General features: G+C 43.1%; 49 protein-coding genes. 16 read left to right on the forward strand and 33 right to left on the reverse strand.

The window, feature by feature from the left end; genetic code table 11:
* The first annotated feature begins 402 nt into the window (after positions 1-402).
* Complete coding sequence (rpmB, locus tag ACT3TU_RS02455) at positions 403-639, forward strand: 50S ribosomal protein L28 (RefSeq protein ID WP_149488796.1); 237 nt, start codon at positions 403-405, stop codon at positions 637-639.
* A 133-nt stretch (positions 640-772) separates the two neighbouring features.
* Entirely contained in the window at positions 773-928 is a 156-nt protein-coding gene (rpmG, locus tag ACT3TU_RS02460; protein ID WP_010201403.1) for a 50S ribosomal protein L33, read from the forward strand.
* A gap of 139 nt (positions 929-1,067) precedes the next feature.
* Here rpmG and ACT3TU_RS02465 read toward each other — a convergent pair whose 3' ends face one another.
* The 12 genes from ACT3TU_RS02465 to ispH form a co-directional block, all read right to left on the reverse strand.
* The gene (locus ACT3TU_RS02465) at positions 1,068-1,379 is read right to left on the reverse strand and encodes a hypothetical protein (protein ID WP_192524516.1); all 312 of its coding nucleotides are present in this window, start codon (positions 1,377-1,379) and stop codon (positions 1,068-1,070) included.
* Between the two features lie 200 nt (positions 1,380-1,579).
* Positions 1,580-1,891, reverse strand: coding sequence for a hypothetical protein (locus ACT3TU_RS02470; RefSeq protein WP_192524517.1), 312 nt, complete (start codon positions 1,889-1,891; stop codon positions 1,580-1,582).
* A 121-nt stretch (positions 1,892-2,012) separates the two neighbouring features.
* Complete coding sequence (locus tag ACT3TU_RS02475; RefSeq protein ID WP_225735264.1) at positions 2,013-2,390, reverse strand: hypothetical protein; 378 nt, start codon at positions 2,388-2,390, stop codon at positions 2,013-2,015.
* Positions 2,391-2,484: 94 nt separating this feature from the next.
* The gene (rpe, locus tag ACT3TU_RS02480) at positions 2,485-3,174 is read right to left on the reverse strand and encodes a ribulose-phosphate 3-epimerase (protein ID WP_192524518.1); all 690 of its coding nucleotides are present in this window, start codon (positions 3,172-3,174) and stop codon (positions 2,485-2,487) included.
* Between the two features lie 195 nt (positions 3,175-3,369).
* Positions 3,370-3,588, reverse strand: a complete 219-nt coding sequence (locus ACT3TU_RS02485) for a TIGR03643 family protein (RefSeq protein ID WP_318779320.1) — start codon at positions 3,586-3,588, stop codon at positions 3,370-3,372.
* 373 nt (positions 3,589-3,961) lie between these two features.
* Positions 3,962-4,882: an S-formylglutathione hydrolase gene (gene fghA, locus ACT3TU_RS02490; RefSeq protein ID WP_192524519.1), complete on the reverse strand. Its 921-nt coding sequence runs from the start codon at positions 4,880-4,882 to the stop codon at positions 3,962-3,964.
* 86 nt (positions 4,883-4,968) lie between these two features.
* Positions 4,969-6,450 (reverse strand): C13 family peptidase, encoded by a 1,482-nt coding sequence (locus ACT3TU_RS02495; RefSeq protein ID WP_192524520.1) that lies wholly within the window; start codon positions 6,448-6,450, stop codon positions 4,969-4,971.
* Positions 6,451-6,779: 329 nt separating this feature from the next.
* A complete protein-coding gene (htpG, locus tag ACT3TU_RS02500; RefSeq protein ID WP_192524521.1) occupies positions 6,780-8,750 on the reverse strand; it encodes a molecular chaperone HtpG in 1,971 nt (656 codons plus the stop codon).
* 353 nt (positions 8,751-9,103) lie between these two features.
* Entirely contained in the window at positions 9,104-10,636 is a 1,533-nt protein-coding gene (locus ACT3TU_RS02505; protein ID WP_318779360.1) for a catalase, read from the reverse strand.
* A 464-nt stretch (positions 10,637-11,100) separates the two neighbouring features.
* Positions 11,101-11,916: a thioesterase family protein gene (locus tag ACT3TU_RS02510; protein WP_192524476.1), complete on the reverse strand. Its 816-nt coding sequence runs from the start codon at positions 11,914-11,916 to the stop codon at positions 11,101-11,103.
* Between the two features lie 34 nt (positions 11,917-11,950).
* Positions 11,951-12,196 carry a hypothetical protein gene (locus ACT3TU_RS02515; RefSeq protein WP_192524477.1) on the reverse strand — a complete coding sequence of 82 codons (246 nt, stop codon included), beginning with the start codon at positions 12,194-12,196 and terminating at the stop codon, positions 11,951-11,953.
* A gap of 43 nt (positions 12,197-12,239) precedes the next feature.
* A complete protein-coding gene (gene ispH, locus ACT3TU_RS02520) occupies positions 12,240-13,196 on the reverse strand; it encodes a 4-hydroxy-3-methylbut-2-enyl diphosphate reductase (protein ID WP_192524478.1) in 957 nt (318 codons plus the stop codon).
* Between the two features lie 314 nt (positions 13,197-13,510).
* Here ispH and gmk point away from each other — a divergent pair, with 314 nt between their 5' ends.
* The 8 genes from gmk (at position 13,511) to ACT3TU_RS02560 (ending at position 24,776) form a co-directional block, all read left to right on the forward strand.
* Entirely contained in the window at positions 13,511-14,137 is a 627-nt protein-coding gene (gene gmk / locus ACT3TU_RS02525) for a guanylate kinase (protein ID WP_192524479.1), read from the forward strand.
* 173 nt (positions 14,138-14,310) lie between these two features.
* Entirely contained in the window at positions 14,311-14,571 is a 261-nt protein-coding gene (rpoZ, locus tag ACT3TU_RS02530) for a DNA-directed RNA polymerase subunit omega (protein ID WP_192524480.1), read from the forward strand.
* Positions 14,572-15,048: 477 nt separating this feature from the next.
* Positions 15,049-17,247 (forward strand): RelA/SpoT family protein, encoded by a 2,199-nt coding sequence (locus ACT3TU_RS02535; RefSeq protein ID WP_192529003.1) that lies wholly within the window; start codon positions 15,049-15,051, stop codon positions 17,245-17,247.
* 166 nt (positions 17,248-17,413) lie between these two features.
* Entirely contained in the window at positions 17,414-17,794 is a 381-nt protein-coding gene (locus ACT3TU_RS02540) for a RidA family protein (RefSeq protein ID WP_192524482.1), read from the forward strand.
* 62 nt (positions 17,795-17,856) lie between these two features.
* Positions 17,857-20,220 carry a primosomal protein N' gene (locus tag ACT3TU_RS02545; RefSeq protein ID WP_192524483.1) on the forward strand — a complete coding sequence of 788 codons (2,364 nt, stop codon included), beginning with the start codon at positions 17,857-17,859 and terminating at the stop codon, positions 20,218-20,220.
* A 116-nt stretch (positions 20,221-20,336) separates the two neighbouring features.
* Complete coding sequence (locus ACT3TU_RS02550) at positions 20,337-21,527, forward strand: cation diffusion facilitator family transporter (protein WP_192524484.1); 1,191 nt, start codon at positions 20,337-20,339, stop codon at positions 21,525-21,527.
* A gap of 580 nt (positions 21,528-22,107) precedes the next feature.
* Positions 22,108-22,812, forward strand: coding sequence for a hypothetical protein (locus ACT3TU_RS02555; RefSeq protein WP_192524573.1), 705 nt, complete (start codon positions 22,108-22,110; stop codon positions 22,810-22,812).
* A 77-nt stretch (positions 22,813-22,889) separates the two neighbouring features.
* Complete coding sequence (locus ACT3TU_RS02560; protein ID WP_192524572.1) at positions 22,890-24,776, forward strand: monovalent cation:proton antiporter-2 (CPA2) family protein; 1,887 nt, start codon at positions 22,890-22,892, stop codon at positions 24,774-24,776.
* Positions 24,777-24,801: 25 nt separating this feature from the next.
* Here ACT3TU_RS02560 and ACT3TU_RS02565 read toward each other — a convergent pair whose 3' ends face one another.
* Entirely contained in the window at positions 24,802-25,731 is a 930-nt protein-coding gene (locus ACT3TU_RS02565; protein WP_192524571.1) for a DUF2628 domain-containing protein, read from the reverse strand.
* Positions 25,732-25,966: 235 nt separating this feature from the next.
* Between ACT3TU_RS02565 and trmB the strand changes: the two genes are divergently transcribed.
* From trmB to ACT3TU_RS02580, 3 genes are all read left to right on the forward strand, one after another.
* Positions 25,967-26,767: a tRNA (guanosine(46)-N7)-methyltransferase TrmB gene (gene trmB / locus ACT3TU_RS02570; protein WP_192524570.1), complete on the forward strand. Its 801-nt coding sequence runs from the start codon at positions 25,967-25,969 to the stop codon at positions 26,765-26,767.
* Positions 26,768-27,948: 1,181 nt separating this feature from the next.
* Positions 27,949-29,007, forward strand: coding sequence for a recombinase RecA (gene recA / locus ACT3TU_RS02575; RefSeq protein WP_192524569.1), 1,059 nt, complete (start codon positions 27,949-27,951; stop codon positions 29,005-29,007).
* A 39-nt stretch (positions 29,008-29,046) separates the two neighbouring features.
* On the forward strand, positions 29,047-30,180 hold the full coding sequence (locus tag ACT3TU_RS02580) for a regulatory protein RecX (RefSeq protein ID WP_444783996.1): 1,134 nt from the start codon (positions 29,047-29,049) through the stop codon (positions 30,178-30,180).
* Between the two features lie 43 nt (positions 30,181-30,223).
* On the opposite strand, the gene ACT3TU_RS02585 is transcribed toward ACT3TU_RS02580, so the two are convergent.
* The 7 genes from ACT3TU_RS02585 to ACT3TU_RS02615 all read right to left on the reverse strand — a co-directional run bounded on the left by ACT3TU_RS02585 (position 30,224) and on the right by ACT3TU_RS02615 (position 38,010).
* Positions 30,224-31,681 (reverse strand): anion permease, encoded by a 1,458-nt coding sequence (locus ACT3TU_RS02585; protein ID WP_192524567.1) that lies wholly within the window; start codon positions 31,679-31,681, stop codon positions 30,224-30,226.
* 364 nt (positions 31,682-32,045) lie between these two features.
* A complete protein-coding gene (locus ACT3TU_RS02590; protein ID WP_192523074.1) occupies positions 32,046-32,792 on the reverse strand; it encodes a YidB family protein in 747 nt (248 codons plus the stop codon).
* A gap of 152 nt (positions 32,793-32,944) precedes the next feature.
* The gene (locus ACT3TU_RS02595; protein WP_192523067.1) at positions 32,945-33,403 is read right to left on the reverse strand and encodes a hypothetical protein; all 459 of its coding nucleotides are present in this window, start codon (positions 33,401-33,403) and stop codon (positions 32,945-32,947) included.
* A 67-nt stretch (positions 33,404-33,470) separates the two neighbouring features.
* Positions 33,471-33,752, reverse strand: a complete 282-nt coding sequence (locus ACT3TU_RS02600) for an FAD assembly factor SdhE (RefSeq protein ID WP_192523066.1) — start codon at positions 33,750-33,752, stop codon at positions 33,471-33,473.
* 29 nt (positions 33,753-33,781) lie between these two features.
* Positions 33,782-34,684, reverse strand: coding sequence for a dihydropteroate synthase (folP, locus tag ACT3TU_RS02605; RefSeq protein ID WP_192523065.1), 903 nt, complete (start codon positions 34,682-34,684; stop codon positions 33,782-33,784).
* A gap of 400 nt (positions 34,685-35,084) precedes the next feature.
* On the reverse strand, positions 35,085-36,977 hold the full coding sequence (gene ftsH / locus ACT3TU_RS02610) for an ATP-dependent zinc metalloprotease FtsH (RefSeq protein ID WP_318779286.1): 1,893 nt from the start codon (positions 36,975-36,977) through the stop codon (positions 35,085-35,087).
* A gap of 400 nt (positions 36,978-37,377) precedes the next feature.
* On the reverse strand, positions 37,378-38,010 hold the full coding sequence (locus tag ACT3TU_RS02615) for an RlmE family RNA methyltransferase (protein WP_192523064.1): 633 nt from the start codon (positions 38,008-38,010) through the stop codon (positions 37,378-37,380).
* A gap of 385 nt (positions 38,011-38,395) precedes the next feature.
* On the opposite strand from ACT3TU_RS02615, the gene ACT3TU_RS02620 reads away from it, so the two are divergent.
* Positions 38,396-38,704, forward strand: a complete 309-nt coding sequence (locus tag ACT3TU_RS02620) for a YhbY family RNA-binding protein (RefSeq protein ID WP_192523063.1) — start codon at positions 38,396-38,398, stop codon at positions 38,702-38,704.
* 209 nt (positions 38,705-38,913) lie between these two features.
* A complete protein-coding gene (locus ACT3TU_RS02625; RefSeq protein WP_192523062.1) occupies positions 38,914-39,639 on the forward strand; it encodes a hypothetical protein in 726 nt (241 codons plus the stop codon).
* A 140-nt stretch (positions 39,640-39,779) separates the two neighbouring features.
* Here the strand turns inward: ACT3TU_RS02625 and ACT3TU_RS02630 are convergent, their stop codons facing one another.
* On the reverse strand, positions 39,780-40,508 hold the full coding sequence (locus tag ACT3TU_RS02630) for a CHAP domain-containing protein (RefSeq protein ID WP_192523061.1): 729 nt from the start codon (positions 40,506-40,508) through the stop codon (positions 39,780-39,782).
* Positions 40,509-40,672: 164 nt separating this feature from the next.
* Between ACT3TU_RS02630 and ACT3TU_RS02635 the strand changes: the two genes are divergently transcribed.
* Positions 40,673-41,188, forward strand: a complete 516-nt coding sequence (locus ACT3TU_RS02635; RefSeq protein ID WP_192523060.1) for a hypothetical protein — start codon at positions 40,673-40,675, stop codon at positions 41,186-41,188.
* A gap of 298 nt (positions 41,189-41,486) precedes the next feature.
* Here ACT3TU_RS02635 and lpxC read toward each other — a convergent pair whose 3' ends face one another.
* The 12 genes from lpxC to ACT3TU_RS02695 form a co-directional block, all read right to left on the reverse strand.
* On the reverse strand, positions 41,487-42,404 hold the full coding sequence (gene lpxC, locus ACT3TU_RS02640) for a UDP-3-O-acyl-N-acetylglucosamine deacetylase (protein ID WP_192523059.1): 918 nt from the start codon (positions 42,402-42,404) through the stop codon (positions 41,487-41,489).
* 497 nt (positions 42,405-42,901) lie between these two features.
* A complete protein-coding gene (ftsZ, locus tag ACT3TU_RS02645; protein ID WP_444784000.1) occupies positions 42,902-44,101 on the reverse strand; it encodes a cell division protein FtsZ in 1,200 nt (399 codons plus the stop codon).
* A 280-nt stretch (positions 44,102-44,381) separates the two neighbouring features.
* Complete coding sequence (gene ftsA, locus ACT3TU_RS02650) at positions 44,382-45,674, reverse strand: cell division protein FtsA (protein ID WP_192523057.1); 1,293 nt, start codon at positions 45,672-45,674, stop codon at positions 44,382-44,384.
* Positions 45,675-45,853: 179 nt separating this feature from the next.
* Complete coding sequence (locus tag ACT3TU_RS02655) at positions 45,854-46,648, reverse strand: cell division protein FtsQ/DivIB (protein WP_192523056.1); 795 nt, start codon at positions 46,646-46,648, stop codon at positions 45,854-45,856.
* A gap of 417 nt (positions 46,649-47,065) precedes the next feature.
* Positions 47,066-48,184: a D-alanine--D-alanine ligase gene (locus ACT3TU_RS02660; RefSeq protein WP_444783997.1), complete on the reverse strand. Its 1,119-nt coding sequence runs from the start codon at positions 48,182-48,184 to the stop codon at positions 47,066-47,068.
* Between the two features lie 72 nt (positions 48,185-48,256).
* Positions 48,257-49,696 (reverse strand): UDP-N-acetylmuramate--L-alanine ligase, encoded by a 1,440-nt coding sequence (gene murC, locus ACT3TU_RS02665; protein WP_444783998.1) that lies wholly within the window; start codon positions 49,694-49,696, stop codon positions 48,257-48,259.
* Between the two features lie 84 nt (positions 49,697-49,780).
* A complete protein-coding gene (gene murG / locus ACT3TU_RS02670; RefSeq protein ID WP_444783999.1) occupies positions 49,781-50,866 on the reverse strand; it encodes an undecaprenyldiphospho-muramoylpentapeptide beta-N-acetylglucosaminyltransferase in 1,086 nt (361 codons plus the stop codon).
* A gap of 323 nt (positions 50,867-51,189) precedes the next feature.
* Positions 51,190-52,161, reverse strand: coding sequence for a glutathione synthase (gene gshB / locus ACT3TU_RS02675; protein WP_192523053.1), 972 nt, complete (start codon positions 52,159-52,161; stop codon positions 51,190-51,192).
* An 82-nt stretch (positions 52,162-52,243) separates the two neighbouring features.
* Positions 52,244-52,963, reverse strand: a complete 720-nt coding sequence (gene pyrE / locus ACT3TU_RS02680) for an orotate phosphoribosyltransferase (protein ID WP_192523052.1) — start codon at positions 52,961-52,963, stop codon at positions 52,244-52,246.
* 61 nt (positions 52,964-53,024) lie between these two features.
* On the reverse strand, positions 53,025-54,023 hold the full coding sequence (locus ACT3TU_RS02685; RefSeq protein WP_192523051.1) for a hypothetical protein: 999 nt from the start codon (positions 54,021-54,023) through the stop codon (positions 53,025-53,027).
* A 178-nt stretch (positions 54,024-54,201) separates the two neighbouring features.
* Positions 54,202-55,041, reverse strand: a complete 840-nt coding sequence (locus ACT3TU_RS02690; RefSeq protein ID WP_192523050.1) for an SDR family oxidoreductase — start codon at positions 55,039-55,041, stop codon at positions 54,202-54,204.
* A gap of 74 nt (positions 55,042-55,115) precedes the next feature.
* The gene (locus ACT3TU_RS02695) at positions 55,116-57,422 is read right to left on the reverse strand and encodes an Lnb N-terminal periplasmic domain-containing protein (protein ID WP_225735288.1); all 2,307 of its coding nucleotides are present in this window, start codon (positions 57,420-57,422) and stop codon (positions 55,116-55,118) included.
* Between the last annotated feature and the right edge of the window lie 249 nt (positions 57,423-57,671).

Genomic DNA, 57,671 nt, shown 5'->3' on the forward strand with positions numbered 1-57,671 from the left:
CATAGATTTACAGTAATGCCAGTTATATTAACAGATTGTATTAAATATATAACAGCAACTTTACTAACTTTTGTTATAACTTACAACTAAAAATTAATCTTTACTATTAAATAATCAACAACATAGCGGGCTCATTTCAAGGTATAATGGCTGTCCTTTAAACCAACAATAATCATAAAAATATTTGAGTATCCCTCTCTTTTATGGTATAAATGTCGGCTTTAAAATTTTCTGAATTGGTCAGCCTGTTATTTGCCTTTAGATGACAGTCATACCAGCTCAACCTTCATATAGTTTTGTTTGGTGCAAAGCTTGCCGCTTGCTGTGTCCATGCCGCAAAAACGTGCAACTTGCCCAGACTGGTATGAGAAAAACTCATACCTCATAGATTAGGAGTTCGCCATGTCTCGAGTTTGCCAAGTGACTGGAAAGCGCCCTATGGTGGGTAATAATGTTTCGCACGCAAACAACAAAACCCGTCGTCGCTTTCTACCAAACCTTCATAACCATCGTTTTTGGGTAGAGTCTGAAAATCGTTTTGTACGTCTACGTGTGTCTACCAAAGGTATGCGCACCATTGACAAACTTGGTATCGATAAAGTGTTAGCGGATCTACGCGCACAAGGTCAAAAAGTATAAGTTAAGACTGGCAGCTTAAGCCCTCGAACATCTTCGTCGTTTAAGCTGCTTTTCTGCTACATTATTTGTGGCAACTGAATACTTTAGATCCGTACCTATCGTTTGAAGACCCCTCATTTACAGGAAAGCTATCATGAGAGATAAAATTAAATTAGTATCAACTGCTGGTACTGGCTATTACTACACCACTACCAAAAACAAGCGCACTATGCCTGGCAAAATGGAAATCAAAAAGTTTGATCCAAAAGTACGCCAGCACGTGATCTTTAAAGAAGCTAAAATCAAATAGTTGCTATTATCTATAGAAACTATTTTTATAGATACTTTCTATAAACAAACTATTTGCAATAAAAAAGGGTATATCCATTGATATACCCTTTTTTATGCGCGCGATTTTAAGTGTCTGTTATTATTAGATAGACTAAATATTAACTATAATGCGTTGGCTCTTTATCATAGACATGCGCGTGCCATTGACTCATTTGCTTTTGCATGATGACCTGAATCGCCGCATGAATCATATGCTGACCAATCGCTTGGGTATCACTGCCTAATATCTCTTTGAGCTTTTCAGAAAAATCAATGGTCATCAGCGGCGCTTCATCTTGTTCAGCGTCACGTAAGAGCAATCTGCCATCCTCTGCTTCCACCAGCTCAAGCGTGGTTTCTTTAGCAAATCCTGCAAACTGGTCAGCACTGTCGTTATCTACTTCTATTTCATTATCAATATCGTATGGCATCAATTTTTTCCTTATTATCCCGTTTCATACCTGTAAAACCTTATAATCTAATGTATCACAGCTATCATCCTACAGTCATGCGGGCAAAACGTTCTTATTCATACAATGGACGCTTTAAGCCTACAATTCAAGTGCTGTCATATAAGTCTTTTGCAAAACCGATATTTAACCGTATCGACTACATAAAAACGTATCACGGATTAACGCCAATAGCGCAGTTTTGCCATAGTAAATAAAAAGGCAACAAACATACCAAGATAGTACATGAGCTTTAGCTCTAACGTCGGGTCACGGTATTTGAAAGGTAAGGCAACCGCCGCCGTAGCGGTAGGGAATATGAGCAGCATAAGCAGCCAGTTTTCGATAACATTGAGCCAACCTTGTAAATCTGTACCGTTACGCAGTGAGGCCAGTCCTAACAGCAAACAAGCTATAATCAAGCTAGTAAATAAGCCATTTGGTAGGTCTTTTGGATAAATGATATTGGCAATTTTGGTTGGTATGATTCGCATGTAAAATTCCAGTCACGCGATAGTAGCGTCACTTATTAATGAATAATAAATTCCTGATGGGAGATAATTTCGCTAGCAATTTGCTTTAATCTTCAAAAATAGCAGATTAGCTGGCATAGGACTAACTGTAAGTTCCCATCAACCAAAGCATCGAGATACAAGCGGTCAAGTAGCCCAAACTAATGGCATTCCAGCTTTCTATATGCATACCTTTGACCTTGTTGAGCACACGTGAGCCGATCCAAAAAAACAGGGGAATACCAATCATAAATGCCGGTACAATGACCACAGCGTGGCGTAATACTTCACCAGTGTCATCACCCACCATCAAACGAAAGCCATAACCTGCAAGACTGAGTACAAGCGCAAAAACAGCCAGCCCAATGGTAATACCTTTGGGGACTAAGCTAGGCTTTTTTGGCTCATTCTGAAGGGGTTGCTCAGGACTGTTTACTGCTTCAGGCGGTATTGACGAGTTAATTGGTTTTTTCGTGTCCATATTTCACCTTTACATGACTTATCGTTGTACATGGCTGCACATCGTTATATAAAATATCTTAACATTATATAATGATTATTCAATGTAATGGCTGTTAATGCCCATTAGCCAATGCCAGCTCTACACGCATGGCATCGATAGCAGACTTATAGTCTTCTTGGTTAAATATGGCTGAACCAGCGACGAACATATCAGCACCCGCTTCGGCAATCGCGCGAATATTACTGGCTTTGATACCACCATCGACTTCTAATCTGATAGGGCGACCACTGGTAATGATACGCTGACGGACTTGGCGCACTTTATCTAAAGTGCCTTCAATAAACGACTGACCACCATAGCCTGGATTGACACTCATCAGTAAGATTTGATCCACTTTATCCATCACATAATCTAAATAATGTAGCGGCGTTGCTGGATTCAGGACCAAACCGCACTCTGCCCCGCCATCTTTAATCAACTGCAAAGAGCGATCGACATGGCCGCTGGCTTCTGGATGAAAAGTGATGATGCTCGCACCTGCTTCTAAAAACTGCTCAATCATACTATCAACGGGGCTAACCATAAGGTGTACATCGATTGGTGCATCAATGCCATAATCTCGCAGCGCTTTACAAATCATACTACCAAACGTCAGGTTGGGCACGTAATGATTGTCCATTACATCAAAATGAATCACATCGGCACCCGACTCTAGTACCTTTTCAACCTCTTCGCCTAAACGCGCAAAATCAGCTGATAAAATAGAAGGGGCGATTAAATATGGTTTAGAAGGGCTATTCATAATTGAGCTACCTGATTGAGGTTTATATAAAGAGTTAATAAAAGTAGATTTATCGTTAGTGCCGACACCATAGTCAGTTCTAAATAAAAGCCATACGATAATAGGATAGTCAGTCCTAAATAAGAGAAATACCAATATTATAACGTGCTAATGCTATGTTTAAATAACCAGACCTAAACAACTAAGCTTAAACAACTAGCGCGGCTTATACTGGGTTTTACAATAAGCGCGGCCGACATCAAAACTTCGTTTGGCTTGATGTTTGGTGGCACGGCTAGTGACACGCTGACGCCATAAGCGGAAAGATGATGGCTTTAGCTGCTGACGCATAAGCTTGATAACCCCAGACTCATTGAAACCATAGCTATGCTCTATCGCGTCAAACGGCGTTCTGTCTTCCCACGCCATCTCGATTACTCTTGATAGTTGCGCGGCATCGAGCGATCTATCAGTAGTTGCCTGAGTTGATTTTTCGTGAGTAGCCTCTGACTTTGAGTTACCTTGTTGCGCCATACTATTTTGCTGCTTATTTTTTAAAGCCGCAGTCATATCAGCCTGCATAGTGTTAAGCGATGATTGAGTCGCTTGCGCTCTGTGAGTTGAACCAGTACTTACTTGCGCTGTCAAATTACTTATCATAAAAGTCTTACCTTTAAATATGACAAACGGTTTCCAACCAATCTCTTTCCCACTAAGCTTTATTTTATACCAAAAAATAAGCGTGGTTGGACAATCAGCGTAACCGTCTGTCAGTTTATCTATCAGGCTGTCAGCTTATATAATGGTTTTAGCTTATCTGCGCCATACGCCAGTGATGTTCGATATGATCGCCAATCACGGTTTGGATAAAATAATAGCTGTGGTCGTGTCCCGCCTGATAACGTAATGTTAAGGGCTGCTTGGCCTTTTCACAAGCTTGTTGTAGTTTGGATGTTTGCAACTGTCCTTCTGCTAAGAAGTTGTCAGCAGCGCCTTGGTCGACCAAAATGCTCGAATACTGCTGACCGACTGTTTCAATCACTTTCGAGGCATCTGCTTGCGACCATAGCGACTTATCATCGCCGAAGTATTCTGTATAGGCGGCCTGCCCCCAAGCTGACTCACTGGCAGCGCATACTGGTGATAGCGCTGAAACGCTGACAAATTTACTTGGGAATTTAAAGCCCAATAATAGTGCTCCATGACCACCCATCGAATGCCCTGTGATACCGATAGTATCAATCGGGAACTCTGAACGTAGCAAATCATATAATTCATCGACGATGTAACTCTGTATATTAAAGTTTTCTGCCCAAGGCGCTTGCGTCGTATCGACATAATAGCTGGCACCCTGCCCAACAAAATAGCGTTCGTCATTGGGCACGTCATGGCTATTATTACCGCTGTCATTGCTATCACTGTCACCAGCACTTCTAGGAGAAGTATCAGGGGCAATAAATATGACACCAAGCTCACTACATTTCTGCTGAAAATGCGCTTTATGAGTGACGTTGTCGGCATTACAAGTGAGACCTGATAAGTATAAAATCGCAGGACAGCGACGACCAGCGAGCGCCTCATCTGGCAGATAAACACTAAAGGTCATTGGCGTCTTAGTAGAGGTCGACTCGTGGCTATAATAATGCTGTTCACCATCAAAGCAGCGATTGACACTTTTTTGTGTCAGTTGGCTACTGGCAGACAAACTGTGATTATAAGAATTATTCATAAGTGACATTCCTTTTATCTAAATAAAATACACGACGGCTCATAAGAGATACCTGCGATTGGGAAACATCTATGGTTAAGAAACTCTTAGGGGGTGCTATCGATATCTATAGAAGCCTTTGAGTCCGTATCGGGACCAATATTAATAGAGGCAGAGGTAGAAGCAGTATCGTTCTTGATGCTGGCGACTGATGGTAGAGTTTTATCAAATAACACTTGCTCAAACGCTGGCAGGGCTGTTTCCATTAAACTACCGATAACCATTTGCGGCTCTGAGGGCTCAAAACCCATGTAAAGCTCGCGCTCTTGTACTCGATAAGCGGCATCTTTAAAAGCGGCAGAAAAACTGGTGTTTTCACGTAAGCTCTCTGCAAAAAATGCCTGACCAAAATAGGTCATCTCCGCGGTATTGGTACAGCCAAACGACATTTTATCAGCGGCTGAAGCCGTAATTATTACTGTGGTTGGAGACGCCAATTCGTCGATAAATGAGCCTGAATAACAGGCTGAAACCACGATCACTCGCCAGCGGACACCTGACGCATCTAACGCTTCACGTAGCCATGCGGCATCCAAATTTTCCATTGCAAGCGGAGGATTTGCCAATTGAATGATATCTTCATTACCGTGTGAGGATAGCGTCAGCATCAATACATCTTCATCGGCATTCATCTGCTGACCAATGCGTTTTAAACCTCGTAAAACACTGGTCTTGGTGGCGACTGGCTCATCAAGCCAGCTATAAGTATTGTTAATCAATGCTAAAGAGCGCCCACTGGTGCCAAAACGCACATCAAACAATTCACGTACTTTATTAATTTCAGAACGAAAAACGTTTTGATCAGAGAAGCCAGCAACACCCATAAAATACCAATCGGTCTTGCCATCGGTACTCGAATCAATGCTATTTAATGCTTGCTGTAGCAGACGCGGCTGCTCATACAGTGCCGCCTCCTCTAATACAGACTCTACAGGAATCTGCTTAAAAATTGGCTGATCAGCGACATTACGCTGCCAGATTGTCAACAGTGCCACCGCACCTATCAATACAATCACCCGCTCCCACCATGAGATACGCAGGCGACGGAAAAATATCCATAATAGTGCTAAGGTCTGCCATAAGAACAGCACGAGGAACAGGATAGGTAAAAACGAATAGCTCCAGCCCGGCAACCAACCATAACTACCTAAAAACTGTACCAAGCTTTGTAGCAATGCCGATAATGTATCGGCGACTAACCACAGTACTACGGGCACAAAAACCAGCGCTTGATTGCCCGCGCGCCGTGCCAAAATAATACCGCCCAATAGAATAATCATTGGCCAGATTAAATAGCTGACCAATCCTTGCTCATTAAAGATGCTGCCGTGTTCAGCAGCCAAAAAAGAAAACAGCACATTACTACCGAGTGCTAATAATGCAAAGACAGCAAACTGAATAAAGGTGGGCTTGACCCAAGAAAATGCACGCGTCGATCCGACCAGCATCCATAAGGTTGCAATGATATTGGCAGCGAAATTGAGCGAAAAACGCTGAAGCGATACAGTTTTTAACGACGCAAGTGACAAAGACTTAGACCTCTAGCCAGTCGATAGAAATAAAGTAAATCAATGATAAAATATTTCGATATCAGTACTTTTTTATGTCTTAGATGAACATTTTTATAAGGCATATTGATATAAATATTGTAATTAATTCACGATAAAATAGGGTTGAAAAGCGAGAAGTACGATTTAATAGTTTAGCCCGCTAATCTATCGCGATTGTAACGGATTGTCGGTCAAGAGGATAAGGCTGATTTGTAAAATTCACTTAAAAAACCCTCTTAAACCTATAAAAAAAGGAGGCCTTAGACTAAAGACCTCCTTTTTTATTAAATACTAGGGCGTGTTGAATATTATCTCATCAACAACTCATTAACGCGCTTAAGATAAGCAGCAGGATCTTCCAATTGACCACCATCTGCTAGCAACGCTTGGTCAAAAATTACTTGAGCCAAATCATCGAACTGCTCGCTACTTTCAAGCTTTTTAATCAGTGGATGATCTGGGTTGACCTCAAGCGTGGGCTTGCTTTCTGGTACATCTTGACCCATTTGTTTCAGCATCTGAATCATTTGTGGCGACAGCTCACCTTCACCAACGACCAAGCAGGCAGGACTATCAACCAAACGCGTCGATACCTTCACGTCTTTGGCGCGTTCACCTAAAGCCGTTTTGAGTTTATCCACCACTGGTTTTAGTGTCTCTTCAGCTTTTGTAGCTTCTGCTTTCTCTTCTTCGTCTTGCAAGTCGCCCAAGTCTACCGCACCTTTGGCGATGTTTTGCAGTGGTGTCTCATCGAATGAGGTTAAAAAGTTCATCGCCCATTCATCGACACGGCTGGTCATCAGGATAACTTCGATGCCTTTCTTTTTGAACAGCTCAAGTTGCGGACTATTCTTTGCTGCCGCTAGATTATCAGCGGTTAGATAATAGATGGCTTTTTGCCCTTCTTTCATACGACCTTTGTAGTCTTCAAAGCTGGTTGTTTCGCCATCTTGAGTGCTGGTTGCATAACGAAGCAGTTTGGCAATACGTTCTTGATTGCCCATGTCTTCGCCTAGACCTTCTTTGATGACATCGCCAAACTCGCTATAAAACTGGGCGAACTTTTCTTGCTTGTCGCTGTCTTCGCTATTGGCAAGGCTTGCTAGCAAGGTTAAAGTACGACGGGCGTTACCATCGCGGATAGATTTCACATCACGTGATTCTTGTAATAGCTCACGGCTGACGTTCAATGGCAAGTCGGCGGAATCAATCACCCCTTTTACAAAGCGCAAGTACATCGGCAATAATTGCTCAGCTTCATCCATAATAAAGACGCGTTTGACGTATAATTTCAAACCATGTTGCTGCTCACGAGTATATAAATCGGCAGGTGCTTTTGTAGGGATATATAACAGCTGAGTATACTGTACACGGCCTTCTACACGGTTATGGGTCCATGTGAGCGGCGCGTCCATGTCATAGCTAATGTTTTTATAAAAGTCGATATATTCGTCATCTTCGATCTCAGATGCTGAACGTGTCCATAGTGCGCTGGCTTTGTTAATGGTTTCCCATTCGTCAGTCAGAACCATTTGACCGTTAGCTGGTGCGGCATTTTCAGCGTCGTCGCCTTCCTCAGCCTCATCTTCTTGCCAAACCTCTTTACGCATCTGAATCGGTAAGCTGATGTGATCTGAATATTTATTGACTAAGCCCTTGATTTTGCCGCGATCGAGATAGCTGTCTTCGCCTGCAGAATACTCTTCTTTTAGATGCAAGGTAATGGCAGTGCCGCGCGTGTCTTTGCTGATAGGCTCAACGGTAAAGCTGCCTGTGCCGTCTGATACCCAGCGCACGCCTTTATCGGCAGGCTCGCCCGCTTTGCGTGATTCAACGCTAATGGTATCAGCAACGATAAACCCGGAGTAGAAACCAACCCCGAACTGGCCGATTAATTGACCATCTTGCTTTTGTGATTCAGACAATTTGTCTAAGAATGCTTTGGTACCAGATTTGGCAATCGTGCCTAGGTTTTCGATCGCATCGGTTTCATTCATTCCAATGCCATTATCGGTAAAGGTAATGGTTTTGGCGTCTTCATCGACGGCAATGCGAATTTTTAACTCGCCATCGTTTTCATAAAGACTGTCATCATTGGTCGCTTCAAAGCGCAGTTTATCGCAAGCATCCGAGGCGTTAGAGACCAGCTCACGCACGAAGATATCGGCATTAGAATATAGCGAATGCGTCACTAAATGCAGTAGTTGCGCCACTTCAGCTTCAAAGGTATGTTTTTTTAATTCAGGGTTTTTACCATCCACTTGGGTCTGTTCACTCATAAAAAACTCCGTTAATTTGTATTAGAAACTTATTATAAAATAACAGCAATCAAACCAAACTTACTCTAATAAATATCAGAGAAGCGTAATACCATTCACAAAAATTAGAATAGCAAGGAAAACAAGTGCAAGTACTACGCACGGTAGACTAAGCGAGTTTGACACAGCTAATCGTACTTTTTGGGTTTGGTATCATTTTGAATACCGCTAAGCTGTTTATACTAATAGGGGCGTAGCAGAAAATTTCAAGATCAAAGACATAATTCAATCAAAAACACCGCTCTAGTTTTCTAGAACGGTGTTTTTTGACAAAAATAAGTTTTTAATAGAGACAGTCTTATAAAATTTATAAATTATAAGCAGCTAGGTAAATGACCAGCTGGATCAGTTTCGCGGGCAGCCATAGCCTCTTCTACGGTTACACCTAAGGCTTTGGCCACGCCTGCGCCGTAAGCAGGTTCACACCAGTTGCAGTTGCGAATATGACGATACTGAATAAAGTCAGGCACACCCGACAAGTTGCCAGCCGTGTTTTCAAACAGCACCTGTTGCTGCTCAGCACTCATTAAGTTAAAGAGCGCGCGCGGTTGGCTGAAATAATCGCTATCGTCTTCACGGAAATCATAGTACGCCGCATCACCATTAATCTTTAATGGCGGCTCAGCATAGTCAGGTTGCTCTTGCCACTGGCTAAAGCTATTGGGCTCATAGTGCGGACGGCCACCATAATTGTCATCAACACGGCCTTGACCATCACGATGATTGCTCATCACAGGGCAACGCGGCTTATTCACAGGGATTTGCTGATGATTGACACCAACACGGTAGCGCTGGGCATCGGCGTAATTCACCAAGCGGTTTTGTAGCATTTTATCAGGAGAAACGCTGATGCCTGGCACCAAGTTACTTGGGGCAAATGCCGCTTGCTCAACATCGGCAAAGTAGTTGTCAGAATTTTTATTCAATTCAAACTCACCGACTTCAATCAGTGGATAGTCGCCTTTTGGCCATACCTTGGTCAAATCAAATGGATGATAAGGAACGCTATCAGCCTCAGCTTCTGGCATGATTTGCACATACATTTTCCACTTAGGAAAATCGCCATTTTCTATCGCTTGATACAAGTCTTCTTGATTGCTTTCGCGGTTCATACCGACTACTTCTGCCGCTTCTGCGTCGGTTAAGTTTTTAATACCTTGTTGAGTACGGAAATGGAATTTGACCCAAAAACGCTCATTATCTGTATTCCAAAAGCTATAAGTATGTGAACCAAAGCCATGCATATTTCTAAATGAGGCAGGAATACCGCGATCACTCATGACGATGGTCACTTGATGGAATGCTTCTGGCAGCAAAGTCCAAAAATCCCAGTTATTGGTCGCCGAGCGCATATTGGTACGTGGATCACGTTTGACCGCTTTGTTCAAATCTGGGAATTTGCGTGGGTCACGTAAAAAGAACACCGGCGTATTATTACCCACCATATCCCAGTTACCTTCTTCGGTATAAAACTTTAGCGCAAAACCGCGAATATCACGCTCGGCATCAGCAGCACCGCGCTCGCCCGCTACTGTACTAAAGCGCGCAAACATTTCAGTCTGCTTACCCACTTCATTAAAGATATCAGCGCGGGTATATTTGCTAATATCATGAGTCACGGTAAACGTACCGAATGCACCTGAGCCTTTGGCATGCATACGGCGTTCTGGAATCACTTCACGAACGAAATTACCTAGTTTTTCATTAAGCCAAATATCTTGCGCCAATAATGGTCCACGCTTGCCGGCGGTGAGACTATTTTGATTATCGGCAACTGGTGCGCCATTTCCCATCGTTAATTGGGTCGGTGCGTAAGGACATTTTTTATCGCTCATATCATTGCTCATAAATCATACTCCTTTGAATAACAAATGGATTAAAGTATAAATTCTATTCTGAATACGCTTCTATTAATAGCTCCAGAATAGTTGTCATTTTTTCTGAAAAACGGCTGTTTTTATGCATAATAACCTGTCAGTGCAATATCGTTGCCTTGTTGATTGCTATTACAACTGATTAGCATCAATTTGTATAATAAATTAATCACATGCTTTCGTTTTGTTTTTCAGAATTACTAGTTTTTCAACTTATCCACAATAGTTAAAATACTTTAAAAACGCTACGATACTGCGGGTATAGTTTTTTTGCAGCCTCTGTCTGCGTAGGCACAGCAAGCAAGAAAAAACGGTACCTGCAGTACGTGATATAGCGATATTACTTCTCACTGACTATAGGTTTTATTCATAGGGTGGTTTTTGATAAGACAATTTTGATAGTACAATAAGAGCTGCCTACTCAATAGGTCTTAGCATTAACGCGGCATCGGACGGATGGTTAAAATCTGCTCACTGCGACCAAAAGGTCCATGCTCATCATGCAATACGGCACTGGTCAACCCTATTCCATCAGCGCCGTATTGTTGTACGGCTTCAATACCTAGCCAACGCCCTTGTGGTGCACGATGCATATGAATTTGCAAATCGGTATTAGGGAACATCCATTCTAAGTTTGATAAACCAAGACCGACGCGTGGCACGATGCCATTAGCGGTATCAGCCATGCCCAATAGATGTACCATATCATCGGTAGGCTCGCCTTCTATCATGTCGACATCATTGGTTACCCATACCATACCGCAACCTGAGCGGCGGTTTGGTTCTGCCACAAAACGCACGCTTTCAATAAAACCGCCTGGCCAGCCTTTCATATCCTCCCAAGCTGGCAAATCTTCAGGTTTATATACGGATTTTTTATCCTCAAGCCCCGCAATCGCGCTGGTATCTTGGGTCATCAGTCGCCAAGCACGAGCAATAATGGCGTCGCGGCCACGACTACTCATGACTGCCTCAATCAGCTCAATGGTCTTACCCGGACGAATACAGCGCGTGGTAATCGTGAAATCATCAAGCGGTATCAACCCTAAAATATCTAGGCTAATACGCGCAATGCGCATGTTCGCTTGTGGCACAAAACCTTTTAACTCAGCGGTGAGTATGCCTGTCGCTGGCGCCATATGTTGCTCATGCTCATTCCACGCGCCTTGTGCATGTTGGGTGGGCTGATAGTGCGCTACGCTACTGCCATCTTCTTGTTGTTCGCGTTTTATAAAGTTGTAATAAGCTGACATAACTATCCTTTTTTTATTGTGTACTTGTTATCGTTTACTGGGTAAGCGTTTGCTTTCTCATATTAAGCAATGTACGGCTCTTAGCCATTACAAATAATAGAATAACCCCAACAATAATGAGCCCACCTATTAAAAGACTGTAACTGTTCATAAATTGCACTATATTAAGAAAAAGCATGAATACCAACACTACAATCACAAACATATTGACTTTCAATTGTTTATTAATCTCATCAACAGTGGCCTCTGCCAGTACAAATCTTTTTTTCTGTTTTTTCATTCGGCTTTACCTAATTAATGCGCTGTACAAAGCACGCTTATTCTTACTTGCCAACTTGGGTTACTGGAATCCGCAATGCTTTGGGCAGACTAAAAGTTACATTTTCTTCAATCCCTGACAGCTCGCTCGGCAATTCACCGCCCCAATCCTGTAGCTGTTGTAGCACTTCTTGAATCAGCACTTCAGGCGCTGACGCGCCAGCCGTTACACCAATACTCTGCACCCCGTCTAACCAACTGCTGTTCATTTCATTAGCATTGTCGATTAAATAGGCACGGCAATTCATACGCTCTGCTAGCTCGCGCAGACGATTGGAGTTTGATGAGTTTGGCGAACCGACTACTAACACTACTTCACAGCGGCTGGCTAAATCTTTTACCGCGTCTTGGCGGTTTTGGGTGGCATAACAGATATCGTCTTTACGCGGACCTTGAATGCTGGGGAACTTTTCACGCAGGGCATCGATGACGCGCGCGGTGTCATCCATGGATAAAGTGGTTTGCGTGACAAAGGCCAAATGCTCCGCATTTTGTACGTTCAATACTTCAACATCGGCTTCGTTTTCGACCAAATGTATCTGCCCACCATGACGACGGTTAAAGCGCCCCATCGTACCTTCTACTTCAGGGTGCCCAGCATGTCCAATCAATACCGCATCCATTCCATCTTGCGCAAACTTAGCGACTTCGATATGTACTTTAGTCACCAAAGGACAAGTGGCATCAAACACCGTTAAATCACGGCGTTCTGCCTCATCTTCAACAGCTTTTGAGACGCCATGAGCGGAGAAAATAACAATCGAACCATCGGGCACTTCATGCAGCTCTTCGACAAATACCGCGCCGCGATTGGCCAAATCAGAAACCACAAACTTGTTATGGACCACTTCATGACGAACATAAATGGGTGGCTCAAAACGTGTCAATGCTTCGTTGACAATCGCAATCGCGCGATCCACACCAGCACAAAACCCACGTGGATTGGCAAGATAAATTTGCATAAGAAGGCCTATCATTAGATAATTTACAATCAAAGCTTAGATATAGCCAATCCTATATCAATCGGATACGGTGTCAGGCTCGCTTAGTCTACCAGTTGTAGTACTTGCACTCGCCTTCCTTGTATCCAAATTATATTGAATCAACCATACAAAATATTGGGATCAAAAGCTTTAATTCAAAAGTTGGGATAAAATCGATACCCTACTTTAGCATAATTTGCTTTTAAAGCAGTTTATAATGAGGTATCGATTACGATTTCTACTACCATACATGATGGTATTTTTTATTTTTACCAGCCTTTAGGACAAACTGTATGACAGGTTCATTATTTATTATCACTGCCGCTTCAGGTACGGGCAAGACCTCACTGGTAAAGCAGCTACTTGCCACGACCAATGACTTGACCGTCAGTATCTCACACACTACCCGAGCGCCGCGTCCAGGCGAGATTGACGGCCATCACTATCATTTTACCGATGTCGATAGCTTTGTGACAGCTATCGGTGCTGGTCAATTTTTAGAACACGCTGAGGTGTTTAATAATTATTATGGCACCTCAGAACAAAGCGTGCGGGCGCAGCTGGACGCAGGTGTCGATGTGATTTTAGAGATTGATTGGCAGGGTGCACTACAAGTCAAAAAAATATTTACTGAAGCGACGATGGTTTTTATTTTACCGCCAAGTCTTGCCACCTTACGTCAACGCTTATCGACGCGTGGGCAAGATACTATCGAGGTCATCGAGCAACGTTTGGCTGGTGCAGTGACTGAAATGGCGCAATACGTACATTTTGATTTTGTCATTATTAATGATAATTTTGAAGTCGCTTTGACGGAATTAAAAGCCATCATCGTGGCAGATAGACAGACCTTAAGTCGTCAACAGCAGCGTTATCATCGCACGATTACCAACTTGCTACATGCTAAAACAGAAGAGTAAGCGGTGTGCCAAAAGACATTATGGCTCAATTAAGCGTTAGATATAAAAAGCAACTACGCGACTGAGCAAAAAATGCTATAATATGTCGCTATCCCCCTTTATATTTTTGATATTATTTTTATTGAGTGGCGGGCAAGTTCCGTCGCTAATAAAAACAACCGAGGTAGCTATTTATGGCACGAGTGACGATTGAAGATTGTTTGGATAATGTTGATAATCGCTTTGAGCTGGTTTTGGTCGCAAGCAAACGCGCCCGTCAGTTAGCCAAAGGTATCGCTGAGCCTATGGTTGATGTCGATAACGACAAGCCAACGGTATTGGCATTACGTGAAATTGCTGCTGGTAAAATCACCCGTGATATTTTAAACCAGCCAGAGCATAATTTTGCAACGAGCTCATTAGATTTGGCTTTGTCAGGCGATCATAGTTTCTAACACATAGTTTCTAACACATAGTTTCTAACACATAGTTTCTAACACATAGTTTCTAACACATAGTTTCTAACACATAGCTTCTAATAATTAATTTCTAATAAACCGCTTGGATAGAGTTTATTATATTGAAGCTGAACACTACTTTTAGGTCAAAGTTATACTGACTGTTATATTGACTGACGATAGAGACCACAGCCTATGCTGTGGTTTTTTTAGTTATAATGATATTGAATTGACGGTTTTAGTCGCCATTTATATCTCAAAACCTACCGTTGAGTTAAAATTTCCAAAATTTTATAGCGCCTGCGCGCTTAGCAGTTGACATTGAATGCAATTTACGATTAATTAGAGGGTGATCTACCCAATTTTTGCTCTTAATCCCCCTTCAATAGTAGATCAGCATCTATTCAGTCACCATTTATCTTATCGTTATAAGTGGTCAAGTAGCTAGCTAGTGGAACACAGGATCGTCACTTTATGAGTCAAACCTTACCCAAGCTCAGTCATCATCTGGTCGATGACGCTCAATATAATTTACTCCGTTCAGTCGGTTATCTCACTGCTGCCGAACGTCGTGATATTGTTGATGCCTGCGAGTTCGGTGATAAAGCGCATATTAAAGATAAGCGTAAATCAGGGGAGCCTTATATCACCCATCCGATTGCGGTCGCCGAAATACTAGCTGGCTTTCGCTTGGATCGAGATACCGTTATTGCTGCTATTTTACATGATACGGTTGAAGATACTGATGTCAGTGACGAACAGATTGAACAGCGTTACGGCAAAGTAGTAGCCAGACTGGTCGACGGTGTGACCAAACTGAAATCATCGACGCATAACAAACAAGAAAATAAAGCCGCTACTTTTCATAAAATTCTAACAGCCACGCTTGCTGACCCGCGGGTATTAATTATTAAGCTTGCCGATCGACTACATAATATGTCGACGCTTGACGCTGTACGCCCCGAAAAACAGCGCACCACCGCTCAAGAGACACTAGATTTTTATGTGCCATTTGCGCGGCTGATGGGACTTAATGATATTGCCGATTATATTGAAGTGCTCTGTTATCGTAACCTTGATTCTGAGATGTATAACAAAATCTCTGATAAGCTGCTACAACACGGGCTTGGGCGTAATTTTCAAAGAGAAGCCATCCATCGCTATTTAAGCATTGTTTTGAATAACCTTCACCTTAATGGCATGGTGAAAGTCTTAGATAATCGCGTGGTTATCTTTCGTCAATTCTTCCGTAATCGTGGGGAAATTAATGCGCTGCTCCGCCATTATGCGTTTGAAATCGTCCTCGATAACATCGAAGCTTGTGACAAACTGGCTTATTATTTGATTAAAAAATATCAGATAGATGACAGTCATATCGCTGATAATATTCGCCGGCCACTACCTGGCGGCAATCAGTCGCTCACGCTTATCTATGAGCGTGATAATGATTTTGTCAAAGTCACGATTTTAACCAAGCAAATGCAAAGCGCGGCAAGGCTTGGTGTCATTGGTGCAGAACACGCTTCCGATGTTAGCCAGTCGGTTATTCAAGCCTCACTACGTAATATGAAAGACTTGGTCGATGAAGACAGCTTAAATGAAAATAGCCCCGATTTTTCAGCGGCGGTCTCTACCATTAATGAGTTAATGGATTATCTACATTCTAGCAAAATCATTTGCTACAGCCCGCAAGGCCGTGCCTATGAGCTATCACAAGGGGCTACTGCGCTAGACTTTGCTTATGCTGTCGGCCCTATGGTCGGTAACGTCGCGGTCGGTGCCAGTGTCGACGGCAAACCTGCAAAACTTGGTACCGTGGTCAAAAATGGTCAATTGGTTGAAATCGAAGTCAACAGCCACTCAGAGCCAAAAGCGGAATGGCTTGGGTTTGTAGTGACCAACAAGGCACGTGAAGAGATTCTGCGTTGGTTTAAAGACTTATCAACTGCTGATAAACAGCATCACGGCAGTCAAGCCCTAGATCGCGCGCTAAAAACCTATCAAAAAAGTCTCGATGACTTAACGGATAGTGATTGGAAAAACCTCATCGAATGGCGCGGCCTAACCGAAAAAGAAGCACTATTTGAGCAAATAAGCTCTGGTACGCTACTACCACAGCTGATAGTGACACGCTTGTTCAGCGATGAAGTCAGTGATTTACAAGCACAAGAGCACAGCAATGACATGACCCAGCCACAACAGCTGATAGTGAATACTTCTGGGGTCGAGCTAGACTTTGCTAACTGCTGTCACCCTATCTATGGCGACCCTATCGTTGGCCATTTATCCCGCCACGGTCTGGTCGTCCATCGACATAAATGCTTCTCACTAGACGAGATTCGTAAAGACAACCCCTATCAAGTCATCCAACTGCGTTGGCGCAATGACAATGCGGTCAAACAAGGTGAAGCTGGCGAGAACGATATAAAAAACAGCGGCAAAATTCGTTTTCCTGCTTATTTAAAGCTGTCAATTGCCCTCAGTGATGAACAAATTAGTGAGGTCATTTACCATCTGCGCCAGTTAAATATGGGGGTAGAAACGGTTGACGTGCGTAGCAGTGATACGATCATCCATATTGTGGTTCGTAGTCGCAATCATCTGGCTAAAGGTATTCGTGAACTACGCTCGTTACTTGGCTTCCCAAATATCATCCGTTTATATCAGCTATAAACTCAGTTAGAATAAGCGTGAAAGTCTCTGCTGCTTAAATATTATGTGAAAGCAGGGATATTTAATTTTTAGCTTTATAAAACTTTAATAGCATTAAAGTCTTCTGCTAACCTCTTAGCAAGTAGAGTCAGCACATCAAACACCAAAAATACTACAAGGATATAATATGAGCCGTCAAACCATTCAAACTGATAAAGCACCCGCAGCCGTTGGCACTTATTCACAAGCCGTCAAAGTTGGTAATACTGTTTATATCTCAGGTCAGCTGGGCTTCGACCCTGAAACTATGGAGTTAAGAGAGGGTTTTGACGCACAAGCCAAGCAAGTATTTGAAAACATTAAAGCCATCTGTGAAGCGGCTGGTGGTAGCTTGAAGAATGTGGTTAAATTTAATGTCTCATTGACCGACTTAAATGACTTTGCAGCATTAAACGAAGTATTCATGGCCAATTTAAGCGAGCCATATCCTGCTCGTGCTGCTGTTCAAGTAGCAGCATTGCCTAAAGGCGGTGTGGTTGAGATTGAGTCTATTTTGTATATTGAATAAGTCTATTATAGATGTTGCGTAAATATTAATATTTTAAGTTGAAGAATAATAAGCTTAGCATCATGCTAAGCTTATTGGTTTCTATCTGTTTATTTCATCTTACCTTAATCATTCTGCGAAGCCCTTTTATGTTGGTACAAGTTGCGTTGCCCGTACCCCTTTATCGGGTATTTGATTATAGTTTACCGGCAGATATCAATACTTTGTCGAATGACACATCAATACAGCCACCGCAAATTGGCAGCCGCGTCGAAGTATCGTTCGGTCGCCAAACGTTAATCGGTATCGTCGTCGCTCATATTGCTGAAACTGAGAGTAGCGTACCCCGCAACAAACTCAAACCTATTAATAAATGCTTAGATGCTGAGCCAATTCTAGGTGCCAGTATGTTAAAGCTGGCTCATTGGCTGGCGCGTTATTATCACTATCCTCTCGGCGATGTCTTAGCCGTTATCTTGCCAAGCTTAGTGCGTCAGGGCAAACCGCTAGATTTACTTATTACCCATTGGCGAATTTTGCCTCATATCACTGATGACGACTTTCGTGCCAATGCAAAAAAGCAAAAACAGCAGTTCGATATGTTAAAACTGCATGGTGAACACGGCGCGAGTGAAGATGTACTGCTTTTAGAAGGGTTGCAGCGCACCTTTTTAAAGACACTAGAAGATAAAGGGCTAATTGAGCGCTATATTCAGATAAAGCAAGCGCCAGCCCCTGTTAAACTCGCCACAATGCCGCTTGACCTCAACGAGGAGCAACAACTTGCCGTTGAGGCTATTGTTACCGCGCATAAATCTGAGTCTTATACAGGGTTTTTATTAAATGGCATTACCGGCAGTGGTAAGACCGAAGTCTACCTACAGGCGATGCAGGCGGTATTGGAAGCTGGCAAGCAAGTGTTAATTCTAGTGCCCGAAATTGGACTGACACCGCAAACACGCGCGCGGTTTGCCAGTCGCTTTGCCGCTAATATTGTCTTATTACATTCAGGTATGAATAATACCCACCGCTTACAGGGCTGGCAAGATTGCCGCACTGGTCATGCACAAGTCATTATCGGTACGCGCTCAGCAGTGCTCTATCCATTTGCAAACTTAGGGCTCATCGTCGTTGATGAAGCGCATGATGGCTCTTACAAGCAGCAAGATACGCTGCGTTATCATGCTGCTGATGTCGCGCTTTACCGAGGCCTGCAATATAATATTCCAGTTGTGCTTGGCACCGCCACCCCGTCTCTTGAGCATCTAAAACTGATCGATGATGGTAAGCTGGTGGAGTGTCAATTACAAACTCGCCCCGGTAATGCAAAGCCTGCAACCATACAGCTCATCGATGCACGCTTGCAAAGCACCCATCAGCAAACGACGGACAATGGCACGCGCTATGATACAGGGCTGACCGATGCACTTATCGGGGCGATACGACAAACCCTAGAAGCCGGTGATCAGGTATTGATATTCTTAAATCGTCGCGGCTATGCGCCAGTGTTATTATGCGAGGCTTGCGGTTGGCAGGCAGATTGCCCGCGCTGTGATGCGCATTTAACCGTTCACTATGGCAGCCAAGCTCAGCGGAGCAGTTATTCAAGCAACTCTTATTTAAAATGTCATCATTGTGACTGGCAGGCTTATATTCCGACGGCTTGCCCTGATTGTGGCAGTCAAAATCTCGATGCCAAAGGTATGGGTACCACAAGGCTCAGCGAAAACTTGCATGCAATTTTTGCCAACCCGCAAACCAGTAAAGAGCTGTATCCTATTATTCAAATCGATCGCGATACCACTAGGCGTAAAGACAGCTGGGAAAATATTTATCAGCGTATCAATGAAGGCACGCCTGCCATATTAGTCGGCACGCAAATGGTCGCCAAAGGTCATCATTTTCCCAATGTCACGCTGGTTTGCTTACCCAACGCTGATCGCGGCTTTTTATCCGCTGACTTTCGCTCGCCTGAACATACTGCCCAATTGATGATTCAAGTGGCGGGACGTGCAGGACGGGGAGACAAGGCAGGTCGCGTACTGATTCAAACGTTGCAACCCGATAATGAATTATTATTAAAGCTGGTCAAGGATGGTTATCTGTCGTTTGCTCGCGAATTGCTGCAAGAACGCAGGATGATGGGGCTACCTCCTCATAGCCATGCTGCACTGATACGCTGTGAAGGCAAAACTCTTGCCGCCACTACCCAAGCGCTAAAAGATGCGATTGCTAATCTACCAAATGGCCATAATTTGGCCGTGCTTGGCCCTATCGATGCACCAATGAGCAAAAAGAACAGCCGCTACCACGCCCAGCTTTTGCTGCTAGGTAAGAATCGACAGCAATTACACCAAGTATTAAGCCAATGGTGGCAACCCGTACTTGCTCTGCCAAGCGCTAAATACCTTAAGCTAACGTTAGATATTGACCCTGTCGGTTGGTAACTCTTAATGATCAGTTATTAAACGCTAAGTAAACCCTAAGAATGAGATATGTCATTTCACAGTGTTTAATGCCATTATAAAAGTCAATTTCACTTTCTATCATCCTGAGTGTTGCTATGAATCAGAACCATCAAGAACCTAAAAAAAACAGCCTTTCTCAGCAGAATGATTCGGCTAATAGGCATCAACACGTTCAGAAAAACGAGGAAAACAACTACTCTTCAGACACCCATCATGACCATGACGAACATTTAGAACAAACAGTCGCTCCGCGAGATACCAAAGGCTATCAACGCACCTTATTGTTTAGCTTTCTGATTATTACTGGCTATATGTTTGTCGAAGCCATTGGAGGCTTATTGACGGGCAGTTTAGCCCTACTGTCCGATGCAGGTCATATGCTAAGTGACGCGATCGCACTTGGCGCTACCTTGATGGCATTTAAAATCGGCGAAAAAGCAGCCACCCATCAAAAAACCTATGGCTACAAACGTTTTGAGATATTGGTCGCGACCGTCAATGGTGCGACGCTGGTTATTATTGCTTTAATGATTTTTTATGAGGCGATTAAACGTTTTAATTCACCGCCAGAGATTGCCAGCCAAGGTATGCTCATCGTTGCCACTATCGGCATGCTGGTCAATATCTTGGTCGCTTGGCTGATGCATCGCGGCAGCCGTAGTGGCGATGGACATAATCATGGTTCACATAAAGATAAACATGAGGCGAATGATGCCAAATTAACAAGCGACGCATCGGATAACAAACAGCCTGTTAATCTCAATATGCAAAGTGCCTACTTGCATGTATTGAGTGATTTAATGGGTTCGGTTGCGGCTATTGTAGCCGCGCTATTGATGATGAGTTTTGGTTGGGTATGGGCGGATGCGGCAGCATCAGTGATTGTTGCAATACTTATCATGTTTAGCGGTTACCGCGTGGTGCGTGATTCCGTACATATCTTAATGGAAGGTACGCCAGAAGGCATATCTTTGGTCAATGTTGAAGAAAAACTGCTTGCCCACCCACAGGTGCAGCAAGTTCATGACCTGCATGTTTGGAGTATTACCAGTGGTTTAAACGCCTTATCTTGCCATGTGGTGGTCGATGGTGAAATGAGTATCCACGAATCAAGCTTATTGATTGCCAGTCTGGAACAAAGCCTGCTTGAGCTTGGCATTCACCATGCCACGATTCAAGTCGAAAGCTCCTCGCATCCGCAAACCAATACCCATAGTGATGCCCTAGTTTGTGATATCTCAGAGCAAGCTGTTGAGGGCAATAGTCATATCGGGCACAATCATTAAAATATAAGGTAATAATAAATCTAAACCTCATCAATTATGGGTCAGGCCTAACCAAATCATAGAAATAGCATACTATAAGCCACAGTAACCACACTACTGTGCTTATCCAAATACCAAGACCTACCCCCAATAGACTTATTCTAATCCAGAAATCTAAGGCACCATCCATCACTTGCGGCAGATAAGCAGGCCCCATATTTGAGGCCATAACCAACCACAACCCAAGTATCAGCCCTACTCCTGCGCCAATAACTCTCAATATTATTCTAATAAAAACTTTCAATGAGTAACGCCTTTCATGATATTTGGTTAAAAATGCTAAACGCTTATTTATAAGAAATGATTTTGTAATAACTCATGCCACGCCGCCTATTTATAGATACAGATGACACTTAAAAAAGTAGATTCGGATAAATAAAAAAGACTTTATTGTGTATGAGCTTATATCACGCTGATTTTTAGCATTGTAATAGCATGTTAAAAATGATGGGAAATTTAGACTCGCCGCCATATCTTTAATATAAATTCTGTATACTTAAGACTTAAAGCCTCACTCATAACCAATTGATGACCTTCAGCCATGTCTAGACGTTCAGCACAATTTGTCGCCCCAGACTATATCGACGACCCCACTTCAAAAGACGGCAAAAAACACGCCAAAGTTTTGCTGTCAACGCTGCAAGAAGACATTGCCAGCTTTCGAGATGAGCAATTCCCGCCTGATATCTTACGTCAAATCCGTGATATGCCTATTTATGAAGGCAATTTAGCTGAAGTCCAAGCATACCAGCAACATTGGCATAACCTGCTTGAGCGGGCGATGGCATTTTATCCCGCTGCCAATCTGCCGCCCGACTACCTGCCACTGCCAGCCAGCCTTGAGATACCACAGTTTATCTATCATGTTCAAAGACTACATCTGACCAAGACCCGTGCTAAAGAATCTAAAAGCTTTGGCTCGGTTGGTGCACTCACAGATAAATGCGGCGATTATAACGCTGATGACATTGAGCGTATGGCAGCCGTGTTTGATAACGATGATGAAGCGCGTTTGGTCGCCCATCGTGAGTTTATCGATCTACGCGCTTATGTTTTTTGCCGAGATAACAAGGGCGAGATGCTAGAGCCTGAACGAGTACGCTTTTATCGTACTGGGCTTATCGTCCATGCTCTGCCCGACTTTAAAATCGTAGACAGTCGGCAGACACCTCGTAAGCGCCGTAACGATGCTTATCGTAATCCGCTAGCAGATAATGGCGTGTGGAAGATTTATCGTAAAAAATAACCTATGCTAAAATAGTTTTTATTATTGTTATAATCTTGCTTCACTGCTTATTTTATTGTTCTTGCTAAGGATTCCAGATGCTCGCTGCCGCCGCCGGCTCACCAAACTTAATGTTACAAGCTACGATTTTCTTGGGAGCAGCGCTGCTGTTTGTACCACTGGGCAAGCGCTTTGGTATTGCAACAGTCTTAGGTTATCTCATCACTGGTTTGATATTGGGCCCTAGTGGTTTAGATGTGGCGGGCGACGCTGAGAGCTTATTGCATTTTTCTGAGTTTGGCGTCGTCATGCTGCTGTTCATTATTGGACTTGAGCTACAACCCTCACGACTCTGGGCGCTACGCCGTTCGATATTTGTGTTAGGTGGTTTGCAAGTCGGATTGACTGGCACGCTATTGATGTGGCTATCACACCAGTTTTTTGCCTTGCCACTCGATACCGCCTTTATCGTTGGTTTTGGTCTGGCCCTTTCCTCTACGGCATTTGTACTACAGATATTGACTGAAAAGCAACAATTATCGAGCACCCATGGTCGTGAAGCATTTACTATTTTATTATTCCAAGACATTGCTGTTATTCCCTTATTGGCTATCATCCCCTTCCTTTCAGGCGTTCGCGAACAAAGCTATGATTTGATTTATTTTGGTAAAGTTTTTGCTGTTTTTGCCGGTTTGATTTTCTCTAGCCGTTACATTGTTAGACCATTTTTCAAGTTTGTCGCCTCAAGCGGTGCCGCAGAGCTACTGACTGCTGTGGCTTTATTCATCGTCATGGGCGTTTCTATCTTGATGGAGCAGATTGGTCTATCGATGGCATTAGGGGCATTCTTGACTGGCGTCTTGCTAGCAGATTCTGAGTATCGCCACGAGCTAGAGGCCAGTATCGAACCGTTTAAAGGCTTGCTATTAGGGCTGTTTTTTATGTCGGTCGGCATGCTGACTGATGTCAAACTCATCTTAGCTAAGCCTATTTTTATCATCGGCTGTGCGATGGGGCTGATGTTTCTTAAATTCGGCGTTCTTACCGCGATTGCAAAAGTATCCGGTAATCGTTGGCCGACCAGTATTCGGCTGGGCGTTACGCTTGCTCAAGGTGGTGAGTTCGCCTTTGTTTTATTCAGTGTGGCTACAGCGCAGAACGTCTTGCGCCCTGAGCTTGCCAATACCCTAAATCTTGTCGTGACGATTTCTATGGCGTTCACACCACTGGCATTTTTGTTATTAGAAAAAATTGGTGAGCCATTATTTGCTAAAGGTAAACCCAGTCGCGAATATGATACGATTCCAGACCATGAACATCAGGTAATTATTGCTGGTTTTGGGCGCGTTGGACAAATTATTGGTCGAGTGCTACGTATGCACAATATCGAGTTTACCGCCATTGAGCGCTCAGCAAATCGCGTCGATTTCGTCCGTAAATTTGGTAACCAAGTCTATTATGGCGATCCGAAAAACCCTGAGATACTGCGCGCGGCTGGTATCAAAAAAGCCCGCGTCTTTATTCTCGCCATCGATGATTTAGAGCGCTCTATTACCACTGCTCAATACCTGCGTAAAAACTACCCAGACATGATTGTCTTAGCTCGTGCGCGTGACCGCCAGCATTACTATCGCCTGCGTGAGGTGGGCGTCCGTCATATTTGGCGCGAGACCTATTTGTCATCGCTAGATATGTCGCGTGAATCACTACAGCTGCTCGGAATTTCACCAGAAAAAGCCCGCGAAACGGTACAAACCTTCCGTGACTACGATGACGATTTGATTGAACGTCAGCAAGCGATTTATGATGATGAAGCCAGCATGATTGAGTCAGCCCAATCCGCGATGGCAGAGCTTGAGAGCTTATTTGACGAAGATATCGATAAAGCCCGTAAAATGGATTTGAGCGACTTTTATGATGCGCTAAAAAGCCAAGCGACACCAGTTGATGAAAAAGACACTACCGCTACCGACCCCAAAGTTTAAAAGAGCTGTTAATCCGTTGAATAATTCAATCCGTTGAACAATTTGGGGGCGCTAGCTTTTCATTTAACGAGCTGGTGCACTGCCAGCTATCGCTATCTTTCACATGATAAAAAACCACTGTTTGCTCATTGAGATAACGCAGTGGAAACTTAACATTCTGAATCGTTCCTACAACTGCGCAATCTGTTTTGGGCACGCCCGGTACTTGAGTATCAATACGCACCTTAATCTGCGGATCCTCTATGTCAAATGGCAAATCAACCGGACACTGCTCAGTCTGTTGATAAATCACAGCCACACGGTTTTGCGTCGTTTTGGTGATGTCATAAGCATTGAATAACACCTCATTGGCTTTCGGCTTCGCGATAATAGGTAAAAACTGCACTTTAATGACCGTTAAAGCAAAGGCGAAAAATCCAAAGCCCAATGCCAAACCAAACAAACTAACCCCGCCTTCTCGACGCAAATGTGCTTTTTGTCTGGCCTCGTCTTGCGGATAATCTTCAATAACATCGGCAATTTCACGTCGCGCCATTCGATAATAATAAGCGTCGGTCCAGCGTGCCACCATAAACGACCAAAACAGCCAAATCACCGCAGCGATACCTACTCGTACTGCCATTTGATAAGCATCGGGTATATAGGACATCGCTACAAATTCAAACGTGACCAGCACAATGGCAACGTTAAGCTGAATAAATGACCAGCCTGCCACACTATACACAATCGCATCCATATAACGCTTACGATAGAGCAGCCAAGGAAAGGTGACAAAAAATGCCGCCCAATGCCATTTTGGCGATAGATAGCCTTGCTCATCAAACTGCTTAAAGCGCTTAAGATAATAACGCTGACTACGATGACTAATGAACCATTTATCTAATTGTTCACGTCTGGTAGCAGTCAGTTTTTGTTGATAAAAAGGGGGCGGCGAATCCGTCTCGATAAATAACATAGTGATAAGCCTTACTTGCTATTAAGAAAAAATATGACCTCGTCATATTTATTATATGATAACGCCAAAACCCCTGTATAGGACAACAAAGTATAGAACTGCTAAACGATAAAAAATACATGCTAAAAAGATTGAGTAAGTTAAAACCACTAAAAAAGCAATGTTCGTTCACAGCTGTATAGATTTCACCTATAATAAGCGTATTCCACCCATTTTATTAAGCCTTGCCCATCCTATGAACCAACATCCTGATATCCATGATAACGTCAATAGCACCAACACTAATGAGAATGACAGCCCCAAAAGTGAGTTAGCGACTGAAGACAGTAAGCATATTCGTATCGTCAATACCTTTATGAAACGGCGCACGCATATGAATAAAAATGCCGAGCTGGCACTGACTGCGCCAGAGTTTGCGCATTACCTTGTCAATAACAGCTTCGGTGATGGCAATCTGGATGGTATTGATGACTTGCGCGTGCTATTTGCAGATACTCCTAACGGTAGTGATGCCCCACTTACTCTGGAGATTGGTTTTGGTCTCGGTGATTCATTTATCGAGATGGCAGCAGCTGAGCCTAAGCGTAACTTTGTGGGCGTCGAAGTTCATGAGCCCGGTATTGGTAAATGCGCCTATATGGCAGGTACGCAAAATTTGAGCAATGTAAAAATCATCAATGGTGATGCCATTCAATTGCTCAAACAGCTACCAGAAAACCATATCGATCGCATCCAACTCTACTTCCCCGACCCTTGGCAAAAAAAGCGCCACTACAAACGCCGCTTCGTTAGTCCCGAACGTATGGCAATCGTGACTCACAGCTTAAAGCAAGGCGGCTGGTTCCATACTGCCACTGACTGGGAGCATTATGCATTTTGGATGGTTGAGGTTTTAGATGGTTTTACAGGCTTAACCAACCAAGCTGGTGCGGGCAACTTTACCGACCGTCCTGACTTTCGTCCAATGACTAAGTTTGAGCGACGTGGTTTAGAGCGTGGCCATGGGGTATGGGATTTAATCTATATTAAAGACTGACACTGACAGCACAATTTTATGATTTTACTATAGCGGCACATTTATGTAGCCGCTTTTTTGTACTCACCGATAAACCAACTGTCACTTTACATAAGGTATATTTGATAAAATCTCAGCCATACCCTTTATTGCAGAGGTGTTGAGAGTATTTAATGATAAAAACTGATAAATTATTTATACGTGAAACATCGTTATCAGCATGCAACTTTTTGATAAAAGCCTGTATATATAAGCGTGTAAATCGTATTACAGCGTCAGTCTTAAATATTAACTATCTGCGCAAGCATTGATACCATAAGGGCTTCATGAGTTCTCCCCATAAGCTGTGGATAACCCTGTGTATAAGTCGCTACTTGACAAGAATATCCCTAGGCAGCTTAAAGGGTAAGGTAAAATCGTTCATTTTTTATACAATTTAAAAGTGGTTAAAAATCAAATACTTGAACCAACTATAGAAACATTTATAATTACTTTTTAATTATTTTCAAAACTATTTTATAACTAGCGATGTTTCACAACTGATAAATAAAATACTTTTATTTGTTGTGGACAACTTAGTAGTCTATTGACAAACAGCACCATTCTCCTGTCCGAAATTACCATTTAAGCCATCAAGTATTTATACAAATACTTGATGATATGTCATACGACATTGGTTGTCGTATGATGTCATCCAACTCGCTATTTAACCCTTGGTTTTTGTTATAATCACCTTATCTACTCAACAGCGCTATTACAAATCATAGAATGATTGACCAGCATAATAAGCTCAAAAGTTCACATAATAGCAGCTAATTATGAACTTATTTTTACTTTTCTCATTGTTTATTTTTACTGTATAGTAAGGTGATATATCCGATACCACTGTCTAAAATCTTATATTACCAATAACGCCAAATTTACTCGAAACACCGTAGCTTACTATAATTGATGCGATTTAAAACCAATGCGAGTGCTACTAAAGTAAACATTTCGCAGCCTCTGTCACGCTTGCGAACAGCAAGCAAGAAAAATTTATAACAGTAGCACGTGGCTATTTACTTTATTACAATCACATCGACTTTATTTAGAACTGCCTATATTTAAGTAATCAGCAGCATTGAGTAAGCAGTTTTTACAGTACCAATTATCGTAATTATACTTATTATTCTGAATAAATTATTTATAACAAGGAGTCCTTTATGGACGAGAATAAAGCCAAAGCGCTTAAAGCCGCCTTAGGTCAAATAGAAAAGCAGTTTGGTAAAAATACCATCATGCACTTAGGTGATGATGCTGCGATTATGGATGTTGATGTCGTATCAACGGGCTCATTAGGCTTAGATATCGCGCTGGGCATTGGCGGTCTACCAAAAGGTCGTATCGTTGAAATTTACGGCCCTGAAAGCTCAGGTAAAACCACCATGACCTTACAAGCGATTGCAGAGTGTCAAAAACAAGGTGGTACTTGTGCCTTTATCGATGCTGAGCATGCGCTTGATCCTGTTTATGCGCGCAAGCTCGGTGTCAACACCGATGAATTATTGCTTTCTCAGCCCGATAATGGCGAGCAAGCGCTTGAAATTACTGACATGCTAGTACGTTCAGGGGCAATCGATATGATCGTTATTGACTCGGTCGCTGCTTTGACACCGCGTGCAGAGATTGAAGGCGAAATGGGCGACTCACATATGGGTCTGCAAGCGCGTCTAATGAGTCAAGCACTACGTAAAATTACCGGTAACGCCAAACGCTCCAATTGTATGGTAGTGTTTATTAACCAAATCCGTATGAAAATTGGTGTTATGTTCGGTAGTCCTGAGACCACGACGGGTGGTAATGCGCTTAAATTCTACGCCTCAGTACGTATGGATATTCGCCGTATCGGTGCGGTCAAAAACGGTGATGAAATCATTGGTAACCAAACCCGTGTTAAAGTCATCAAAAATAAAATGGCACCACCATTCCGCCAAGCTGAGTTCGAGATTACTTACGGCGAAGGCACCAATCATTTAGCCGAAGTCATTGATTTAGGCGTTGAGATTGGCGCAGTTGGCAAAGCAGGCTCTTGGTATAGCTATGGCGATGAAAAAATTGGTCAAGGTAAAGCCAATTCTGTGCTGTTCTTAAAAGAAAACCCTGCTATAGCTGAAGAGATTGAAAATAAAGTTCGTGCCGAAAAACTTGGGGGCAAAAAAGACAGCAAAACCGAAGATAGTGATGACGCCAATAAAGAGCAGACTGCTGAACCGGTACAATAACCGTGTCTTCTTAACCATTTTAAGTAAGCATGACTTATTATGAAAATTAAAACCTTAGCTGAAATACTCGCTGAATCGGATACCGATTCAGCGAGTAGTATTAATGACCAGGTCAAAAAAGCCAAAAAGCCTATTCAGCCATCTAAACCCTCTAAGCCTTCTAAACATTCATACAAAGACGCTTCCAAAAAACACAGTAAGACCAACAAGCGTTTAAACGACTCAGCTGAAAAGTACTCCTTAGACAATGATTCTATCGTTGATATAGAGTCAACCAATTCACCCTCTTCTACTCCCAGCAAAACTTCCAAGTCTAAAAAACGTAAGAAACGCTTTCATCCAGCTGCTAACTTTACTCCTGAGCCCAACCATGCCCCTGCTTATCAACCGCCAAAGGCACAAAGTATTAAGCAAATGCTGGCTGAAGTTAAGCAGCACGTTCATGGCGATAAAAGCGATAACGACGCGGAAACTGTAACTAATGACGAGCAAAATACTGAAAGTGGGGAGCAACTGCCTACGCTAACGGTGTCTAGTGCTAGTGCTAGTGCTAGTGAAAACGTTAGCGAAACTGACAACCTCCCCGCTGCACTCAAAGCTTATTTGCGCACACCAGAGCAACGACAGGCAGAAATTGATGCCATCAAAGCTGAAAGCCGCTTGCGCTGGTTGGCTTTTTATTATCTATCGCGCCGTGAGTATGGTAAAGCTGAGCTGAAGCAAAAACTGCTCGACAAGGAGCAAGACCCAGAAAAGATAGAGGCGCTACTTGAGGAATTTGAGGAAAAAGGCTACCAAAGCGACTACCGCACTACCTTAATGCTTATTCGTGAAAACATCCGCAAAGGTCGTGGCCGTGGCCGTATCAAGCAAGAGTTCTATAATAAAAAGATCGCCATGCCAGGTAATATTGACGAGCTCATTGATATGGCTAATACAGAATCAGAGGAGTTTCGCGACTTTGTAGATGATAGCGCGGACAATCTAGTCGATGGCGTAGATTGGCTCAAATTAGCAGTGACCGCCCGTACCAAAAAGTATGGTAACGACATACCGACTGAGCAAAAAGACAAGGCCAAACAGCTTCGTTTTTTACAGTATAGAGGCTTTAATACCGATATCTGCTTTCAAGCACTCAACTATACATTAGAAACTCTAGATGAACGCTTTTAGTGCCAGTTTGAGTGCCTGTAGTTATAAGCAGCTTAATCGTGAATTAATAGTAGCCAAGCAGCTTCCACCAAATCAGACCGGCACCAATCCAAACCACCAGATTGACCACACTCATGATTGCCCCGATGCTCCACCATTCTCTTAACGTCACATAGCCTGAGTTAAAAATAACGGGTGCGGTACCAGTTGCATAATGGGTAAGGGTCATCATAATATTGCCTGCTGCTGCCAAAATCAGCGCATATAACATTGGCGGTGCACCTAAGCTTAACCCTACTGCATAAAAAGCGGCAAACAGTGCAGTAATATGAGCGGTAGTACTGGCAAAAAAGTAATGAATATATAGATAGACTAAAGTCAAAATAACCACAGCGCCGATCCAACCAACACCTATCACTCCAATCATCGATTCGATGTTACTTGAGAACCAGCCAATTAAACCCAGTTTATTGAGGTAAGACGCCATCATAATAAGGGCACCAAACCAAATAATGGTATCCCACGCAGATTTTTCTTTAAGCACATCATCCCAAGTCAATACGCCAGTCAGTATTAACGTCGTTAACCCTATAAAGGCGGTGGTGGTCGCATCGACACTTAATTGCTCACCGAAAATTAGCGCAGGAATATTTGCCCACAGTATCAGCATCAGTGCAAAGACACCTAACATGATTTTCTCTTGTGTGCTTACATGCCCCATTTCTGTTAAATTATCTTTGGCAAATTTTTTCGCATCGGGGGTTACTTTGACATCGGGTGGATAAATCAAATAAATCACCAATGGCATTAATAATAAACACAGCATCCCTGGTATAAACATCGCAACAGCCCACGTCGTCCATGTTAGCTGAATCTCACTACCCGTTGCTTTGTTGACCAAATCTACCACTAACGGGTTTGGTGCAGTAGCCGTAATAAACATACCGGACGTAATTGGGTTAGCGTGATAATTGACCATCGCTAAATAACGGCCTATTTTTTTCTGCGTGCCTTCTTCTGGCGTCGAGTGAAAGCTCTGGGCAATCGACTTCATGATAGGGTGAATGATACCACCACCACGAGCTGTATTAGAGGGGGTAATCGGTGCGATCATCAACTCTGCGGCGGTCAAAGAATACGCCACTCCAATGGTTTTTTTACCAAAAATAGAAATAAAATAATAAGCGATACGTCGACCTAAACCGGTTTTTATTAACCCCCGCGATATCATAACGGCAACACCAATCAGCCAAATTAGGGGGCTTGAGTAGCTTGATAATGCATCGCTGATGGCTTGTTTTGGACTGTCGTTAGTCACACCCGTAAGCGCAACCAAGGTAACGGCAATAATAGCAATCGCGCCAATAGGTAAGACTTTACCAATGATGGCGACAATGGTGGCAATAAATAATGCCAACATATGCCAAGCTTCAGGCGTCACCCCAGTAGGTACTGGGATAACAAACCAGATAATAAGACCGACTAAAATCGCAAGTGCTGCAGGAATAGGCTTAAATGGCATGAGTCATATATCCTTATAAAGTATTTATACCCTCAGTTATCGTTACCTTTAAGGTAAAGCATCCTCAAATTAACAGCTTTTATAAAGTAGTACTAAATAAATTATACAGTTATCATAATAATTTCAAATCTATTTATGGTGTTTATTCACTACTTTTAACATATTTATACTCTGTTCAAAATGAATAAATATAGGTTTGATGGTGCTTGAATATGAAAAATGCACCCCATTTCCTGGGTGCTTTTACCGTTCCATACATTTCTATGAGCTTGTTTTATAGCATTAAAAAAACAAAAAAAGAGCACATAGATATGTACTCTTTTTTATTTTTATCACTTTAAAATAATGAATAGAAAGAATTATCCTACTTTAATGCACCCAATCGGCTTGATAGCTGACTAATAATTTGATCAACTTCTTGGTTAGCCTCAGTCTCATTATCCAAGTTACCATTCGGCGTTAGTTGGTTCATGATCTCGGGCAGTAACTCAGCCAATCCTTGACGTACTTCTGTATCGTTAGCACCTGTATGAGCAGCGACTTGCTGGATTTCACTGTCGTCAAATAAGCGACTGATTTCGTTTGGATCAAGGTTGTCATTGTCTTGTTGATTACTCATCCACGACTTCGCTTGGTTTTCATAGCCCATGCCAGTAATTTTTGATAATGCACCGCTCAAACCGCCGTTACGTTTGATCCAGTTTAATACCATCGGCATCAATGCAGCAATTAGCATCCCTTTACCGCCGAAGCCAGACTGTCTAGTTTGACCACCCATAGTCTGTCCACCCAATACGCTACCTAATATGTCGCCAAGCCCGCCCGCACCTGAGCTCATATCACCACGCTGACTACTTCCTGTTAAACCACCACCTGTTAGTCCACCGAGAATGTCATCTAAACCAAAACCATTATCGGTTTGACGGTCATATTGGCGAGGATTATAGCCATCCGCTTGACCACCGCTGCCGCCTAATACACCGCCCAGTATATCGCCAAGGCCACCTGTACGACGCGGACTAGTATGTTGGTTGACTGGATTGCGTTGGGCATCTTCTGGATCCATCGCATTACGGGCCACTTGGCTCACTAAATTCCCTAATAAACTCATCATCTACTCACTTTTTTGTCATAGTATTTATTGTTATCTTGCAATATAACAAATCTTTTTCGGCACAGAGATAGGTATTTTGTTATGACATGTAGGTGTTCGTAAATCTATAGAACAAAGGCAGGGTTGATAGGAGTCGAGAGAGTAATGGATTACCGTGTTTTAGTAGAACTTACATGGGCTAAAATATTTAATTCTCGCCATTGCTCAGGGTTTACTTGATCGCGAAACACCGTCACTGATAATGGCCGCTGATAAGGCTCTATGACTATGAACTCAAAACTCATCACCCATTGATAACGATGGACCGCTTTTAATTGTGCCTGCCATAGCTCATCACCACGCCCCGTGCGCATCAATAGTTGCCACTGTTGATCAAGACGCTGACTGAGGGGCGGCTGGCTAAGATGTAGTAATATCGGGCGTGATAATATCAAATAAATGCTGACCGCTGCCGCAACTATCGAGATAAGTACATATTGCCAGAAGGCTAGAGCCGCAAGCCATGCAAGCACAACCATGACAACAGATAAACCTATATAAAACAATACTCGTAAGTAGCTGGTAGGCTGGATAGCAGTGTCAATACGTAATGGGGTTGCCAAGCTCATAGTGTACTCCCAAAAAATGGTGAACTGCTATTCCAAGTTAAAGCACATAAGCTGCTAATAAGATTTATTAAGTCAACTCTTTAGTATGGCGCCAGGTTTTTATTTTATTGACCAACGCCCATATTGCCTCATCTTCTGGGCGATTTTGATTGGTGAAATAATCCAGTAAATCAGGGTCTTCATGAGTGAGCATTTCTGCAAATACCTCTTGTTCAGCAGGCGCTGCCGTTAAATACAGCTCTTTGACATAAGGATCGATATAAAAGTCTAACTCTTTTAATCCGCGACGCGCTTGATAAATTATACGGCGCTGTTCATTGGTTGGTTCTGGCTGAATGGTGCTGGTCATAGAGATACTCTCACTATTTTAAATGATGTTTAAGATTCAGGATGATTATACGCAGATAATTGATTCCATAATGCCACCGCTTGCTGCATCATAGCCACATTATGCGTACGAATGATACTTGCTCCTTGCTGTAGCGCAAAAATGCCAGCCGTCGTGCCTACCGCATCACGATCTAACGCTTGAGTCGTTGCAACCGCTGTAACCCTGCTCTTGCTTAACACTTCCGCTAAAAAACGCTTGCGTGAAATACCAAACATGATTGGTAACCCAAGTGCTTTTAAACTTTCAAGCTGGCTTAATAGTGCGCAATGATGCTCATAGTTTTTAGCAAAGCCAAAGCCTGGGTCAATAATGATGTTTTCACGCTTAACACCAAGGCTCATTACTTCATCAATGCGCATTGACAACTCGGTACTCACGTCGCTTATTATATCGTCATATTGTGCCAGATTATTCATCGTCGTTGGCTCACCGCGCATATGCATCAGCATCACAGGTATATCAAGCTCAGCTGCTAGTGCCGCTGCACCCTCGCGTTTCAGCGCTCGTACATCATTCCAAATATCAGCACCTGAATCAAAACTTGCCTGCATCACCGCTGGGTTACTGGTGTCAATGGACAGCCAAATCTCATCTCCGCAGTGCTGCCTAATCGCTTGAACAACTGGCACGACACGCTGTACCTCATCGCTAGTGGCTACTACATCTGCATTGGGACGAGTAGATTCGCCGCCAATATCGATGATTGTAGCGCCCTCCTTTATCATTTTCTGACAATGAGCAACGGCCTTGTCTACCCCATTGAACTGCCCGCCGTCTGAAAACGAATCTGGCGTGACATTGAGAATACCCATAACATGAGGTTGTGATAAATCTAAGGTTTTATCACGACTCGATATTTTTTGTTGGGGTAAAAGCTGGAATAAGGACATAAATAATCCATTTATTATAATACCATTCACAAAAATTAGAGTAGCAAGGAAAACGAGTGCAAGTGCTATGCACTGTAGACTAAACGAGTTTGACACGGCTAATCGTAATTCTTGGGTTTGGCATAAGAAACATTCTAATGATTGCTATAGTCAGTGAGAAGTAATATCGCTACATCACGTACTGCAGGTACCGTTTCTTCTTGCTTGCTGTGCCTACGCAGACAGAGGCTGCAAAAAAACTATACCCGCAGTATCGTAGCGTTTTTAAAGTATTTTAACTATAGCTGTGCTTATGATACCAGTAAATCTTATTCTGTCCTAAAGCGTTCATAGAATGATAGCCACAAAAAAGCCCTTTATCAAAAAGGGCTTTTTTTATTGAAGGTTAATCAATTAACAACTACATCGCTGGTAATGGTGGCGGTGTTGAATTCGTTGTGGTGATATCATTTTTTGCTAAGTTGACTTCGTTATGCTGATACACTTTTGGCGGACGTGGCTCTTCGCCTGCTAAAATATCCTGCAGCTGATCACGGTCAATGGTTTCCCATTTCATCAATGCATCAACCATGGCATGCACTTTTTCTTGGTTGCCTTCGATCAACTCACGGGCGATATCATATTGCTCTTCTAGCATACGGCGAACTTCTTCATCGACCTTTTGCTGAGTCGCTTCTGAAATAGTGCGGCTACCGCCAAAGTAACCTTGTGAGCTATCATCGTCTTCGTAGACCATGATGCCAAGCGCGTCGGACATACCATATTTGGTCACCATAGCGCGTGCCATCTTAGTCGCTCGTTCAAAATCGTTAGAAGCACCCGTCGACATTTGATTAATAAAGACTTCTTCAGCGATACGTCCACCAAATAAGATGGCGAGATCACTCAGCATTTTCGACTTATACATGCTGGTTTGATCGTGCTCCGGCAACTGCCACGTCACCCCGAGGGCAAATCCGCGCGGCATAATCGTCACTTTATGCACCGGATCGGTACCCGGTAGCAGTTCAGCAACTAACGCATGGCCAGATTCATGGTAAGCAGTAGCACGGCGTTCTTCTTCACGTATCACCATTGATTTACGTTCAGGTCCCATGTATAGCTTATCTTTCGCGTCCTCGAAGTCATTCATATCGACGCTTTTCTTGTTACGGCGTGCGGCAAATAGCGCCGCTTCGTTGACAAGGTTGGCCAATTGCGCACCTGTGAATCCAGGAGTGCCACGAGCAAGTGAATGAGCATCGACACTCGTTGTATTCGGTAGTTTTTTCAAATGCACTTTTAGAATTTGCTCACGACCTTTGATGTCTGGCAAGCCCACTTGTACCTGACGGTCAAAACGACCAGGGCGCAGCAGGGCTTTATCAAGAACATCGGCGCGGTTAGTAGCAGCAATGACGATGACGCCTTCATTACCTTCAAAACCATCCATCTCGACTAATAATTGGTTAAGCGTTTGCTCGCGTTCATCATTACCGCCGCCCGTACCTGAGCCACGATGGCGACCGACCGCATCAATCTCATCGATAAAGATGATACAAGGAGCGCTTTTCTTCGCTTGCTCGAACATATCACGTACCCGTGAGGCACCGACACCCACGAACATTTCAACAAAATCAGAACCTGAAATTGAAAAGAAAGGCACTTTTGCTTCGCCAGCAATGGCTCTTGCCAATAGCGTTTTACCCGTACCTGGTGGACCTACCATCAAAATACCACGTGGAATCGTCGCACCCAGTTTGGTAAATTTATCAGGATCACGTAAGAACTCGACCACTTCAACGACTTCTTCTTTGGCCTCTTCACAGCCAGCAACGTCTTCAAAGTTGACCTTGATTTGGTCTTCAGTCAGCATTTTGGCCTTTGATTTACCAAAGCTCATAGGGCCGCCGCCTTTACCGCCAGCGCCGCCTTGCATGTTACGCATAAAGAATAAAAACAGACCAATAATCAATAGAATTGGGAAACTGGCTATTAGTAACTGCATCAAGACGCTTTGACGCTTCGGAGCTGTTCCTTGAACTTCGACTTGGTTCTCACGCAGCATTGGCATCAGCTCGTCATCTGACACAGCTGGTCTAATGGTCTCAAAAGATGAGCCATTTTTCTTTTCGCCGGTGATCTGCTCGCCATCGATCTCGACACTGGCTACTTGATTTTCTGACACCGCGGTCACAAACTCAGAGTAGTTAAGGTTATCCGGCTCAGATGATTGGTCAAAGCCGCTAAACACCAGCACCAAAACGCCGATTACCACCAGCCACAATAAGGTATTTTTTACCATGTCGCTCACTAGTTATTCCCATCCCTTACTTATTGGTGTGTCAACTTGACACGTGACGTCTATAAACGTATTGCTCATTTTTGATAAACACATCGATATCGAAAACTTGCGATTCAAGCCTATGCTTTTCAAATGTCGCATGAGGACTGTTTTTAACTTTTAACAAGTCATGGATATCAAGAGTCTATCTTAGGTGAGCCTATCAAGCGCTTACTATCAGACGACTTTGTCTAAAAAATATGTTTAAAACAAAGTTAATATACCATGATATGTGGTGTTACCCTGCATAATTCAAGCCGATTTCACTATTATTCAGTTAACGATTGTAGCGGATTTAATACGCCGATAAACACCGTTTATAGTGACGTATTAAACCCGCTACAATGACAACAACTTATTGAAATGATGATTATTTAATCGCAATCCAAAACATCTCTTTTGAGCGCGGTCGTGAAGCACCAGGTTTAATACTACGGATTTTACTAAAATCATGCTGCATTTGCTTGCGTAATTCTTGTGTACCTTCGCCCTGAAACACTTTCATAATAAGCGCGCCACCTTCTGGTAAGGTGGCCAAAGCAAAGTCTACTGCCAGCTCGCATAAATACATCATGCGTGGTTGATCGATGGCACTATTGCCAGCAGTATTGGGCGCCATATCAGACAACACCACATTGACCTGTCTATCGCCCACCTCCGCCATGATAGCATCGAATGCTTCCGCTTCACGAAAGTCGCCCTGAATAAAAGTAACGTCAGGCAAGGTGTCCATAGGTAAGATATCAGAGGCTATTAGAATGCCTTTTTCACCTACCAGCTGGCCAGCTACTTGTGACCAACTACCGGGCGCACTGCCTAAATCTACAACCGTCATGCCTTTTTTAATAAGATTGGTTTTTTCATTAATCTCAAGTAACTTATAAGCAGCACGGGCACGATAGCCGTCTTTTTGAGCCTTTTGCACATAATGATCGTCAATATGCTCTTTCATCCAAGCACTACTACTCTTTGACAGTTTTTTGTTTTCGATACGCGTGGCCAAAATACCTGCTCCTATTGCTTTGCAAAACATTAATATAGTGGGTTCACTTTAAAAACGAGACAGTACTATTGGCTATACATACTGCCGAAGCAGCCAAAATATTTATAAAGCACTTTTGAGATGAGCCGAACTCATTCGGATATACTATCAATCAGGCTTTTTATTCATTCGCAGTAGCAGACTGGCTAAATTCTATTGGTTAAAACACTGATTTATCAGACAGTAGCGTTTATAATGTGACCAAATATTCAGTTTAACATTTTCATCACGTAAAATCGTGCAAAATCCTGCTGATCTTATGCAAGATGACCATAGATTATTTATAATGGTCATTAACTACGCTTAATAGCACTATCATTTATTTTTACCCACACTTAGGAATTCTATGGAACTCGATAACGCTACAATTAAACGCCTAAGAGGCATTGGCCACGATCTTAAACCTATCGTTATGATTGGTAATAAAGGTATCACGCCGACCATTACTGAAGAGATTGATCGCGCTTTATCAGATCATGAACTTATTAAAATTAAATTGCCTGCTGGCACCAAAGAAGAACGTGAAGTCATCGGTGCTGAACTTGCTGCGGCTGCTAATGCTTCTTTGGTTCATACTATTGGTCGTATGGCGCTTTTGCTACGTAAAAATCCGAATGCCAATCCTAAGTTGTCAAATCTTGCACGTAATGCGTAATCGTTGATGTAAGAACAAATATATGGTGTTGATTTACTTTATAGAGGCTAATCAATACAGTAAATGATAAAAGCCGCGATGCAACTTTGCTCGCGGCTTTTATGTTATCTAGGCTTAAATAATTGCTATGATTCAATATTTAATATCATGCGTTATCTATCGCAAATATGACTTTTTAAGATATAAATTACTTTTGGGGCGCGCACGCTATGAGCCAATTTTTTGATTTATGCCTAGCAAACGAAACGCTAGCAAATGATGCATACCAACTCGGTGTTGCTATAGAAGATTTACAACGGATTCAGGTACAGATAAGCGCAACCCTTATACAGCAGCCAAAAGCTTATTTACAACTGCAGTATCACGTGACCCTGCCGCTTGAATCCTTGGCTGCTCAATTAGATTGGACGGCATGGCAAGCAGAGCAAGTAGGGTTTTTTGATTATTTATGGGAAGAGACCTGCCTTGAATGTTTTATCACTGGTCGTTCTGTCGGTGATTATGAAGCTTTTGACACTGACAATACAGCGTCTTATATTGAAATCAATGCCAATCCAGATGGCCGCTATGCACTTTATCAATTTCAGCGTTATCGAAACCCTGCAACGCTGCCGCCCAATCCCCTTTTGCATGCAGATAAACAGACTTATGCCTCTATTGATTGGCTTGAAAGCTCCAAGCTCCCCTTAGCGTTAACGAAACCTACCTCTGCTATAGCCTATCATTATGAGCGCAGTTTTCGGGTGCCATTAAAGCAACTACGCCCTTCTAACGCTAACTCCAAGCCGCAATACGCTATTAATAGTACTATTATTGAGTATATACATCCATGCGTCATTTTATGGTTTGGAGCGACTGCGCTATATTTTGCTCCCAAACATGCTTCTCCGCCTGATTTTCACGATCAGCGCTACTGGTCGAGATTTATACCTTAGCTATTCAAGATAACTCAAGCCAATAAAAAAACCTTCACCCTTCTTAAACCTCAGCATTTAAAAACACAAAAAAAACCAGCAATGTCGTAAAGAGCATTACTGGGTTTGGAGAAAAGGGTTCGCTTAAGCCGAGCTCAATATTACTTATCAGCCATCGCTAGGTAGATACCACTGTTTGATGCATCATCAACATATTGTGAATCACGCCACGTTGTATAGTTATGATGACCGCCATATGGACTGATGCTGTTTTGACGGAAGTCAGATACCCAACCATTACCATCAAATATCTGAATATGACCATGTGGTCGTCTAGATGTACGATCATAGACTACGACATCACCCACTTGAGGCTGCATATCATTACTGATTTTGGTAAAGCCTGCATTGGCAAGTGTACCACGAGAGGCGTACTGATAGGCTGAAGGATTAGGCGTAAACTCATAACCAGCTGATTGTAATGCTTTACGCACATAGCGAGCGCAGTAGCCTGAGCTTCTAGATAATGCCACACGTGATGCGCGTGATGCTGCGATAGCAGGGGCAGAGTTACTATCAGGGACACGACTTGCTTGCTGCTGGCGCTGTTCGTAAGACAAACGGCTGGTCAATGAGGCAAGCTGATATTCTTTTTGCTTAGCATGAGCACTTAAGTTATCAATCGCTTGACTGATCTCATCGTTACTATATACATGTGCACCATTATTAGTGCTATAGATATTGCGACTAGAACCGTAGTTCGCAGAAGTAGAGATATTTGTGATGGTATGACTCAAGGTATTATTTGATTGAAAGGTCGTTTCGGCAGCACCACTCGTCTGTGCTACACCCATTCCCAATACTGACAAAATTAATAAAGCTTGTTTCATAAATTTACTACCTATTGTGAATACAGGATTGCTCGTCATCCGTGACAAAGCATGAATTAATTTAGCGGATATAGTCATGAAATAAACATGATAAAATCCTTGTTACAACAGCGCGCTGTTTATAATAAACATCGATTCTGTCACCTATTAGATGAGTTATTACGATGTCAAAAAAACAACCTAACCGACTTGCCCAGCTTATCGACCATCAAGCTTTTGCTGGTAGTGCGCTACCTCAAACTCTTGCTGACAATATGCGTTTATATATACAAGCAACCACTGAAGTAAAAACCCTTTTGGTAGATTGTCTACCTGAGGAAATCCTCAATAGCTGCTGGGTCGTGGGCTTAACTACTGAGCAATTGATACTCAGTGTTGGCTCGATGACCGCTGCCAACCATATTCGCTATTTACAAAGCGCTTACTTGCAAGTGTTAACAGAGCAGTCAATTACATTTAAACAACTCAAGCAAATTCGCGTCGTAGTAGCTAAGACATCTGCCAATAATCATTATTCTAAATCATCATCAGCTTCTTCAGTGCCCATTTCAAAACCTGGTAAAGCCAATGGAAATCAGGCTCTTAGCCAAAACACAAAGCGGACTATATCACAGGCCGCAGACCATGTCACCACTGATGAAAACCTCAAAAAAGCACTTTTGCGCTTGGTAAATCACTAAAAAACGGTGTGCCCAAACGTAAAGTTATGTAAATAAAATCGTAAAATGAGGGTAGTAACACAGCAAGTTTGTAATGACGCGAACAAAAAAAATCATCTGTTGGTGACTTTCAAAATGTGAAAGTCACCAACAGATGATTTAGAAATTATCCACAGCTTTTATGGTCTCTACCCTAGAGCAGAATTGTTAAAGTAATCTAAACAATATATCCAAATATCAGCATATTATATGAGTGTAACTAGAGCCTAACTATGTAATATTGCGTAAATGTTTCGATACTTCGTGTATATTCCTGTATTCATCCTTCAACCGTCAGGCCGCTCAAAGGGAAATACTCGATAGGACAAGTTACATTGTCATCAAATGTTACAATTTCAAAGTTATCATGGTCAGATAATATCTCACGTACCAATAAATTATTTAACGCGTGACCAGATTTATAAGCATTAAAACGACCCAAAATTGGATAACCAATCAGATATAAATCTCCTAAAGCATCCAAAATCTTATGACGGACAAACTCATCATTGAATCGTAAACCGCCTTCATTAAGCACACTGGCCTCATCAATGACGATAGCATTGTCCATGCTGCCACCCAAAGCCAAGTTGTTCTGACGTAACGCTTCGATATCGCGTAAAAAGCCAAAAGTACGTGCTGAACTCAATTGTTCGATGAAGTTTTGTGTCGAAAACTGTAGCTGTGCGTGCTGAAAGTCTTTATCAATGGCAGGATGATCAAAATCAATCTCAAAGTTTAACTCAAACCCCTGATAAGGACGTAGTTCTGCCCATTTATCATCGACCTTGACGCGTACAGGCCGCACAATCTTAATAAACTTCTTTAGGGCATCCTGTTCACAGAAACCCGCATCAAGTAACAACCCAACAAAAGGTGCAGCACTACCATCCATAATCGGTATCTCAGACGCCGAAACACGAATCAACAGGTTGTCTACCCCTAAGCCAGCAATCGCACTGAGCAGATGCTCAACCGTACCGACACGTGTGCCGCCAAATACGAGATTGGATGACATCATGGTATCTTGTACCAAAAATGCACTCGCTGGAATCGGTTGGCTGCCTTCAATATCGGAACGCTCGAAAACAATGCCGGTATCAATTGGTTGCGGATGAAACTCTAAGTCAACAGGCTGACCACTGTGGAGACCAGTACCCGTAACGGCTATCGCAGTTTTTATGGTTCTTTGGTTCATGACTGTCTTCTCACATATTTTGTTACAATTGCCATAGTGTATCATTACACACCCCCAGTTCGCCACAATTAAAAACGGCTAATTTTCTTATCTCCTTGATTGATAACACTTATCGTCGATATTTTATTGATTATTCCTTTCTCTAAACCACTTATTAAAAATTCTATAAATAGTCACAAACCCATCAGTTGTTATGAAAATAAAGCCTCATTCATTCGTCTACCTCATCAATTTTTGATATATAGTTAAAATACTTTAAAAACGCTACGATACTGCGGGTATAGTTTTTTGCAGCCTCTGTCTGCGTAGGCACAGCAAGCAAGAAAAAACGGTACCTGCAGTACGTGATGTAGCGATATTACTTCTCACTGACTATAAATACCTCTCTCTGGGCAGATAACGCTAATTTATAAACACAAAAAAGCCAGCAATTGATGCTGGCTTTCTTTAATTTCAAATATTTAAAACACTTAGAGCATCTCAAACAGTCAAGATGCCTATCTATTTTGTTGGCGCTTCAAATAGTCCTGAATACTATTTGTTTTGGTTTTAGGCTGCTCTTGTGGCGCATTTGAGCGCGCTGCAGTATCCTGATACATTTGCGCTTGAGACTGTTTTTGACTGTTCAAAGCACTGGTATGTAGGTTCGGATCGACAGGCTGTGTACTGTTAACAGAAGGAACAGGCGTCTCTACTGCTTCAGCCTCTTCGCCAGCGTGCTCATCTAGAGTCAGACCTGTTGCAATGACGGTTACATGCAAGTCATCACCCATTTTTTCATCAATGACAGAACCATAGAAAATGTGCGCATCATCGATATCGGTAATTTCTTCGACTATCGTACTAATTTTGCTCATTTCATCTAATGATAAAGATTCAGAAGAAATCACGTTGACCAGTAAGCCTTTGGCATTCTCTAAACGTAAATCATCCAAGAGTGGAGATCTAATGGCTTTTTCGGTCGCTTGACGCGCACGATCATCACCACTGGCACGGCCAATACCCATCATCGCATGACCTTTGGCGGTCATAGCGGTACGAATATCGTTAAAGTCAATGTTAATCATACCTTCGCTGGCGATGGTTTCAGCAATACCTTGAACAGCGTGTAGTAAAACATCATCGGCCTTTTTAAAGGCATCTTGCATAGAGATATTGCCGTAGACACTCATCAGCTTGTCATTTGGAATGGTGATGATAGAGTCAACGAAGTTGGTTAGTTGCTCAATGCCCGCTTTGGCAGCTTTGATACGTTTACCGCCTTCAAATTTGAAGGGTGTGGTCACGACAGCCACGGTCAATACTTCCATTTCTTTAGCAATACGAGCAACCACTGGTGCTGCACCCGTACCCGTACCACCACCCATACCAGCGGTAATAAATACCATATCTGAGTGTTCGAGTAGTTGGCGGATGGCTTCTTCTTCACTTTCTGCCGCTTCACGCCCCACTTCTGGGTTTGCACCCGCGCCTAGGCCGCGGTTTGTTTTTGCGCCAAGTTGTAATTTATGAGGGGCCGTCAGACGATCGAGCGCTTGTTTGTCCGTGTTTGCACAGACAAATGTTACACCTCTAATCCCTTGTTGTACCATATGCTCAACCGCATTACCGCCGCCGCCGCCAACACCGAATACAGTGAAGCTCGCTTGGCCATTATTTTGAAGCTGGTTATCATCTGGCATGGTGTATTTTGACATAAAAAAGATTCTCCAGTTGCAGATAGCGTGATGATTGATACGTGGTAACGCACTCATATGGCGCACTATCGACATACTATATATAAATGTATTTAAATAAAACAGGGCTATGGCTTAAATAGTTTATGTGCAGACAACAATAGGTCATCATCACACAGGGCATTGCTTTTTACGTGACTTTATTTTAAGTGGCTTGAGCTCACTTAACTGTATTTTTTCTTAAATAGTTTAAGGGCCTTTTATTAAGCACGCTAGGTTCTAGGCACTCTAGAAAGCAAACCTATAATATCTTTTTTAGCACACTAGCAAAACGTTGCCCTGCGCTTTGAAAAACGCCTGTCACTCGGTTCTTTTGAATCGCTTCAGGCTCACTTTTTTCACTTCGGCGGAACTGCTCGCTTTGACTATATAGTAATGTACCAAATGCGGTTTGATAAGCACGATCATTGACCTGAATATTCAGTTGCTTAAATGACTCATCATTATCGAAATGGTTATATGCACTAATAGCAGGATGTGTATTGGTGAGCACTACTGGCATTTTAAGCAGTTTTTTGGTGAAGGGTATCATACCTTTTATCACACTACCGCCACCAGTCAGTACGATGCCTTTATCAATATAACTGATTAAATCTGCTTCATGTAATTGACGAGCCACTTCGGTAAAGATTTGGATGTAGCGAGCCTCAATAATACGGGCTAGATTATAAATACCGACATTAATTTCATCTCCTGAGCCTTGTGGCTTAAAGATAAAAAACGAGCTGGGATCGACACTATTGACATCAACAGTACCATGAGTCTTTTTGAGCTTTTCAGCTTCGATCATTGAAATTCCAAAATCTGCTGAAATATCCATGGTGACTTCATGACTACCCGTTGCAATACAATGGGTAAAGATCAGTTTATTTTCCTTATAAACACAAATACTCGTCGTACTAGCACCGATGTCTACCAAACAAACACCTTGCTGACGCTCATCGCTCATTAGACTATATTCAGCACTGGTCACCGCATCGAATACGATATGGTCGATACCCACATCACAGCTTTGCAATAGCTTTTGGATGTTCTGACGGCTAGCGACAGGCAGCATCATCATATGATACATCACGGTGATATTGTGCGCCATTGTTTCAATGGCATCATCAACCATAAAATCTTGCTCATCGACATAAATGCCCTGCTGACAGCAATGCATTAAGTAGTAATCTGATGAAAGGTCGCGTGACTTGGCATTGGACAAAGCCTGCACCATATCTTTGGCACGTACAACATCATCTTCTACTCGTACTTCGCCGGCGCTGTTCTTACTAGATAATTCAGGCGTTGCTAAGGTCAGCCACACACTATGCACACGGCAATTGGCTATATCTTCTGCTTCTTGAATAGCTTGTTTGATAGCGCCTTGCAAACGTTCACGATGCTTTATTTGACCTTGATAAAAATCGCTGTTTTTGACTTGCCCTACACCTAGAATACGAATGTCTTTTGCAGAGACAACATTGCCAATGACGACATACACTGCCGTGGCACTTAAATGGACAACAACCAGATTTTCAGTATTTTTCATGTTACCAGACAAATTATCGCTAAACGGAAGACCAAGTGATCGCCCATTAAATCATTAAAAAAAGCGCTATCAAGACGCGATGAAATATTATATTCATTATTTATACTATAAAAGCAGTCAAGTTAAAACTTTAAATGCTCATTAGTTTTTAAAACCACTATCTATAAATCTATCTATGGCTACTGTGCTTCGCCATTTTGGGGTTGGGACATATCCCAAGCGATAGTAAAACCGTTCTTATAACGCAAATCTACCGACTGTATCTCATCTCGGCGTTCCTTTAACTGATTGCCGAGCAGCTGACTTAAATTCAGCAGCTTTTGCGCGGTATCTTCATTATCAACGATGACACGTAACCCACTATCAAAGCGAATCAGCCATGTCATTCTGGGTGATAAAATAATATCTGCCACTTGTATACCAAGTGGCGCATACCAATCATTGACTTGCTGCATCTGCTGCATAATGACCGGCGCTTGTGTTATCTCACCTTGCAAGGTAGCAAAGCGTTCTTGCGTTAGGTCTCTACTATCAGCAGGCACAAAAACCGCCCCTTTTGCATCGACCAAACGCTCTGTACCAAAATTGGCGACCGCTTGTTTGGGCAAGGCAGTAACCACGATGCCGCGTTGCCAGTCACGCGAGATACTCACTTGGTCAACCCAAGCCAAACCCGTCGTAATATCTCTTAGTGCTTGCAGATCAGAGGTAAAAAAACTGCTAATTTTTCGTTGATTCATAACCTGTTGCAATGAGCTGTATTGCGCAACCGTCAAACCTTGGTTGTTGACATGAATAGCAGCGGGAGGGGCATCACGTAACGCTTTTCCACCCATTATCAATATTAGCACTAGCAAACCTAATACCAACACCATAAATAGATACTTAACCGATGTTGGTACTTGGAACTTAGATATTGGCCGACTACCTTTATCACTCATCAAGTCAGTTACCCCGTTGACAGTTTGAGCCATGACGACCTATGTCCCTATATTTGCATAAAACTGTTCATGCTATTTATGGATATGAACCTGCATCTTTTCTTGCAGAACTTTATGGATTTGATAGGTTATAAATTAATAGTGGGTTATACCTATAAAAACTATAAACCTCACTAAAACAGACCTATACTTACAATATTAACGTATTTTATGGTTAAACAATAGCCTAACCCCTACTAGTGACAACGAATTTACACAAGTTTACATGATGCTGTGCTATAGCAGCTCTAGCGATACATTAGCTGGTATTTATTTAATAAAACTCGTTCTCTATAAATACCCTTTTTATTATAAATACCGTGATAAACACTATTGGGAAATAGCGATACCACGGTTGCGCTGCGCTATTAGACGTAAATATAACTACTATAACTACCGTTCAAATGATAATTAAACGGTCTGCACTAATATATGCCAGCATAGCGTATCAAAATCCATACCTCGAGCCTTGGCAGCCATCGGCACCAAGCTATGACTGGTCATCCCTGGTACGGTGTTAATTTCGAGTAACCAAAAGTTGCCCGCTTCGTCTTGCATGGCATCAACACGTCCCCAACCTTTAGCATCAACCGCACAAAAAGCGGCCAGACTTAATGCTTGTAGATGCTTCTCATCATTGGCATTTAGACCGCACGGAATATAATAACTGGTATCGTTACGGTTATATTTGGCTTCAAAGTCGTAGAAATTAGTGATATCGGCAGGTTCCAGACGAATGACTGGATAAGCCTCATCATCAACAATAGCGATGGTAAATTCACGACCCGTTATCCAGCGCTCGGCCATTACTGCATCGCCACACTGCACTGCTGTGGCATAGGCAGCCGGTAGCTCATCAAGATGGTTTACCTTGGTCATGCCAATGCTGGATCCTTCGTGAACAGGCTTGATGATAAGCGGCAGTCCTAGCATATTGACTACTTGCTGCCAGTCGGTATCCGCAGTGAGTAATGAAAATGGCGCGGTCGATAAGCCGCATCCTTGCCATAACTGTTTGGTACGAACTTTGTCCATGCCCAGCGCAGATGCCAAAATACCTGAACCCGTCTGTGGAATATCAAGCCATTGCAGCACGCCTTGTAACAAACCATCTTCGCCGCCGCGACCATGTAACACATTAAAGACGCGATCATACTCGCGTATTTCAATAATATCTTGGTGCTTAGGGTCAAAGTGAGTCGCATCGACGCCTTGATTTTGCAGCGCCTGCAATACTGCAGCCCCACTGTCTAAAGAGACGCTGCGCTCATTACTATTACCGCCATAGACCACGGCCACTTTACCAAAATCACTGGCATCTGTTACTTTACTGGTCATAGTGCCTAAAGCTTCTTTGTGAGTCGCCTTGTCATTTTCGACCGTTTCATTCGTCTCACTATCTTGTTCCATTTGTGCGGCAGCCGCTAGAGCTGGCTCTGGATTGACAATTACAGTCTTATCTTCAGCGTCATCAGTAGCATTAATACCATTATGGTTGTTTACATTTTCTTGATTGTGATTCGTCGACATAGCGCGCGTTCCTAATAAAGGTCATTCCTAAAATTTTTTTCTAAATCATTCAATATAAAACGGATATAAAAGCTATTTGATATAAAGATTATTTGCGGCCAAATCGACAGCAATCTGCCCTATATTACCAGCACCTTGAGTGATAAGCATGTCATTGGCTTTTAATAAGCGCTGCATCACGGGTGCGAGATTGTCTTTATCAATAATCGTCGGTTCAACGGCACCGCGCAGGCGAATACTACGTGCTAATGACTTGGTATCAGCGCCTGCAATGGGACTTTCACCTGCTGAATATACTTCTAATAACAATAGCTCATCGACGCTTGAAAGTACTTCAACAAACTCATCGTAGCAGTCGCGTGTGCGGCTATAACGATGCGGCTGAAATAACATTACTAAACGGCGATCAGGGAAACTTTGACGGGCGGCTTTGATGGTAGCATCGACTTCTTTTGGATGATGACCATAATCATCGATAAGTAAAACATCGCCTTCATCAATATCGACAGAGGCGTGTTGTTCAAAACGACGCCCGACGCCCTCAAATTTTTGTAAGGCACGCTTAATGGCTTCATCATCTACGCCTTCATCGGTCGCCATCGTGATGGCGGCAAGGGCATTATAAACATTGTGAGTACCAGGGATATTAAGGGTCAGGTGTAGTGGCTCACGGTCACGGCGCAGTACAGTAAAGTGAGTTTTTGTTCCTTCGCTCACCAAATCAACAGCCTGTACATCGTTAAAAGGCTCAAGACCAAAGGTCAGTACTGGGCGACCAATATCATCAATCATCGCATATAGTTCAGGATCATCACCACAAACCACTGCCAAACCATAAAACGGCATGTTTTGTAAAAACTGAATATAGGCCGCTTTTAACTTATCGAAGCTGTTTTCGTAAGTTTCCATATGGTCTTGATCGATATTGGTCACAATCGCCGCCATAGGATGCAAGGATAAAAATGATGCATCAGATTCATCCGCTTCAGCCACCAAGAAACGACTGCTACCAAGCGCCGCATTTTTACCAGAAGCGTTTAATTTTCCGCCAATAACATAGGTAGGATCGAGCTGTCCTTCCGCCATCATAGTGGTCAATAAGCTGGTCGTTGTGGTCTTACCATGAGCACCAGCAACGGCGATACCATGACGATAACGCATCAACTCGCCGAGCATATCAGCACGGCGTACCACGGGTAAACGCGCTTCGAGGGCTGCTTTTACTTCAGGGTTGCTACGATCAATCGCTGACGATACCACGATCACATCGGCATCGGCGATATTTTTGGAATCATGACCGATAGCGATAGCGATACCAATTTGTGCTAAACGCTTAGTGACTAAGCTCTCAGCAATATCAGAACCACTGACTTGATAGCCTTGGTTTTTCATCACCTCTGCGATACCACACATCCCCGAGCCACCAATACCAATAAAATGCAAATGCTGAATACGGCGCATCTCTGGTATTTCAATCAAACGCTTGGGTAGAGCTTTCGCAGAGGTAGACATAAGGGTTTCTCTTTATTAAATACTAGTAAAATTTAATGAATCAAAATAAATGAAGATAAAAATAATCGGTTACAGAAATACAAGCTATTGCGCTTGCCAAATGATATCGGCAACCTGTTTGCTGGCACTTCGGTTGGCAAGGGCATGGGCTTTTTTTGCCATCGCTAAGCAATTACCGCGGTCAAGTGCAGTAAGCTCATGGCTCAAACGCTGCGGTGTTAGCTCAGACTGCGGTAATAAAATCGCGGCTTCGTGCGACGTTAAGGTGCGAGCATTAGCCGTCTGATGGTCATCAACTGCGTGGGGCAGCGGCACAAAAATAGCAGCGATACCGACATTTTGAATTTCAGTGACCGTTAAAGCACCTGCTCGGCAAACGATAATATCTGCCCAATTATAAGCCGCGGCCATATCATCGATAAAGGGCTGGACAGTAAATTGATGCGCGCTTAAATCTTCACTATCATACGCCGCTTGCGTGGCTGCTTCGTTATTGCGGCCACATTGATGACGTACTTCAAAAGGACGGTCGATCAAAGCCAGTGCCTTTGGTACTGTGTCATTCAATACTTCTGCACCTAGCGAACCACCAACCACCAACAGTTTAAGTGCTGAGCTGTCATTAACATCATAACGCACAGTAGGTTCGGCGACACCCGTAATAGCATTACGCACAGGATTGCCCACCGTTTCGAGCTTTACATCCTGTTCACTATCAGCAAAAGTATGTTCAAATGCTTGCAATACTTTGGTGGCCATTTTAGACAAATAGCGATTACTCATGCCAGCGATGGCGTTTTGCTCATGGATAATCAGCGGTTTTTTGGTCAGACGTGCCGCTATACCGCCAGGCGCACTCACGTAACCACCAAAACCAACGACCATATCAATATTATTACTACGAATGACCTTGACAGCAGCCATCGTCGCCGACAGTAAAGTCACTGGCAATTTTAATAAACGTCCGACACCCTTACCGCGTAGCCCTTGCATATCAATCGCATGAAACTTATAACCAGTCGGTTCAACCAAACCGTTTTCCATACCATTTGGTGTTCCTAGCCAGTGAATGACCGCACCGCGCTGGGTTAATTCCTCAGCCACTGCCAGCGCCGGGAACACATGACCGCCAGTACCAGCTGCCATCATCAATATATGCGGTGTTTTCATAAACGCTTGCCTATCTTTTCTTTATTTATATGAAGGACTTACTATCCAAGATTATCTCAGTCATCGACAAATAATGACCTATAAAAACTCGCATAGTATAGTGTAAATCGTTGATTAATATATAGTACTTTATGCATCGTTAATAATAAAAATCCAAGCCGTGAGCAATCGCGACTTGGTTTTGATAAATACCACGAAACAATGACCGAAGCATCGTTATTAATAGGGCTTTAACGATGTATCGACGACACATCTTAGCACAACTATTTTTCATCATTGTGCCCATAGATTAGTGTTAAATCACCCTATCATTGCTGTGTATCTCAAATCGCCAATTTATTTTCGATAGCGATGATAAGGTCAGTCGCGATATCGGTACCGCACTGATCGTCAATCTCACGGACACACGTTGGACTGGTGACATTAATTTCCGTAATGCGCCCACCAATTAAGTCCAAACCGACGAACATTAGCCCTTTTTCTTTGACAATAGGTGCGACCACTTCTGCTACTTGGCGTTCGATATCAGTCAATGCCATGGCCACGCCGCTACCGCCAGCAGCAAGATTACCACGCGTTTCACCTTTTACCGGAATACGCGCCAAGCTATAATCGACGACGATGCCATCAACGATCAATACCCGTTTATCGCCTTCCTTAATCTCTGGCAAATAGCGCTGCGCCATAATCGGCAAAGTTTCAAGTTCAGTCAGAATCTCAAGTGTGACGCCAATGTTTGGGCTGTCAGCGGTTAAACGGAAAATGCCAGTACCGCCCATACCATCTAAAGGTTTGACGATGACGTCTTGCTGCTCAGCGATAAATTGACGAATATGTGCCTGTTTACTGGTCACAATGGTTGGGCTCATATGCGCACTAAACCAGGTGGCAAATAATTTTTCATTACAGTCACGAATCGCTTGTGGGTCATTGACCACAAGTACACCTGCGGCTTTGGCATGGTCGAGCATATAAGTTGCATAAATAAAGCGCATGTCGAACGGTGGGTCTTTACGCATCAAAACCACATCATAATCGCTGATTGAACCTGTTGCTTTTTCGCCCAACGTATAAAAATCCTCAGGGTCACGCTTTACCGTCACTGACTGTGTATCGACCATTAATTGTCCATGATCCAACCATAAGTCATGAATCTGGCAATAGCCAAGGTGATGGCCACGATCTTGCGCCGACCACATCATCGCAAGACTGGTGTCTTTTTTATAATTGACCTGTTCGATAGGGTCCATAATGACGAGTATATTTAAAGATTTTTTTGGCTTTTCTTGACTCATAATAAGGCTCATTTACGTAATATTATTTATATATAAAAATGACACGCTAGCATTACGATTACATGGCAGCGAATGCGATAAATTATACGCCGTACTGCGCGCGGTAATGCTGCATTTTTGCAAGTTGAGTAGCGTCTTTGTGTGGGCTGCTATCTTCTGCCAAATAACTGATTAAGTCATCGATATCAACCAATGCATGTACTGGCACCTCTAGTGTTGAGGCAAGCTCTTGGATAGCAGAATGCTCAGCCAAACCTTTTTCTTTACGGTCAAGGGCCACGATAATGCCAGCAACGCTTGCGCCTGCTTGCTCTAAAATCTCTACCACTTCACGCATCGCCGTGCCAGCGGTAATGACATCATCAAGCACCCAAACTGCCTTACCATTGACATCAGCGCCAACCAAATTACCGCCTTCGCCATGAGTTTTGGCTTCTTTGCGGTTATAGCCCCATTTGGCATTGATGCCATGATGCAGCCATAAAGCTTGTGCGGTTGCCGCCACAAAAGGAATGCCTTTATAAGCGGCACCAAAGATGACCAACTCCTGCTTCTCTTCGCCATTATTGACAGCAGCCACTTTTTCAGCGAGAGCATCCGCATAACCACGTGCTAATAACGATAACATCTCACCCGAAGCAAGCAGCCCTGCATTAAAAAAATACGGACTGATACGACCAGACTTGAGTACAAACTCACCAAATTTTAGTACTTGATTGTCCAAAGCCAACTGAATAAATTGATGAGAGGCAAAAGAAGGGTGCTGGGCAGATGCAGCATTAGACACTGGAGCATTGAGCATGGAAGCATTCCTATTAGCGAAAAGAAGGATTAAAAAACTGCATTATTGTACGCATTATTAATCAGCTTGACCAACCATTGATATTATAATCTTGCATATTAGGATAGCGGCTCAATAGACCGCAACGCGATGAGAGATTAAAATAACACTGTTTATCCTGACTAACCTGTATGTCCCAGCCCAAATGATAAGCAGCCACAATAATATGCCCCGCAAAAACTCGAACTTGACGGTATGCATGGCGCTGTGCTGGGTCAAGGGTGATTTGGCTGAGCAGATAGCTGCGTACATACTGGCAAATTTGGTCAGCGCTATAGCTATGGTTGATACTCTTGCGCCTACTGCATTGCTTTAGAGCATGAACAGCAACGCTACACGCCATAATGTCAGTGGCCAAGCTGCCCTCACCTGTCTCGAACTGCTGCGGTTGCAAAACCACTTGCCAGTCATCGGCGTAGAGACTACTGAGTAACTCATCTGGATTATAACGTTTGGTCAATGCACGCAAAGAGTTATGTGGATTCTTAGCATGCTCATCAGTAGCACCATCAGCCTTTATTGGGTTATCAATACCGCCAAAACCATAACGAGTCAGTTTAGGATAAGCACGCAGTACTTGCTGGATATCTGACATATCGAGCAACGTCATCTCACTCAATGGTGATAGTAATGGCTGCTCGCTATGATTGTGATAAAAGCTATCAGGAAACTCGACCAGCTTAGCCGCTCGCAGTAATGACAGATGCTCAGCTAAAGCTTCTGTCGCAATCACAGCCCACTTCGACAAGTTATCTTTGTTAGGCTGATAAAACCGCGTAGAGCTTCCGTATAGTCGGCGTAATTGATTGTCTAAACGGCGGGCAGGCTCAGGAATATCACTCAATGGTCTTGCAGGGTCAAGTGGCGATTGATTGGGATCAAAATTAGGATGCACAATCGCCGGTTGGTTACTGTTTGCTAAAACAGCTGACTGCTCAGCATGAACTTCTGCAAACTGCCCCTCTGCTGCTATGAAGTCAGCACTGAATAAACGGTCATCAGAAGTAGAAGGCTGGGTCATGAAAACTCCGTAAGCTAGCAAGTTGAGAGTAAATCAGAAACTCACTTCGAAAAATATAAGGGACAATATGAAAAACAACATGAAGAACAATGTGTAAAACAAGATAAAAAACCAGACTAAGCCCGATAGCCATAGTAAAAGATAAGGAGCTATAAAGCTGATCGGATAAACGGCTGTCTTACTGTTGATGCTGTAAAATATCTTGATAGCCTGCTTGCCAATCAGGATAGTCCAGCCAAGCTAACGGAATATTGCTGTGCAAGCGTTTTCCCGTCACCGCTGTTTTTTTATTATCGATAGTAGGTGGCGTCTCATTGATTTGCTCACTCAACCAAACGCTTAGCTCAAAGGTCGTCACCGGTAAATAATCGGTCGCTATATAAATTGGCTTGGGTGCATCTATCGTCAGAACGTTTGCAATAATATTGACCAAATCGCGATCCATAATACGATTGCTCCAATGAGCAGCGGCCACAGGGTCTTTATCTTGCTCACGGGCTTTACGCAAACGCATTAAGCGTTCACGCCCATAAATACCACTAGGACGAATGATGACGGCTTTATCACCAAAGCCCTGTTGTAATGCCTGCTCTGCCTGTAATATAACCTGCGATGCTTCGCGATCAGGAATGACTGGCGTCGTGGCCTCATCAATCCATTCACCATTATCTTGCCCATACACACCCGTTGATGAGATAAAAACAACGCGCTCAAGTGAGGTTAATTTGTCAGCGAGTTTTGCCAAATGCTGATTAATAGCCAAATAGCTATCATGATAGCCGCTGGTAGAATACTCATCGGGAGTGACAACAATCGCTATACGAGTAAAGCCTTGCAGCTGTTCAGCGGTCAGGGTCAACGCATCGGCTTGCACAAACTTGACCTTATCGTCTAAGGGATAATGATGACGCTCATGACGTGCCAGCCCAGTGACACTTAAACCATCATGCGCAAGTTTATTGGCGACTGGTAAACCAATATCGCCTTGTCCAATAATTAATAAATTTTGCATACCCATCATATCTCCTTGCTGTTGCCCATTGTCCATCGTCTAAGAGCCATTATTTAAAGCCGACTATTTAAAAACTGGCTTTAAAAGTAACGCATATATGACAACTGTATGTCTTCGTTGGCGTCAACACGATCTTGCCAATCGTAACTGGCATTGATACGTAAGGCTTGTTTTTTATCGATGTCGTATTGTAGACCTAACGTCGATATTGGCTGCCAATAATGGCCGCGAGCATTAGACTCATCACTGCGGCCATGATACCAATATGGCAGTTGCAATTCAGCCTGCGCGCGTAACTGATTGTTAATCTGATACAGGCAGCCCGCATTCACGCCTGCGCCAACACGAAAGCCTTTGTTGATACCGCGTCCTGCTTGCACCGCACCTGTGGCAAAGGTATAACAAAGCTGCGGCGGCATCTCTCCGCTGACTACGCCTGATGAATCACTACGCGGTGTACCAAATGCCCATGACTTACCATATTCAAATGCGGTGCTGCCAACCAGATGGTCAGTGCCATCCTGCTGTGAGCCGTCATTGATACGGGTGGCCTCAATACTTGCTCCCCATGTTTGATCTTTTTTGGCAGAGTTCACTGGATTAAAAGAGCGCCCACGAATGAGGGTAAAGTTCTGTAGCTCGACACTGCTTGGCTGATTAGGCTTGCCATTATTGTCATCTTTGTCATAGAAACGCAGCGTTGCCTTGATGCCTTCCAAATCAAAAAACTGCGGAAAACCTGATGGGCGATCTAGCGTGCCATGGAAGCCTGCACGCAATCCAACATCAATATAGTTATTATCACCGTGCTGACCGATGCCAATATGAGCACGCTGTAAAGGGTGGCGATCTAGCGGATTATTATCAGAAGCGCCAATCACTGGTGGCTGTAATAACTTACCATCTGCTGACATACTAGACGCCATATTGCTATCAGCGGCTTTAAGCTGCTGAGCGTCTTGTTTGCTCAAATCTTGATAACCAAGCTTTGCTGCCTGCTGCGCCTCATTCAATTGCGCTTGCCGCACCGTACTATCTGCAGGTGTATAACGCGTACTTGTCAGCAACTTTTCATCTTTGAGCAAGTTGATCACATCCGATGGAATAACCACATAAGGCAGCTGACTTAGTAAATGCTGCTCTGGACGCACCACGTCGATAAGGCGTAAAATCTCAGACGCACAGTTGTCCGTTGTAAAGTAATACGGTAATGCCAGATCCTTGGTTTCCCAAACGTGTAGCATGATTTGCTGTACTTCTTCTGGGGTCAGGTCTAATTGATACGTCCACGTATCGCGCTCATCCTTTTTTAAATAATCGGCCAGCTTTTTGGGATAAGGGTCAATTTCGATAGCATTATCGTAGCCGCCGCTTGTCGCCTTGATGGCATAAATTAAAAAGCTATCATCACTGTCGCCATCGACCGTATCATTAAGCGCATAAGCATGATGAATCTGGCTAAAATCTGCGGCGCTGGCTTTTGAGTCGATACGTAATAAAGTATGACCAAAAGCAGAAATAGGATTGTCCAAGTACTCTTGAGCGAACATAACTGACAGCTGCTCGGGAGCCAACTCTTTCATCCAACCATCAAGCTCTGGGCAACTGGCGTTCAGCGCTGAGATATCCACATTCAAACTGTCGGTGAGCCACTTAACTCGCGCAGGGAAACGGCACAATACAGAACTGCTTAAAACAGGGCTATTTGAGATGGCACTACTTGAGGTGGTCTGAGCCGTACTGTCATGACTTTTGGCTTCGTTATTAGATTCGTCAGCGGCTGGCGGGGCTCCTTGCGTCATTTCCTGTGCAAGCGCGGCTAATAGCGCATCCAGCTCTGCTGCTGAGTCCTGTTGACCGTTGTCACTCAAAAAGAAATCTTGGTCATCAACCAGACTTTTCCCCTTGTTTTTTCCAAACAAGCCTTTTTTATCATCAATGAAGTAGAGCATCCGTCGCCATGTCGCATGCTGAGCAAGGTTTCCTGTCTTTGCTTGCTTGCGCCATGCTGTTAATAGCTGATCGGCCTTAGCATTATTAACATTGCCATTATCAATATTGGCGTTACTGGTATTATTAATATTTTGATTAGCGGGCGTACGATTAGTGACATCTTTATTTGAGGCATTATTTGACTTGATGTTACTATTTAGCGCAACAGGCTCAGTCAAATCCGTATCAGAGCTCTGTTGCTTAGCGCCTATTTGAGCTTTAGCATCAGCGTCTAGTGCTAAGTCGCCTGTAGCCATTAGCGATGCTGGCGTGGGTAAAAATGCCTGCGCCTGTGCAGTCAACAGTAACCCTGCAATCGTCAATGGCAGACGCGCGCGTTTGCTTATCTTTGTGGGCCGACCATATACTGCCATAAGGCTTGAGTTTATAAACATGAAGTAAAATCTCGCACTGTGGAAACCATACGCTTATCGCGTGATTAAGTCTGTTAAATTAGCAGAATGTATATTCTGAACGATCATCTTTTTGTAGGTCTGTTTGCCATTTATAGCCAACCTACGATAAAAGAGGTCCATTAAAAGCGCTACATTCAAAATAGCACTCTGCTAGTATCGTTTTTATTTAGACCTGATTGTATAAAATTAATGATAAAAAACATTTATTGCCCGCTTATTAGGGCGCGC

It is taken from the genome of Psychrobacter sp. AOP3-A1-26 (assembly GCF_052378235.1).
In the GTDB taxonomy this organism is placed as follows: Bacteria; Pseudomonadota; Gammaproteobacteria; order Pseudomonadales; family Moraxellaceae; genus Psychrobacter.

Excerpts from the sequence above, each read along its gene's own strand:
- rpmB (WP_149488796.1), top strand. The coding sequence starts at position 403 with ATGTCTCGAGTTTGCCAAGTGACTGGAAAGCGCCCTATGGTGGGTAAT.
- rpmG (WP_010201403.1), top strand. The coding sequence starts at position 773 with ATGAGAGATAAAATTAAATTAGTATCAACTGCTGGTACTGGCTATTAC.
- ACT3TU_RS02465 (WP_192524516.1), bottom strand. The coding sequence starts at position 1,379 with ATGCCATACGATATTGATAATGAAATAGAAGTAGATAACGACAGTGCT.
- ACT3TU_RS02470 (WP_192524517.1), bottom strand. The coding sequence starts at position 1,891 with ATGCGAATCATACCAACCAAAATTGCCAATATCATTTATCCAAAAGAC.
- ACT3TU_RS02475 (WP_225735264.1), bottom strand. The coding sequence starts at position 2,390 with ATGGACACGAAAAAACCAATTAACTCGTCAATACCGCCTGAAGCAGTA.
- rpe (WP_192524518.1), bottom strand. The coding sequence starts at position 3,174 with ATGAATAGCCCTTCTAAACCATATTTAATCGCCCCTTCTATTTTATCA.
- fghA (WP_192524519.1), bottom strand. The coding sequence starts at position 4,882 with ATGAATAATTCTTATAATCACAGTTTGTCTGCCAGTAGCCAACTGACA.
- htpG (WP_192524521.1), bottom strand. The coding sequence starts at position 8,750 with ATGAGTGAACAGACCCAAGTGGATGGTAAAAACCCTGAATTAAAAAAA.
- ACT3TU_RS02505 (WP_318779360.1), bottom strand. The coding sequence starts at position 10,636 with ATGAGCAATGATATGAGCGATAAAAAATGTCCTTACGCACCGACCCAA.
- ACT3TU_RS02510 (WP_192524476.1), bottom strand. The coding sequence starts at position 11,916 with ATGTCAGCTTATTACAACTTTATAAAACGCGAACAACAAGAAGATGGC.
- ACT3TU_RS02515 (WP_192524477.1), bottom strand. The coding sequence starts at position 12,196 with ATGAAAAAACAGAAAAAAAGATTTGTACTGGCAGAGGCCACTGTTGAT.
- ispH (WP_192524478.1), bottom strand. The coding sequence starts at position 13,196 with ATGCAAATTTATCTTGCCAATCCACGTGGGTTTTGTGCTGGTGTGGAT.
- gmk (WP_192524479.1), top strand. The coding sequence starts at position 13,511 with ATGACAGGTTCATTATTTATTATCACTGCCGCTTCAGGTACGGGCAAG.
- rpoZ (WP_192524480.1), top strand. The coding sequence starts at position 14,311 with ATGGCACGAGTGACGATTGAAGATTGTTTGGATAATGTTGATAATCGC.
- ACT3TU_RS02535 (WP_192529003.1), top strand. The coding sequence starts at position 15,049 with ATGAGTCAAACCTTACCCAAGCTCAGTCATCATCTGGTCGATGACGCT.
- ACT3TU_RS02540 (WP_192524482.1), top strand. The coding sequence starts at position 17,414 with ATGAGCCGTCAAACCATTCAAACTGATAAAGCACCCGCAGCCGTTGGC.
- ACT3TU_RS02545 (WP_192524483.1), top strand. The coding sequence starts at position 17,857 with ATGCTAAGCTTATTGGTTTCTATCTGTTTATTTCATCTTACCTTAATC.
- ACT3TU_RS02550 (WP_192524484.1), top strand. The coding sequence starts at position 20,337 with ATGAATCAGAACCATCAAGAACCTAAAAAAAACAGCCTTTCTCAGCAG.
- ACT3TU_RS02555 (WP_192524573.1), top strand. The coding sequence starts at position 22,108 with ATGTCTAGACGTTCAGCACAATTTGTCGCCCCAGACTATATCGACGAC.
- ACT3TU_RS02560 (WP_192524572.1), top strand. The coding sequence starts at position 22,890 with ATGCTCGCTGCCGCCGCCGGCTCACCAAACTTAATGTTACAAGCTACG.
- ACT3TU_RS02565 (WP_192524571.1), bottom strand. The coding sequence starts at position 25,731 with ATGTTATTTATCGAGACGGATTCGCCGCCCCCTTTTTATCAACAAAAA.
- trmB (WP_192524570.1), top strand. The coding sequence starts at position 25,967 with ATGAACCAACATCCTGATATCCATGATAACGTCAATAGCACCAACACT.
- recA (WP_192524569.1), top strand. The coding sequence starts at position 27,949 with ATGGACGAGAATAAAGCCAAAGCGCTTAAAGCCGCCTTAGGTCAAATA.
- ACT3TU_RS02580 (WP_444783996.1), top strand. The coding sequence starts at position 29,047 with ATGAAAATTAAAACCTTAGCTGAAATACTCGCTGAATCGGATACCGAT.
- ACT3TU_RS02585 (WP_192524567.1), bottom strand. The coding sequence starts at position 31,681 with ATGCCATTTAAGCCTATTCCTGCAGCACTTGCGATTTTAGTCGGTCTT.
- ACT3TU_RS02590 (WP_192523074.1), bottom strand. The coding sequence starts at position 32,792 with ATGAGTTTATTAGGGAATTTAGTGAGCCAAGTGGCCCGTAATGCGATG.
- ACT3TU_RS02595 (WP_192523067.1), bottom strand. The coding sequence starts at position 33,403 with ATGAGCTTGGCAACCCCATTACGTATTGACACTGCTATCCAGCCTACC.
- ACT3TU_RS02600 (WP_192523066.1), bottom strand. The coding sequence starts at position 33,752 with ATGACCAGCACCATTCAGCCAGAACCAACCAATGAACAGCGCCGTATA.
- folP (WP_192523065.1), bottom strand. The coding sequence starts at position 34,684 with ATGTCCTTATTCCAGCTTTTACCCCAACAAAAAATATCGAGTCGTGAT.
- ACT3TU_RS02620 (WP_192523063.1), top strand. The coding sequence starts at position 38,396 with ATGGAACTCGATAACGCTACAATTAAACGCCTAAGAGGCATTGGCCAC.
- ACT3TU_RS02625 (WP_192523062.1), top strand. The coding sequence starts at position 38,914 with ATGAGCCAATTTTTTGATTTATGCCTAGCAAACGAAACGCTAGCAAAT.
- ACT3TU_RS02630 (WP_192523061.1), bottom strand. The coding sequence starts at position 40,508 with ATGAAACAAGCTTTATTAATTTTGTCAGTATTGGGAATGGGTGTAGCA.
- ACT3TU_RS02635 (WP_192523060.1), top strand. The coding sequence starts at position 40,673 with ATGTCAAAAAAACAACCTAACCGACTTGCCCAGCTTATCGACCATCAA.
- lpxC (WP_192523059.1), bottom strand. The coding sequence starts at position 42,404 with ATGAACCAAAGAACCATAAAAACTGCGATAGCCGTTACGGGTACTGGT.
- ftsZ (WP_444784000.1), bottom strand. The coding sequence starts at position 44,101 with ATGTCAAAATACACCATGCCAGATGATAACCAGCTTCAAAATAATGGC.
- ftsA (WP_192523057.1), bottom strand. The coding sequence starts at position 45,674 with ATGAAAAATACTGAAAATCTGGTTGTTGTCCATTTAAGTGCCACGGCA.
- ACT3TU_RS02655 (WP_192523056.1), bottom strand. The coding sequence starts at position 46,648 with ATGGCTCAAACTGTCAACGGGGTAACTGACTTGATGAGTGATAAAGGT.
- ACT3TU_RS02660 (WP_444783997.1), bottom strand. The coding sequence starts at position 48,184 with ATGTCGACGAATCACAATCAAGAAAATGTAAACAACCATAATGGTATT.
- murC (WP_444783998.1), bottom strand. The coding sequence starts at position 49,696 with ATGTCTACCTCTGCGAAAGCTCTACCCAAGCGTTTGATTGAAATACCA.
- murG (WP_444783999.1), bottom strand. The coding sequence starts at position 50,866 with ATGAAAACACCGCATATATTGATGATGGCAGCTGGTACTGGCGGTCAT.
- gshB (WP_192523053.1), bottom strand. The coding sequence starts at position 52,161 with ATGAGTCAAGAAAAGCCAAAAAAATCTTTAAATATACTCGTCATTATG.
- pyrE (WP_192523052.1), bottom strand. The coding sequence starts at position 52,963 with ATGCTCAATGCTCCAGTGTCTAATGCTGCATCTGCCCAGCACCCTTCT.
- ACT3TU_RS02685 (WP_192523051.1), bottom strand. The coding sequence starts at position 54,023 with ATGACCCAGCCTTCTACTTCTGATGACCGTTTATTCAGTGCTGACTTC.
- ACT3TU_RS02690 (WP_192523050.1), bottom strand. The coding sequence starts at position 55,041 with ATGGGTATGCAAAATTTATTAATTATTGGACAAGGCGATATTGGTTTA.
- ACT3TU_RS02695 (WP_225735288.1), bottom strand. The coding sequence starts at position 57,422 with ATGTTTATAAACTCAAGCCTTATGGCAGTATATGGTCGGCCCACAAAG.